Source organism: Microbulbifer jejuensis (assembly GCF_047289955.1).
Lineage (GTDB): Bacteria > Pseudomonadota > Gammaproteobacteria > Pseudomonadales > Cellvibrionaceae > Microbulbifer.
Genome location: NZ_JBLBUB010000021.1, coordinates 1 through 57,671, shown reverse-complemented (window position 1 = coordinate 57,671; position 57,671 = coordinate 1). Strand labels below are relative to the sequence as shown.

General features: G+C 53.9%; 45 protein-coding genes and 3 pseudogenes (1 of these 48 running past the window's edge). 20 read left to right on the top strand and 28 right to left on the bottom strand.

Annotation, left to right across the window (positions count from 1 at the left end; all coding sequences use genetic code 11):
• The 3 genes from egtD to ACL7TT_RS14200 all read right to left on the bottom strand — a co-directional run.
• Window positions 1-526: the 5' portion of an L-histidine N(alpha)-methyltransferase gene (egtD, locus tag ACL7TT_RS14210; RefSeq protein ID WP_299947901.1), read on the bottom strand. Its footprint begins 443 nt before the window's first position; 526 of the gene's 969 nt are visible here — the first part of the coding sequence; it begins with the start codon at window positions 524-526; its stop codon lies beyond the left edge, outside the window.
• Entirely contained in the window at window positions 523-1,812 is a 1,290-nt protein-coding gene (gene egtB, locus ACL7TT_RS14205) for an ergothioneine biosynthesis protein EgtB (protein ID WP_413396322.1), read from the bottom strand. The genes egtD and egtB overlap by 4 nt, the downstream gene beginning before the upstream one ends.
• Before the next feature lie 219 nt (window positions 1,813-2,031).
• Window positions 2,032-4,584 (bottom strand): TonB-dependent receptor, encoded by a 2,553-nt coding sequence (locus tag ACL7TT_RS14200; RefSeq protein WP_413396320.1) that lies wholly within the window; start codon window positions 4,582-4,584, stop codon window positions 2,032-2,034.
• 300 nt (window positions 4,585-4,884) lie between these two features.
• Here ACL7TT_RS14200 and ACL7TT_RS14195 point away from each other — a divergent pair, with 300 nt between their 5' ends.
• The 3 genes and pseudogenes from ACL7TT_RS14195 to ACL7TT_RS14185 all read left to right on the top strand — a co-directional run.
• On the top strand, window positions 4,885-7,245 hold the full coding sequence (locus ACL7TT_RS14195) for a penicillin acylase family protein (protein WP_413396319.1): 2,361 nt from the start codon (window positions 4,885-4,887) through the stop codon (window positions 7,243-7,245).
• Between the two features lie 826 nt (window positions 7,246-8,071).
• On the top strand, window positions 8,072-8,428 hold the full coding sequence (locus ACL7TT_RS14190; RefSeq protein ID WP_413396317.1) for a hypothetical protein: 357 nt from the start codon (window positions 8,072-8,074) through the stop codon (window positions 8,426-8,428).
• A 43-nt stretch (window positions 8,429-8,471) separates the two neighbouring features.
• Window positions 8,472-8,776, top strand: a pseudogene (locus ACL7TT_RS14185) (transposase); the annotation flags it as partial.
• 403 nt (window positions 8,777-9,179) lie between these two features.
• Here ACL7TT_RS14185 and ACL7TT_RS14180 read toward each other — a convergent pair.
• Window positions 9,180-10,349 carry an acyl-CoA desaturase gene (locus ACL7TT_RS14180; protein WP_413396315.1) on the bottom strand — a complete coding sequence of 390 codons (1,170 nt, stop codon included), beginning with the start codon at window positions 10,347-10,349 and terminating at the stop codon, window positions 9,180-9,182.
• A gap of 339 nt (window positions 10,350-10,688) precedes the next feature.
• Here ACL7TT_RS14180 and ACL7TT_RS20520 point away from each other — a divergent pair, with 339 nt between their 5' ends.
• Together ACL7TT_RS20520 and ACL7TT_RS20515 are read left to right on the top strand one after the other, a co-directional pair.
• A complete protein-coding gene (locus ACL7TT_RS20520) occupies window positions 10,689-11,009 on the top strand; it encodes a transposase (RefSeq protein ID WP_459564498.1) in 321 nt (106 codons plus the stop codon).
• 23 nt (window positions 11,010-11,032) lie between these two features.
• A pseudogene (locus ACL7TT_RS20515) lies at window positions 11,033-11,277 on the top strand (IS3 family transposase); the annotation flags it as partial.
• Window positions 11,278-11,325: 48 nt separating this feature from the next.
• Here the strand turns inward: ACL7TT_RS20515 and ACL7TT_RS14170 are convergent.
• The 3 genes from ACL7TT_RS14170 to ACL7TT_RS14160 form a co-directional block, all read right to left on the bottom strand.
• Window positions 11,326-11,994, bottom strand: coding sequence for a flavodoxin family protein (locus ACL7TT_RS14170; RefSeq protein ID WP_413396313.1), 669 nt, complete (start codon window positions 11,992-11,994; stop codon window positions 11,326-11,328).
• 759 nt (window positions 11,995-12,753) lie between these two features.
• A complete protein-coding gene (locus ACL7TT_RS14165; protein ID WP_413396369.1) occupies window positions 12,754-13,461 on the bottom strand; it encodes an alpha/beta hydrolase family protein in 708 nt (235 codons plus the stop codon).
• 807 nt (window positions 13,462-14,268) lie between these two features.
• Window positions 14,269-15,282 (bottom strand): tRNA dihydrouridine synthase, encoded by a 1,014-nt coding sequence (locus tag ACL7TT_RS14160; protein WP_413396311.1) that lies wholly within the window; start codon window positions 15,280-15,282, stop codon window positions 14,269-14,271.
• Between the two features lie 595 nt (window positions 15,283-15,877).
• On the opposite strand from ACL7TT_RS14160, the gene ACL7TT_RS14155 reads away from it, so the two are divergent.
• The 3 genes from ACL7TT_RS14155 (at window position 15,878) to ACL7TT_RS14145 (ending at window position 19,295) form a co-directional block, all read left to right on the top strand.
• Window positions 15,878-16,111, top strand: coding sequence for an OadG family protein (locus ACL7TT_RS14155; RefSeq protein WP_299947595.1), 234 nt, complete (start codon window positions 15,878-15,880; stop codon window positions 16,109-16,111).
• A 54-nt stretch (window positions 16,112-16,165) separates the two neighbouring features.
• Window positions 16,166-17,959 carry a sodium-extruding oxaloacetate decarboxylase subunit alpha gene (gene oadA, locus ACL7TT_RS14150; RefSeq protein WP_413396309.1) on the top strand — a complete coding sequence of 598 codons (1,794 nt, stop codon included), beginning with the start codon at window positions 16,166-16,168 and terminating at the stop codon, window positions 17,957-17,959.
• Window positions 17,960-18,023: 64 nt separating this feature from the next.
• Complete coding sequence (locus tag ACL7TT_RS14145) at window positions 18,024-19,295, top strand: sodium ion-translocating decarboxylase subunit beta (protein ID WP_413396367.1); 1,272 nt, start codon at window positions 18,024-18,026, stop codon at window positions 19,293-19,295.
• A 233-nt stretch (window positions 19,296-19,528) separates the two neighbouring features.
• Here ACL7TT_RS14145 and aroC read toward each other — a convergent pair whose 3' ends face one another.
• Together aroC and prmB are read right to left on the bottom strand one after the other, a co-directional pair.
• Entirely contained in the window at window positions 19,529-20,605 is a 1,077-nt protein-coding gene (aroC, locus tag ACL7TT_RS14140; RefSeq protein WP_413396307.1) for a chorismate synthase, read from the bottom strand.
• Window positions 20,606-20,779: 174 nt separating this feature from the next.
• Complete coding sequence (gene prmB, locus ACL7TT_RS14135; RefSeq protein WP_413396305.1) at window positions 20,780-21,703, bottom strand: 50S ribosomal protein L3 N(5)-glutamine methyltransferase; 924 nt, start codon at window positions 21,701-21,703, stop codon at window positions 20,780-20,782.
• A 121-nt stretch (window positions 21,704-21,824) separates the two neighbouring features.
• On the opposite strand from prmB, the gene folE reads away from it, so the two are divergent.
• Window positions 21,825-22,367, top strand: a complete 543-nt coding sequence (gene folE / locus ACL7TT_RS14130) for a GTP cyclohydrolase I FolE (protein ID WP_413396303.1) — start codon at window positions 21,825-21,827, stop codon at window positions 22,365-22,367.
• 53 nt (window positions 22,368-22,420) lie between these two features.
• Window positions 22,421-22,765 carry a 5-carboxymethyl-2-hydroxymuconate Delta-isomerase gene (locus ACL7TT_RS14125; protein ID WP_413396301.1) on the top strand — a complete coding sequence of 115 codons (345 nt, stop codon included), beginning with the start codon at window positions 22,421-22,423 and terminating at the stop codon, window positions 22,763-22,765.
• A 4-nt stretch (window positions 22,766-22,769) separates the two neighbouring features.
• Here the strand turns inward: ACL7TT_RS14125 and ACL7TT_RS14120 are convergent, their stop codons facing one another.
• The 7 genes from ACL7TT_RS14120 to ACL7TT_RS14090 form a co-directional block, all read right to left on the bottom strand.
• On the bottom strand, window positions 22,770-23,645 hold the full coding sequence (locus ACL7TT_RS14120; protein ID WP_413396300.1) for an alpha/beta fold hydrolase: 876 nt from the start codon (window positions 23,643-23,645) through the stop codon (window positions 22,770-22,772).
• 162 nt (window positions 23,646-23,807) lie between these two features.
• Window positions 23,808-24,266, bottom strand: coding sequence for a SixA phosphatase family protein (locus tag ACL7TT_RS14115; RefSeq protein ID WP_413396298.1), 459 nt, complete (start codon window positions 24,264-24,266; stop codon window positions 23,808-23,810).
• Between the two features lie 32 nt (window positions 24,267-24,298).
• On the bottom strand, window positions 24,299-24,823 hold the full coding sequence (locus ACL7TT_RS14110; protein ID WP_299947612.1) for a DUF4389 domain-containing protein: 525 nt from the start codon (window positions 24,821-24,823) through the stop codon (window positions 24,299-24,301).
• A 13-nt stretch (window positions 24,824-24,836) separates the two neighbouring features.
• A complete protein-coding gene (locus ACL7TT_RS14105) occupies window positions 24,837-25,868 on the bottom strand; it encodes an NAD(P)H-dependent glycerol-3-phosphate dehydrogenase (RefSeq protein WP_413396297.1) in 1,032 nt (343 codons plus the stop codon).
• Between the two features lie 460 nt (window positions 25,869-26,328).
• Window positions 26,329-26,577 (bottom strand): GNAT family N-acetyltransferase, encoded by a 249-nt coding sequence (locus tag ACL7TT_RS14100; RefSeq protein WP_413396296.1) that lies wholly within the window; start codon window positions 26,575-26,577, stop codon window positions 26,329-26,331.
• A 12-nt stretch (window positions 26,578-26,589) separates the two neighbouring features.
• Window positions 26,590-26,820 (bottom strand): GNAT family N-acetyltransferase, encoded by a 231-nt coding sequence (locus ACL7TT_RS14095; RefSeq protein ID WP_413396294.1) that lies wholly within the window; start codon window positions 26,818-26,820, stop codon window positions 26,590-26,592.
• A 511-nt stretch (window positions 26,821-27,331) separates the two neighbouring features.
• The gene (locus tag ACL7TT_RS14090; protein WP_413396292.1) at window positions 27,332-28,354 is read right to left on the bottom strand and encodes an aldo/keto reductase; all 1,023 of its coding nucleotides are present in this window, start codon (window positions 28,352-28,354) and stop codon (window positions 27,332-27,334) included.
• Between the two features lie 797 nt (window positions 28,355-29,151).
• Between ACL7TT_RS14090 and ACL7TT_RS14085 the strand changes: the two genes are divergently transcribed.
• From ACL7TT_RS14085 to tcdA, 5 genes are all read left to right on the top strand, one after another.
• Window positions 29,152-30,366 carry a M12 family metallo-peptidase gene (locus ACL7TT_RS14085; RefSeq protein WP_413396290.1) on the top strand — a complete coding sequence of 405 codons (1,215 nt, stop codon included), beginning with the start codon at window positions 29,152-29,154 and terminating at the stop codon, window positions 30,364-30,366.
• Between the two features lie 785 nt (window positions 30,367-31,151).
• On the top strand, window positions 31,152-31,856 hold the full coding sequence (locus ACL7TT_RS14080) for a hypothetical protein (RefSeq protein ID WP_413396288.1): 705 nt from the start codon (window positions 31,152-31,154) through the stop codon (window positions 31,854-31,856).
• A gap of 629 nt (window positions 31,857-32,485) precedes the next feature.
• On the top strand, window positions 32,486-32,950 hold the full coding sequence (locus ACL7TT_RS14075) for an FKBP-type peptidyl-prolyl cis-trans isomerase (protein ID WP_413396286.1): 465 nt from the start codon (window positions 32,486-32,488) through the stop codon (window positions 32,948-32,950).
• A gap of 60 nt (window positions 32,951-33,010) precedes the next feature.
• Window positions 33,011-33,466: a thiol-disulfide oxidoreductase DCC family protein gene (locus ACL7TT_RS14070; RefSeq protein ID WP_299948643.1), complete on the top strand. Its 456-nt coding sequence runs from the start codon at window positions 33,011-33,013 to the stop codon at window positions 33,464-33,466.
• On the top strand, window positions 33,453-34,253 hold the full coding sequence (gene tcdA / locus ACL7TT_RS14065; protein ID WP_413396284.1) for a tRNA cyclic N6-threonylcarbamoyladenosine(37) synthase TcdA: 801 nt from the start codon (window positions 33,453-33,455) through the stop codon (window positions 34,251-34,253). The genes ACL7TT_RS14070 and tcdA overlap by 14 nt, the downstream gene beginning before the upstream one ends.
• 187 nt (window positions 34,254-34,440) lie before the next feature.
• Here tcdA and ACL7TT_RS14060 read toward each other — a convergent pair whose 3' ends face one another.
• Window positions 34,441-34,965, bottom strand: coding sequence for a hypothetical protein (locus ACL7TT_RS14060; protein WP_413396282.1), 525 nt, complete (start codon window positions 34,963-34,965; stop codon window positions 34,441-34,443).
• Between the two features lie 520 nt (window positions 34,966-35,485).
• Between ACL7TT_RS14060 and ACL7TT_RS14055 the strand changes: the two genes are divergently transcribed.
• Window positions 35,486-36,889, top strand: coding sequence for a S1 family peptidase (locus ACL7TT_RS14055; protein WP_413396280.1), 1,404 nt, complete (start codon window positions 35,486-35,488; stop codon window positions 36,887-36,889).
• Window positions 36,890-37,321: 432 nt separating this feature from the next.
• Here the strand turns inward: ACL7TT_RS14055 and ACL7TT_RS14050 are convergent, their stop codons facing one another.
• Window positions 37,322-38,179: a LytR/AlgR family response regulator transcription factor gene (locus ACL7TT_RS14050; RefSeq protein WP_413396279.1), complete on the bottom strand. Its 858-nt coding sequence runs from the start codon at window positions 38,177-38,179 to the stop codon at window positions 37,322-37,324.
• A gap of 162 nt (window positions 38,180-38,341) precedes the next feature.
• On the opposite strand from ACL7TT_RS14050, the gene ACL7TT_RS14045 reads away from it, so the two are divergent.
• Window positions 38,342-39,532: an acyltransferase family protein gene (locus ACL7TT_RS14045; protein ID WP_413396278.1), complete on the top strand. Its 1,191-nt coding sequence runs from the start codon at window positions 38,342-38,344 to the stop codon at window positions 39,530-39,532.
• A 5-nt stretch (window positions 39,533-39,537) separates the two neighbouring features.
• On the opposite strand, the gene ACL7TT_RS14040 is transcribed toward ACL7TT_RS14045, so the two are convergent.
• The 3 genes from ACL7TT_RS14040 to ACL7TT_RS14030 form a co-directional block, all read right to left on the bottom strand.
• Window positions 39,538-41,202: an aminotransferase class V-fold PLP-dependent enzyme gene (locus tag ACL7TT_RS14040; RefSeq protein WP_413396276.1), complete on the bottom strand. Its 1,665-nt coding sequence runs from the start codon at window positions 41,200-41,202 to the stop codon at window positions 39,538-39,540.
• Entirely contained in the window at window positions 41,199-41,987 is a 789-nt protein-coding gene (locus ACL7TT_RS14035; RefSeq protein ID WP_413396274.1) for a TatD family hydrolase, read from the bottom strand. The genes ACL7TT_RS14040 and ACL7TT_RS14035 overlap by 4 nt, the downstream gene beginning before the upstream one ends.
• A 318-nt stretch (window positions 41,988-42,305) precedes the next feature.
• Complete coding sequence (locus ACL7TT_RS14030; RefSeq protein WP_413396273.1) at window positions 42,306-43,550, bottom strand: cation:proton antiporter; 1,245 nt, start codon at window positions 43,548-43,550, stop codon at window positions 42,306-42,308.
• A gap of 229 nt (window positions 43,551-43,779) precedes the next feature.
• On the opposite strand from ACL7TT_RS14030, the gene ACL7TT_RS14025 reads away from it, so the two are divergent.
• The 3 genes and pseudogenes from ACL7TT_RS14025 to ACL7TT_RS14015 all read left to right on the top strand — a co-directional run.
• Complete coding sequence (locus ACL7TT_RS14025; RefSeq protein WP_413396271.1) at window positions 43,780-44,868, top strand: PA0069 family radical SAM protein; 1,089 nt, start codon at window positions 43,780-43,782, stop codon at window positions 44,866-44,868.
• Between the two features lie 52 nt (window positions 44,869-44,920).
• Complete coding sequence (locus ACL7TT_RS14020; RefSeq protein WP_413396270.1) at window positions 44,921-45,241, top strand: GIY-YIG nuclease family protein; 321 nt, start codon at window positions 44,921-44,923, stop codon at window positions 45,239-45,241.
• Window positions 45,242-45,378: 137 nt separating this feature from the next.
• Window positions 45,379-45,642: pseudogene (locus tag ACL7TT_RS14015) on the top strand (helix-turn-helix domain-containing protein); the annotation flags it as partial.
• 440 nt (window positions 45,643-46,082) lie between these two features.
• On the opposite strand, the gene ACL7TT_RS14010 reads toward ACL7TT_RS14015, so the two are convergent.
• The 7 genes from ACL7TT_RS14010 to ACL7TT_RS13980 form a co-directional block, all read right to left on the bottom strand.
• Window positions 46,083-47,150 (bottom strand): FAD-dependent oxidoreductase, encoded by a 1,068-nt coding sequence (locus ACL7TT_RS14010; protein ID WP_413396269.1) that lies wholly within the window; start codon window positions 47,148-47,150, stop codon window positions 46,083-46,085.
• 187 nt (window positions 47,151-47,337) lie between these two features.
• Complete coding sequence (locus ACL7TT_RS14005) at window positions 47,338-47,790, bottom strand: hypothetical protein (RefSeq protein WP_413396267.1); 453 nt, start codon at window positions 47,788-47,790, stop codon at window positions 47,338-47,340.
• Entirely contained in the window at window positions 47,778-52,172 is a 4,395-nt protein-coding gene (locus ACL7TT_RS14000; RefSeq protein ID WP_413396266.1) for an RHS repeat-associated core domain-containing protein, read from the bottom strand. The genes ACL7TT_RS14005 and ACL7TT_RS14000 overlap by 13 nt, the downstream gene beginning before the upstream one ends.
• Window positions 52,173-52,242: 70 nt before the next feature.
• Window positions 52,243-52,665, bottom strand: coding sequence for a tetratricopeptide repeat protein (locus ACL7TT_RS13995; RefSeq protein ID WP_413396264.1), 423 nt, complete (start codon window positions 52,663-52,665; stop codon window positions 52,243-52,245).
• Window positions 52,666-52,714: 49 nt separating this feature from the next.
• Entirely contained in the window at window positions 52,715-53,830 is a 1,116-nt protein-coding gene (locus ACL7TT_RS13990) for a FlgD immunoglobulin-like domain containing protein (protein ID WP_413396262.1), read from the bottom strand.
• Window positions 53,831-53,836: 6 nt separating this feature from the next.
• Entirely contained in the window at window positions 53,837-54,781 is a 945-nt protein-coding gene (locus ACL7TT_RS13985; protein WP_413396261.1) for a TolB family protein, read from the bottom strand.
• 15 nt (window positions 54,782-54,796) lie between these two features.
• Window positions 54,797-57,671, bottom strand: a 2,875-nt coding sequence (locus ACL7TT_RS13980) for a right-handed parallel beta-helix repeat-containing protein (protein WP_413396259.1), incomplete at its 5' end; no start/stop codon positions are given.

Sequence of the window (57,671 nt, the reverse complement as noted above, 5' to 3'; positions counted from 1 at the left end):
GTGCCGATTTTTGTGGCCCAAAATTTCCGATGGTTGAACCGGGAAAAAATACAACCCTTTTGCGCGAGGGAATATTACTTAAGTTATCCCAAACCGCCGGTTGGGTGAAATCGCCCACCTCACTCCACACCCGGATGCCGGGCAAATGGCGCTTGATTCTAGCTTCCGCCGCTCGCAGAATTTCAGGAGATATATCCATGGGATAATAACCTCTGGGGGTATCGAGCGCGGCGATCAGAGCCTCTATCTTCTCACAGTTGCCCGCACCCGGCTCTATAAGCAGAGCCTCCGGGCCGATCTCCCGGGCAATTTTTCCGAGATTATCCGACAATAAATTGGTTTCGGTGCGGGTCAGGTAGTAATCCTTGGCCGCACAGATCTCTTCAAAAAGACGGGACCCCAATTCGTCATAGAGATACTTGCAAGGCAGTGTCTTTCTTTTCCCTCCCAACCCCTCCAGCACATCCCTGAGAAACTCGCTATCCTGTTGTTGCTTGCCTGGAACGGACGATAAGGCTGCTCTCACATTGAGTCTCCTGCTAAACGAACACCGGTAAATTGCCACGCCTGATGTGGATAAAAGAAGTTTCGATAACTGATTCTGATATGGCCTGATGGCGTTGCAAACGAGCCACCACGCAGGACTTTCTGATTGCACATGAACTTACCGTTGTACTCGCCAACGGCATCTTCGCTAGCCTTGAAGCCTTGATAGGGTAAATAGGCGTTGGAAGTCCATTCCCATAAATCACCGAGAAACTGGGTCCGTCCCCGCTGGGCAACCAGGGGCCTGAAAGCCTGTTTTTCCAACAGGTTGGCGGTAGCCAGTTGATCCAGTTGGCGCAGATGACAAGCGGCCGCCTCCCACTCGAACTCGGTGGGGAGACGCTTTCCCGACCAGGTGGCAAAGGCGTCCGCTTCGTAAAAAGACAGGTGATGTACGGGTTCGGCTTCATTTAATGGCTGCAATCCATACAGGCCAAACTGTTGCCAGCCTTTTGCCGTCTCCCGCCAGTACATCGGCTGTTTCTGCTCCCTCTGCTGAACCAGTGCCCAGCCATCCGACAACCACAGCCTGTGTTGTCGATAACCACCATCTTCGATAAATGCCAGGTATTCCCCATTGGTAACCAATCGCGAGCCGATGTAAAACCCCTGCAACAGTTGTTGGTGCGCCGGCCCTTCATTGTCGAAATAAAAATCCTCACCCTCGCTGCCAATGCCGTAACACCCCCCCGGAATCTGTAACCAGCGCAGCGGTTCAACGTCTGCTGCTTCCTCTTCTGGCATAACATCGCAATAGGCAGGCGCCATCGGGTTGATCGATAGGGCATGTTTTATATCGGTCAGTAAGAGTTCCTGATGCTGCTGCTCGTGATTCAGGCCCAAAACAATCAGGGCATTCAGGCTGGATGAACAGGGAAATTCACTCAGCAGTTTTTCAATGCCTTCGTCCACGGCCTTTCGGTAAGCGTACACACGACCGATATCCGGTCGGGATACCAGCCCCCGCCGGGACCTGGAAAACGGCGATCCGAGACTATTATAGTAAGAATTAAAAAGATGATTAAAATGCGGATCAAATAACCGATAGCCGGGCAAATGGGCATTCAGGATAAACGTCTCGAAAAACCAGCTGGTGTGGGCCAGATGCCACTTGGTGGGACTGGCATCGGGCATGGACTGTATCTGCATATCCTCGGCAGACAAAGGCTCGGCCAGCCGCTCTGTCTCCTGCCGTACTTTTCGATACACACAGAGCAACTGTTGCTGCTCTTCCCCCACAGAGACCTCATCTGCAAATATTGCCATATCGGTCATCAACCGCGACACAATTCATTTGTATTGGAATCATCATACGCAGTTTTAGGTGTATTCCCATGTGCTTGCAGACTTACAAGACCGAATCTACGCCAATTTATCATAAAAAATAGAACTGCATAAAATAAGGCCGGTACAACCGGCCTACAAATTCGTAATTCTGAAAGCAGGACTGACCCGGCAACCAGAGGTTGCCGGGCCAATAACCAACTAAAATCGCACAGTAACATCGGCACCATACATTCTCGGCATCAAACGCCAGCCGGGACTGGCCCCGATAGCCGCACCCGAACCACCAAATCCTCCGGCAATCTCCTCGTCAGTCAGGTTTTGAACCCAGAGTGCTACTGAATAGTTTTCCGATGCACTGTTCCAGGCCGCGCGCAAGTTGAATAACTGGTAATCCTCAACAAGTCGGGCTCTATCGGTAACCGAGCCGATACGTTCATCGGTCCAGTTGTAGTCACCACGAAGAAGGAGTTGGCCTCCGGAAGCCAGATCCACAGTGTATTCGGCCATCAGGTTGAGCTTATTCTCGGGGGTGGAAACCCTCGACTCACCCACCAGCGAATCCGCCTCCGTCTCACCGATAACCTCGATAATCTGGTAATCGGTAAATTCCGTGTCCAGATAGGAGTAGTTGCCGGCAATAAAGAGATTGTCCGTGGCTGCCCACTGCACCTCAATCTCGGCCCCCGTGCCCTCAGCGTCGGCGTTTCTCAGGTTGTAGCTGGGGATAGGGACACCCACCAGATCCAGCGTCTGCAGGTTGTTGTACTCATAGGTATACACAGAGGCGTTGAGGCGCACCCGATTGTCGAACAGGTTGCTCTTAAGGCCCGCTTCCAGATTGACCACATCCTCCTGATCAAAAGAGGGTGCTACACCGGGGCCAAAGTTGAGACTGTTAAAGCCACCGGCCTTAAAGCCATCGGCAAGGGAGATATAGGTCATGACCTCTTCGGTCCAGCGGTAATCCAGGACTATGCGCCCGGAGATATCGCTCCAGCTGTCGCTCAGTTTGGAGTCCAGGGCTGGCTGGCCGTTATTGTAGAAAGCGATACCAAACAGCTGAGAACCGAGATCTATTTGGGGCAGGGGTATTGCACCGATAACATTGCCCTCTGCATCCACAAGCGGAACGTCTCCCCCCGCAAACTTTAGTGGAATATAATTGCCATACTCGGTTTCAATGGTGAAGTCCTTGCTGTCGTAGGTGTAGCGGGCACCGACCGTCAGATCCATCCGGTCGGTGATACTCCAGGTCATATCCCCATAGATCGCACTGGAACGGTAATCGCCAGTATTATGCACGCTCTCGTTCCAGGGGGTATCGGATTCGATCCAAGGTTTGAAGCTCGCCAGCATCTGCGCAGCGACAGCCGGGGCGTACAGCATATTGCCTGTTATGCCACCCTGCGGATTCAGAATACTCAGGAGTTGATCCACCTGGCCACTTTGCAACATCAGGTCATACACAAAGGAAGCGCTGGCAATCCCCTCAAGTCCCGCCTCTTTCCATTCCTGGCGCCGCTGTACCGCCAGATCCTCCTGCTCGGTCTGGGTCAAATTCGGGAACTCTGCCTTTATGCTTTCGTATACTGCAAAGGACTCCAGTGATCCGGAGGTAAAGTTCGCGTGAGTCGTATGCTCCAGCGTTTCCTGGGAATAAGCGGCGCCCAGGGTCCATTTGATATCCCCGCTGGCCCCATTAAGCCTGAACTCCTGGGAAAACTGCCGCTGCTCGTCGAGATTGAGCGCGCTAAAAAAATAGTCCGGATTGGCGGTGCCGTCCAAGTCCTCCTGCAGATAAGCATCAAACTCCCGATAAGCGGTGATTGAAGTCAGGGTAAAAGCATCGAAATCGTGGGTAACGGTCACCGAGGTACCGAATGCATCGCGATCCTCAATGATGGGCGTATCCAGGGCGTAGTCACCGAAGAGATCGGTTTCGCCTTTTAGGCTCGGCACTATCGTCGTTTTCAGGGCACTGCTCTGGTCCATTACCCCGTAGTCGGCGCGCCACAAGACCTCTGTATCTTCTGTCGGCTCCCACAATAGCGAAGCCCGGTAGGTCTGGGTATCCTGGCCACCCGCAGAAAAGTCGTTGGCCAGATTGTCTGCATAGGCATCCCTGCGATTGGTAGACACCGTCAATCGCCCATAGAGGCCGTCAGCAAACTGGCCGTTCAGCAACAGATCCGCCGATTGTCGCCCGTAATTACCTACGGTATAGTTCAACTCGGTAGAATTTTCCGCCTGTGGTTTAGTGCTGATAATATGAATTGCACCACCCGTGGCGTTTCGCCCGAACAGCGTGCCCTGGGGGCCTTTTAAAATCTCGACCCGCTCGATATCGGTCAGGGGTATCTCTGCTCCGGCACCGCGGCCCGTATAAACCCCGTCCACATACACGGCAACCGCAGGGTCTGAGCCCGCAGTCCAGTCGTTTGTCTGTATTCCTCGAATACTGTAAATGGGTTGGAGCGCTACGTCGGTGTGCATTTCGACACCCGGCGTATATCTGCCCAGATCGGTCAGATTCTTGACCCCACTTTCTTTTATATTGTCACCGGTAAAGGCGGTAATCGCGATCGGTACATCCTGAAGGTTCTCCGCCCTCTTCTGCGCAGTTACTACCACCTCTTCGATTTCCGCCCCTTGTACATGACCACTGACAGCGGTAAGGAAGGCAATGGCTCCGGAGAGGATAGACAGGTTGAATTGACGGTTCTTTTGGGTTCTATCAGCATCGTGCATCATCGCGACCTCGCGTTTTTTGTTATACGGCGTGATGTTCTTGATATATTGTTTTTGTTATTCCACGCCATTTTACGTGCGCGGATTCGAATTTAAAACCCCGGTGTGACTTTTATCTTGTGACCAGTCAGTTTTATGGCAATTTTTCCATTAAGACAGGTTAGTCAAAAAATTCAGTATCAAACTTTGTCACGAAAAGTTACTAGAATGCGACCTCCGGTAACCTGTTTCCCAATCCTCCGGATAGTCGCCAGGCAAGAAATATCCATTACAATAACCATCCAGCAGGAAATACAAAATACTATGGCACGCTCGCTCTATTTAATAAACAGCCGAATATCGCGATTACTGCTCACCACCGTCGCCTTTCTTGTGCTGGTCGCTGTCTCGGGCTGGCTCTGGTGGCGCCTGAGCCTCCCCATGCTCGAAGGCACAATCGATACGGGAATACTTTCCGCGCCGGCGGTTATCCAGCGCGATGCCCAGGGCGTTGCCATAATCTCTTCCAATGACCGCGCCAGCTCAGCTTTCGCACTGGGTTTTCTGCATGCCCAGGAGCGCTTTTTCCAGATGGATCTGCTGCGCCGCAACGCCGCCGGCGAGCTCTCCGAACTGTTCGGTGCACCCGCATTGAAGGCGGATAAAAAAGTGCGCCGGCACCAGTTCCGCAAGCGCGCAGAGCGAAATATTGCCGCCATGCCCGCCCCGCAGCGGAAACTGCTCGACAGCTATGTGCGGGGGGTCAATTTTGGACTGCAACAACTGGGAGCGAAACCCTGGGAATATGTACTGCTCAACCTGAAACCCAGGCCCTGGACGGCTTCCGACAGCCTGCTGACGATCTTCAGTATGTATATGACGCTGCAAAGCACGGAAGGCCGGTTTGAACAGCGCGATACCGCCCTGGCCGAACTGCTGCCGGGGGATCTCTACGCTTTTTTCTTTCCCGCCGGCGGCAATTGGGATGCGCCCTTGATGGGCGGCGCGGAAGCCGCTGTCACCATTCCAGAGACACCCATCTCCACACTATTGACCAAAACGGACACCCTTGCCTACCAGGCAATGGAGAGTGACGACAAGGTGAACGGCAGTAACAACTGGGTAGTGGGCGGAGCCCTCACCGGGCACGGTGGCGCCATCCTCGCCAACGATATGCACCTGGGCCTTAGCGTACCCAACATCTGGTATCGCGCCGGCTGGAATATTCCCGGCACCGACCGGCATATCCGCGGCGCCACCCTGCCCGGCGGCCCGACCATGGTGGTCGGCAGCAACGGCGCCGTAGCCTGGGGCTTCACCAATACCGGCGGGGACTGGAGCGACCTTATTGCCCTGGAGCTGAATGAAGCGGGTACGAAATACAAAACACCGGAGGGTTGGCGCCACTTTACCGTAGAAAAGGAAACCATTGTGGTGAAAAACGCCGGGGACGAGATTGTGGAGGTTCGCAAAACACTCTGGGGCCCGGTCATTGCTAAAAACCACCGGGGGGTTCCACTCGCCTACCGCTGGGTGGCACACGATACTGCTGGTGGCAATATGAACCTGCTGCGTATTGAATCCGCCACCACCGCCCTGCAGGCACTGGCGTTGGGTCCGGAGCTGGGCATCCCCCACCAGAATTTTGTGGTTGGCGACAGGGATGGCAATATCGGCTGGACCGTGGCCGGGGCCATGCCCCGCCGGGTGGGTTTTGACGGGAGCCGCACGCAGAGCTGGGCACAGGGCAACGCCTATTGGAACGGCTATCTCTCTGCGGAAGAGCGGCCGCAGATTTACAATCCCGCCTCCCATCGCATATGGAGCGCCAATGCCCGCATGGTAAGCGGAGACTGGCTGAAAATAATGGGCGACCAGGGATACGCTCTGGGGGCCCGCCAGCAGCAGATTCGCGACAGGCTCCTCGACCAGCCTCAATTTGATGAGCGGGCCCTGCTGGCCATCCAACTGGACAACCGCGCCGTATTTCTGGAGCGCTGGCAGCAGCACCTGCTCGGGCTTCTGCAGGATCGCAAGGGCTATAGAGAGATTTACCGACAGGTGCAAAACTGGGACGGGCGCGCCAGCACAAGCTCTGCTGGCTACCGCATTGTGCGCAACTACCGCTTGAAGTTCATGCAGTTAAGCACTGCACCGATTCTCACCTATATGCGCCAGTTCCAGCCGCACTTTACTTTTGGCCCGCTGAAACGACAATTTGAGTATCCCGTCTGGACATTGGCACAACGGGAACCGCAGCACCTGCTCAATCCGGATTTCGAATCCTGGACGACACTCAAATTGGCAGCACTGGACCAGGTACTGGAGAAAATGGCAACAGACGGGCAACCCCTGGAACGCCAGACCTGGGGCGCACAAAATACAGCCGCTATCCATCACCCCCTTACCCGTGCCATTCCGGCCTTGGGCTGGCTGACCTCCATGCCCCCGGACCCCCTGCCCGGTGATACCCATATGCCCCGCGTCCAATCCCCGGACCACGGCGCCTCAGAGCGAATGGTCGTCTCTCCTGGGCGGGAGCTCGACGGAATCTTTCATATGGCCACCGGACAGAGTGCCCATCCTCTGTCCCCTTTTTTCGCCAATAGCCACCGCGACTGGGTGAAAGGAAATCCCACTCCGCTTATGGAGCAGGCAACCCGCTACCGGCTCACACTCAATTAACCCCTTTTCTCTGCTACCTGCCCAACCCCCTTGCACAGCGGGGGTTGTTATACCGTTTCATCAAGAATGGCAAACGAGAGAAATATGCTAAAGAACCCGAGACCCAATATCAAAGGCAGTAGCGGGAAGCACAGCATCACCAGTGAAACTGCAATCCACAGCACTTTTACCCAGCCCCGCTTGTGCCGATACCACACAGTGTAGCGACGAGCGTGACAGTCAGTGTCCTTGCAGACTGGAATTTCCCGTTGCTGTGGCAAAAAGAAGCGCACAAAGTTGGCGCAATAAAAACGGATTGTCGCCAGCAGCATCCCGCAGACCTCACCGAAAAACCTGTTTCAGTATAGATCCTATACTGGCTATGGGTGTCGGCCCTTTAGTCCGCTTGCGTCTGCAATCGCACCCAGCATAATAGTGCGCATCGTGCTCACTGCATTAATTTTAAGTGGCAGAGATACAATATAGTTTGAAGTCAAACCATGGAAAGGATGGTTGTCCTGAACAACGATATTCAACAATTAACTTTCAAACTTAGTCAGTGCTTCAGCTGTGGGAAATCGTTACTATCACAGTAACAACCGAATGAAATATTGAGTCCGAAGCCTGCTCAGCAATGCTGGCCGCCCAGCGCGATAGTGATGCAGTTAAACCAGAAAGTGATCTTTTCCAGTTTACGCCAGATTGATTTTCGCCAATAATTAAAAAACGGGGCGCATAGTGCTGCAACTAGTTTCTATTGGCCTCTCATTGTTGCTGTTCGCAGGCAGGAAAAAACGACACTGTCGACCCGAGGTACCCCGGTTCAAAAAATCACAACCAGTGACGCTTGTCGGCGAAAGAGATAAGCAGAGGTAGCTATGAAAAAACAATACTGAAAGATATAAAAATCCTTACAAGGATTAAACTCTCTGCGCTTTGGACAAGCGTTATGTTCTGCTACATATACGACGATTACCTTGAACTCAACGTTCCGGGAAAAATGCAGAATATGCTGAGGAGAGATGACACTGAGCGCAGTAAAGCAGGAATTGCTATTCGACCCCGCTATCTTGGTGGCCGTTCCCAGGCTTATGATTTTTCTTTCACTCGCGCTACTCTCCCCACCGAAAGTCGCTGGATCAATATTGGCGCCGAGCTGTTTTACACCACTATGATGCTACTGATTTTGCTTAACGGAGCCTGAACAGTTTACATGTTCTTCACAGCCGTTGAGGCTATACACCGCCAGCTCCTGCACGCAAGCTCCAAGCTTGATCGCCATGATTGAGGGTGCGAAAACAATTGTCACGGACAAAGGTTATGATAACGAGAGTCTGCGAAAACAAATTGCGCAACAGGGTACCAAGGCAGTGATTCCTTGAAGAAGCAATTCCGTGGAAGCCGGCGCGGATTTGGATAGGGGGCTCCTCAGAAATCGGCATCTGTTAGAGAATGCTGTTGCACAATTGAAACACTACCACGCGATTGCCTCACGTTTCGAAAACTCAAGGGGCGCTGTCAAAGCACAATAGCTATGGCTTGTGTCTTCCTAATCGCTGACCATGTGAAACGGGAACACCCCATAGTCAAGCTAAGTGTAATTTCCAACTTCTTTCGAGTCAGATCTGGCACAATCTGGCAATTCCACAGCACAAAATCAAAACGCTACTGCCTCGAACCTCCACCAAAAACCCAGTGTTTGACTTTCTTTCTCTTCGGGGGGGAGAATGCTTACTGCCAACCCCAAGCTCCAGGTAACTTCTGCAATTGACTCCCCATTAAATACGCGCTGAACGGCGATTTTTCGTATAATATGTTGCTCTTTTGCGCTAATTTTTCTGGCTTCGTATTTCAGGTGCGCCGTGATAACACGTTGTATTAATTAATTCCACTTGTTAGTGACTCGCGCACCTGCCCTTAAACGGAGTTTTTTACTACCGTTCTGTATAATGACATTAAGCGGCGGAAAATTGTTGAGTCAAAAGATCCAAACGTCTGGTTTGCATTTTCAAGGCATATTTTAATTCCTTAAAGCGGGTGTGCAGGGCGGTGGAGTGCCACTTTTCTTGCAGAGCATGGGTTGCTTCGTTGAGTTTGTCACGCTTCTGTTCATACCACTTTTGGCGTAACTGGTTCCACTCATTGAGGATGTTGGAAAATTGCTGGTATTCCTGCTCCAGGATTTTTGACCACTCTAGCTGTGACGATGCTTCCGTTTTTGAGGTGGAGGCTAGTTTTGCCTTGGCTTTTTTAAATTTCATATCCAGCACGGCTTTGTGGATTTTAAAACTGGGTGCTCGCTTTAAATCCTTTGTCAGACCCACCCAGCTGGCGCTTTTAATCAACCATTTGGTAGGGTCAAACTGCCACCAGCGCACACCATTGCGATAATCGTACTGAAACAAGTGGTGGTAATTGTGGTAGCCCTCGCCATAGGTTAACAAGGCGATAAAGCCGTTGTCTCTAGCAGTATTACTTTCGGTATAGGGACGCTTACCCCAAATATGGGCCAAAGAGTTAATTAAAAAGGTCGTGTGATGACTGATCACTAGGCGCAAGACACCGACTAACAAAAGGCTGCCGATGATGTCGCCGGCGGCAATGCCTACTAATAATGGTGGTATAAAATTCATCGCCAGCGTGATGGCCAAATAGTGACGGTGTTGCCACATAACAATCTTGTCGCGCTGTAAGTCTTTGGCGTTGTCAAAGTTGTCTTTGCCGCTGTCATAGTGTCTCAGCATCCAGCCGATGTGAGAAAACCAAAAGCCTTTTTTAGCTGAGTAGGGATCGCGTTCATTGTCATCGACGTAACGATGGTGGCGGCGGTGACCTGAGGCCCACACTAGAATACTGTTCTGGGTGGCGGCAGCACCAAACAGGGCCAGTAGGATTTTTAATAGTGGGTGGGCTTTATAGGTATGGTGTGACCAGAGGCGGTGGTAGCCGGCGGTAATCGATATGCCGTTGGAAATCCAGAATAACAATGCACAGATCACGATGGCCAGGCTATAGCCATGGGTAAAGGCATACCACGGGACGGCGATTAGAGCGATTAGCAGTGTAATGCTAAAAATCAGGGTCTGGAGCCATAAAATGGGTGGTTTCTCATTTGCCTTGTTCATACTGGCCATTGCCTTCGTTGTGTCGGTGGGTGAGACGAATGTCTCGATACTAGCTTAAATTCATAGCGCCTCCCAGCTGTAAAGGGCGTAGTGGTGTTAATAGTGCAGGTTATGAAGCGAAAGAAGGTAGATGCTGTCATTTTTATGGGCGGTTTTTTTGAATTTCAAGTGGGTAAAGGGGGTGATATTGACCACATATTAATCAGATAGATTTCTCCGCCAGTAGGGAGGGCGGGTGGCACCAGCTCCATACTGACTAGCAGAATTGACCTACTTGTTTTTCCAAAGTGATTCCCCCCCGGATTTCTCGGAGGCCAGCTTTCTTGAGAGAATTAGCCAGTGAGCAAACGACCAGGATACTCCCCGGAAGTACGGGAACACGCAGTTCGCATGGTATTGACTGGCAGGCACGAGCATCAATCACGCTGGGCAGTGATTAGAGTTATCGCCTCAAAAATCGGCTGCGCGCCTGAGACTCTACGGTCATGGACCAACAAGAAGGAAGTCGACAACGGCACTAAGCTCGGCACCACCAGTGGTGATGCAGCCCGCCTCAAAGAGTTAGAGCGCGAAGCCCGCGAGCTGAAGCGCGCTAACAAGATCTTGCGCAAGGCTGCCGCTTTTTTCGCCCAGGCGAAACCCGACCGCAAACTGAAGTAAGGGTGTTATTCATTACCGACATCGTGCTTGATGCTCTGGAGTGGGCACGAGGCAAGGCCCGCAGTGTTATCCATCACAGTGATCGAGGTAGTCAGTACCTGTCGATTCGATACACTGAACGGCTTAATGAAGCGGGCTTCCAGGCGTCGGCGACTCCTACGACAACGCACTGGCAGAAACCTCAAGGTGGATCATTCACAGAACAGGCCCATGGAAAGGGCTGGATGAGGTTGAACGCGCAACCTTGACCTGGGTCGACTGGTTTAACTGGATTAGTTCAGACTTGACTACTTCAGACATCCCTTCGATTCCACCATCAGCCTGCCGGGGCTGTGTCGGTACTGACTTTTTGTGCCTCTTCAGTAAGTTTTATCAAATTGGTTTCAATCGGGCCATGTTCCCTGAGCATTTTTGCCATCCACACAGTGCTGCTTGCGAGGAAGCGGGCTGTGCGATTTGTATAGAGATGACCCTGTCCCTGTTCGATGTAACTTGGCCCCGGCCCAGCATCACCAACCCAATAGCAGTCGGCATTTGGCGGAACAGTACACCCGTAATGGGTAAAGTTATACAGGGTTGTCGCGCAGCAATCATGCGCACCATCCTCATTCCCTGTAACGATCACACCCACCACCTTGCCATATAATGGGTATTGGCCGGTTTTTGGATCAAGATCCCGATATGAGCCATCCAGGCGTTCGCACATTAGCTGACAAGGTGATGCCCTGACCCCCATCCATATCGGCATCGACGGCACAAGGATATCGGCCTGCTTGATCTTATCGTAAATCTTCGGCCATTCATCCCCATCTCCCATATCGGATTCAACACCATATTTGATTTTGTAGTCGACTAAACGAACGATCTCACACTCGACACCCATTGGAGCCATCAGTGCTGCAACCTTGTCGATGAGGGCCTCGGTATTGGAAGTTTTCGGGGACTTTTTGAGCGTACAGTTCAAAAATAGCGCCTTGAGTTTCATCAGTTTCTCCCAGAGTTAAATCAAAGTCACCTAACGCCCAGCCTTTGATTTATTTGCATCATCCGACATATTTAGGCATTTAATCAGCTACAATATAATGTAGCAATTAATTATGCCCCTACCACATTTTTTCTCTCACCCCCCCCTTTTCCTTGAATTCGGGAAATCCACCAGATGGAGTAGCCATTGATCCGGACCATTCTCTCTCTTACCAGGATGTAGCCGTCATTCACGGACCAGTAGCCTCTAGGCCCTTGACTGTCTGCCGCTACAGCGCTCTGTCTCTGTTTCGGGCTCCTCTATCAGCCTCATACGCGCAGAACAAAGCACTATGCGCACAATATTCAGATCAGAGGTCAGACGAAGAATCGCCGGTGTAAACGTCCAGGCATAGGCCAGATTTGGCAATGCAGCCCTTGGTATTGATTAATATCACCAGATTCATGCGAATTGAATCAGTGGCTCATGGTGAATACCACCGAAACTGGACCATCTTGACCGCAACACGTTACGACCATAGCACCGAGCGACTACTTTGATCACCAAGTAGCCGAACCGTTTAGAAGATAACGAGATAGGTAAAATTAGCCCTCGGGATTTACCCGACACACCAGCGTTTTGGGCATCCTTCAGAGGGTAAACAGAGGAACTTAAGGAAGGTTGCTTGTTTACCCTTCTATATATATAGTAAGACGTTAACTTTCTTACCGCGTCTTCCCTGTAAAATTTTGAGTCTTCTACTTAGCTTAGCGCTTCGGTTCAGTGGAGCAATGCATACTGCTTGCTGACGGTAAATTTTTGCAGACCGAAGTGTCCGTAGGTAAAGGTAAAGCTCTCTATCTCGCCCTCAATACGACTCGAATGCACGCCACCCACTGTACAGACACCAGTGCCACAGACGACTTGATCTGTGTAACTCTTTATTGAGTAAACGCGACTGGCAATTTCTTTGCCATAGAGCCAGTCCAGAAAGGGACTAGAAACCGACAGGCCATCCTGGCCACAGGTACTGGTGGTAACGTTGAACGGATATCTTCCGCAGGACCAGAGCCCTCTGTAAGCTCCGGCGATGCCGATAAAGGCATCCACTTTATCAGCACGGCCTTCACTAATGATGGCTTTGGCTGCCAGAGTCACCCCCATGGAGTGGCCGATGACATCTATCTTGCCGGTGCAAGAACTGTTGATCGCCGTATTAATAGCATTGAGCACAGGCACCTCTTCAGAGCCGCTGTGATTATTGCATGCTGGACAGATCTTGGAGCCCCAACTAGGGCGAAAAATCTGGTTTGATGTGTAGCCTTCGTCAAGCAATCTTTGATAAGTACTATCCCAATCCGTTGGGTGCCCAATGTTACCATGGACAAGTACAACATTATCTACACATTGAGCGAAAACACCGGGCGTGCAGAAGGCGGTAAACAGCAAGCATAGCGCCCCGGTTAAGCAGTGAACATAGGAGTACATGTTGATCTTCCTCGTAATATTTGACGGGGTGGGCCGTGATTGCTTCTTCCACAAAAGGAAGTGCGTTGATAATAAAGACCCCAAGTCGTCCAATTGAGGATTTTTTATTATTTCTTTTGTAACAAAATTGCGCACAAGTTATCCAACCCACGATAAAAGTTAACAGCGCATTATTCTCGAAGGTATTCGACCTTGGTCTGAGTTGGCGGTAATTTCAACAGCCCCTATGTGAAGGTGATTGAAATTGCACCCGCAAGTTTAGACTGGAGTAATACCGACCGACAGGGGTCAGCGCTAGCATGTCCTGACCGGCAGAACCGCACAGCAATTACATTGCCTGCCATCCCTGACACTCTTCGCCCACGCCCGCTCCACTACCTCCTGTTCCAGCACCGCCTTACAGGCCACATCGACTTTCTCCCTGTAGCGCTGTTGATCGGGTTTGTTCAGATTGGCGCTCTTGCAGTTGGCGGTAGCGAGATTCCGGTTCAGCGCAGCGATCCGGTCCTTGCGTGCATGCGTGGGGAATCGTTGCCCAGTCCCACTTGATAGCCTAAGCGGGTGCCCTCCTCCGCGCCGCCGCTGCGCTGATGCTAGAGATCGTGTGGCATGGATGCCGATTGCGAGCATACAGGGATGTATTCACAGCCCGTTCTGGAAGAGGGGTATGCTTTCCTTCCGACCCGGTAGTAAACCGGCAGAAAACATGGATATCAATAGAATCACCCGGCCTTTTATGCATTTCAGGGCGTTCTTTACCCGATAATTAAAGAGCAAAAAACTTTCCAGCGACGTAACTTCCGTGGCTCACAGCACGTCTATTTCTTCAAGCGCTCTTTGCCGACTCTGTAATTCCCGAATAAATACCGTTTCAATGGCTTCTGCCATGCGCAGGCGTTTCAGTTTTTCAAAAAAAATCCGGGCTTCGGGAAAGGCCAGCTTGAGGTAGGCGAGCCACTGCTTGATACGGTTGCCCAGATATTTGGAGGGATATATTTCCCTGGTGGTCTGATAATAGTCCCACAAAAGGGCAACAACCTGTTGCCAACCCATAGGACGGTAGTTCTCACCGGCACAGAAAGCCTTGATCTGCAGACCCAGATCCGGGCGTGCGAGCAGGCTGCGTCCGAACATAAAGGCCTCGCAACCGGTCACTGCGCGGCAACGCTTGAACGCCTCCAGTGTCCAGATGTCGCCATTGGCAATAACGGGAATGTCCAGTCTCTGCCTGATTTCCCCGATACACGCCCAGTAGGCTGGCGGCTTGTAGCCATCCACCTTGGCGCGGGCGTGTACTGCCAGCTCACTGGCACCTCCGGCAGCGGCGGCGAGGGCGTTATCCAGATAAGTGGACCTGTCGTTGTAACCCAGGCGGATCTTGGCTGTGACAGGGATAGCCTGTGGAACAGCCCGGCGCACTGCACCGACAATGGCTTCCAGTCTGTGCGGGCTTTGCAACAGACAGGCGCCACCATCACTATTGTTGACGGATTTGGCCGGGCAGCCAAAATTCAGGTCGATGGCGCTCGCCCCCACTTCAACCGCCTTGTGGGCATTGGCCGCCATGGCTTCCGGGTTGCCTCCCAACAGTTGCAGGCGTACCGGAGTGCCGCCCGCCGTGGCAGCGCCATGCAAAAGCTCCGGGCACAGCCGGGTAAACACGCGACGGGGCAGCCTCGTATTGGTTACGCGCACAAATTCCGTTACACAAAGATCAATCCCACCGATTCCGCAGAGCAGTTTGCGCACATGGTGATCAATGACACCTTCCATTGGCGCCTGGTAGATTTTCGGTCGAGGCAGGGCTGTCTTACTGGTCATACAACTGGATCTGGAAAACACACGGAGATAACTGGCGCATATTCTATCAGCGGGTGCTTTACCACTGTAGGCATAGTCATTCCAGGGATGTTCAAAGAATGCTCAAAAGACAGACTCTGAAGCAAGTGCGGATGGATTAAAACAGGCTGCATTGTTGCCAATGAAACCAATAACCGATTGATTTTAAAAGCAACTTGTACTGATAATAGGAAATTGCCGACGCCATTTTATTCTGCAACAAGTAGCGGCTCCACATCCGCCAGGCTTTTGTGGCCCGGTAACTTTGGAAGGGGGAGAGACCCACGGATATGCGGTAAAGTGACGTAGTGGTCAGAAGAAGGGGTGGCCTCACTGGCCCCTGTCTGATTCCGGGGCCCACAATGTCGATACCCGAGCTTACACACCTGGCGATGGGGCTGCTGATGGGCGGAGACCAAAAAGTGCTGTTTGTACGCGAATGCCATTGCCCATTGACGAGCCCGTCAAAGACCAGGGTAAACCCGAGGGCTGGCTTTTCATCAAGAAGCCTTAATCGCGCCCAAACAACACAATCGGCAAAAACAAATTTCATAACCCACTGGCTTAGGGGATAACTGTGCAAGAGACACTTTTTCAACAGGGACTGGACATGACGCTGTTCGGGATGGGTGTTGTTTTTACGTTCCTGCTGTTGCTGGTTATTGGAACCGGTATTATGTCCCGTATAATCAGGCATTACTTTCCCGAGGCCAAACCGGCCACTGCACCACCCTATACCGGCGCGGGAGACAGGGCACGCTTACACGCCATTATCAAGGCGGCAATTGATCAGCACCGCAAAAACCGCTAGCCGCCCTTCTTTTTTTGTTCACCATCCAAATATTTCTGCCGAGAGAGAAAGCCCATGACTGAGGTTAAAAAGCCATTGGGGATTACCGACGTAGTCCTGCGCGATGCCCACCAGTCACTGTTCGCAACCCGCTTGCGCCTGGACGATATGCTCCCCATCGCGGGAAAACTCGACAAGGTGGGATTCTGGTCACTGGAGTCCTGGGGCGGTGCCACTTTTGATGCCTGTATCCGCTATCTCGGCGAGGATCCCTGGGAACGCATCCGCGAACTGAAAAAAGCCATGCCCAATACCCCGCAACAGATGCTGTTCCGCGGACAGAATATTTTGGGCTACCGCCACTACGCCGATGACGTGGTGGAAAAGTTTGTCGAGCGCGCGGCAAAAAACGGGGTGGATGTGTTCCGTGTATTCGATGCCATGAACGATATGCGCAATCTGAGAACGGCACTGGCATCGGTCAAAAAGCACGGAAAGCACGCCCAGGGCACTATTTCTTTCACCGTTAGCCCGGTCCACACCATGGACCTTTGGGTGGATCTGGGCCGCCGGATCGAGGATATGGGCGCGGACTCCATCGCAATCAAGGATATGGCCGGGCTGCTGCGGCCCTATGAGGGTTATGAGTTGGTGAAGCGCCTGAAGGCGGCTGTGAACATCCCCATCCATATGCAGTGCCATGCCACCACGGGTCTCTCCACTGCCACTGCACTCAAATGTATCGAGGCGGGCATCGACAATGTGGATACGGCCATCAGCTCCATGTCCATGACCTACGGCCACAGCCCCACCGAGACATTAGTGGCCATTCTGGAAGGCACCGAGCGGGACACCGGCCTGGATATCGGCCTGCTGGAAGAGATCGCCGCTTACTTCCGCGAGGTGCGCAAAAAGTACGCCAAGTTCGAGGGCTCCCTAAAAGGTGTGGACTCACGGATTCTTGTGGCCCAGGTGCCCGGAGGCATGCTCACCAATATGGAAAACCAACTGCGCGAACAGGGCGCCGGTGATCGCCTCGACGAGGTCCTCGAAGAAATCCCCCGCGTGCGCCAGGATCTGGGATATATCCCCCTGGTTACCCCCACATCACAAATTGTGGGTACCCAGGCCGTGCTGAATGTACTGACCGGCAGCCGTTACCAGTCGATTGCCAAAGAAACTGCCGCTGTTTTGAAGGGGGAATATGGCGCGACACCCGCCGAGGTGAATCAGGAACTGCAGATGCGGGTGCTGGACGGAGAGGTACCTGTGACCTGCCGCCCCGCTGACCTGATCGCACCAGAACTGGATAAACTGACCCTGGCGCTGCAGGAAAAAGCCGGTGAGGAGGATCTTGCGCTTACCGACGGCGAAGGTGAGATTGACGATGTGCTCACCTACGCACTCTTCCCGCAAATCGGTCTGAAGTTCCTGAAAAACCGCGGTAATGCCGCCGCTTTTGAACCTGTGCCCAACAGCCACGGGAACGATGCCATCAAAAATGATCAGGGCGAGGCGGTCTACACGGTGTCGGTGGAAGGGCAGAGATACACCGTGACCGTATCCGATGGCGGTGACCTCACCAGTGTGTCCGCTGCCACCCCGGCAACCGCGACAAACACCAGTGCAGTGCATAGCGCCAGTGGCAGTGGCAGTGGGGAGCCGGTCAATGCACCGCTTGCGGGCAATATTTTCAAGGTCATGGTGCAGCCCGGAGATCAGGTCAGTGCGGGCCAGGCCATTGTGGTGCTGGAAGCCATGAAAATGGAAACCATCGTCAGTGCGCCGCGCAGCGGCAGCGTCTCCAGTGTGACGGTGAAAGAGGGCGATGCCGTGGCGGTGGGTGATGTCCTGCTAGCCATCGCTTAGCGGGAGGTAGGAGTCACAAGTGAATAACTTCATTACTCTTTGGCAATCATCCGGCCTCTCTCAAATGACGCCGGGCCAATTCACCATGATTCTTGCGGGGCTGGTTCTGCTGTTCTTGGCCATTCGCAAGCAGTTTGAACCGCTGCTGCTGGTCCCCATTGGCTTTGGCGGGATACTGGCAAATATTCCCGGCGCGGACCTGGCACTTTCCGCGGCGGAAACCGCGCTGGCCCAGGGAGATACCACAGTATTAACACAAATGGCGCAGATTTTAGGCCTGGATAGCAACAGCGGTCTCGGTGCCCTGAAAGAGGCTCTGGCCAGAGCACCAGCTGCTTTGCAGGTACAGGCAACGGAGTTTGCCCGGGATGCCGGCTTCAGCAACGGCATGCTGTACAACTTCTACTCTGTGGCTATAGCCTCCGCAGTCGCGCCCCTGGTGATCTTTATGGGGGTCGGTGCCATGACAGACTTCGGTCCACTGCTGGCCAATCCGCGCACTTTGTTTCTGGGCGCCGCAGCGCAGTTTGGCATCTTCGCTACGGTGTTGGGTGCCGTTGGTTTATCTGTGGCCGGCATTATGGATTTCAGCATCGCCGATGCCGCGGCGATTGGTATCATCGGCGGCGCCGATGGCCCCACAGCGATTTATGTCTCCAGCCTGCTAGCACCCGACCTACTCGGGGCCATCGCGGTTGCGGCTTACTCCTATATGGCGCTGGTGCCTATGATCCAGCCGCCGATTATGCGCGCCCTCACGACCGAGCGGGAGCGAAAAATCGAAATGGTACAGCTACGCCATGTGAGCAAACGGGAGAAAATCACCTTCCCGCTGTTGTTGCTGATCCTGGTAGCCCTGTTCCTGCCGGCCGCCGCCCCGCTCCTTGGGATGTTCTGTTTCGGCAATCTGATGCGCGAATGCGGCGTGGTGGCACGACTTTCCGACACCGCCCAGAATGCGTTGATCAATATCACCACCATTTTCCTCGGGCTGTCTGTGGGCTCCAAGCTCGTCGCGGACAAGTTCCTGGACCCAAAAACCCTTGGTATCCTCACCCTGGGTATTGTGGCTTTCGCCATCGGCACCGCCGCCGGCGTGCTGATGGCCAAGCTCCTTAACCTGTTCAGCAAACACAAGGTCAACCCGCTGATCGGTTCCGCCGGTGTATCCGCTGTGCCTATGGCTGCGCGGGTATCCAACAAGGTGGGCCTGGAAGCCAACCCCCACAACTTCCTGTTGATGCACGCCATGGGTCCGAATGTGGCCGGTGTAATTGGCTCTGCCGTTGCCGCCGGGGTGATGATCAGTATGGTGCGGAGTATGGCCGGTGGCTGACTACCCGGCGATTGACGGTTTGGCCTCCACTTGAAACCACCCGCCCCGCGCCCTTTTTCCAATCAGAACCCTACCAACCCGACGACCAGTGCGGTTGCCGGGTGAGCCTGCTCACGGGATGGATTGGCGATTCTTAAATAGCACGCGGCTTGCAATGCGCAGATAAACAGCACTGCCCCCGATAATTTTTTTGTCTCTCGCGGGGTGGCGGATCACAAAATCCGCTTCCCGGACTAACCCGGCACCACATCCCCATTCTGGCCCCGCTGGCGCAGGGCGTGGTCCATCAGCACCAGGGCCATCATCGCTTCGGCAATCGGGGTTGCACGAATACCCACGCAGGGATCGTGGCGCCCTTTTGTCACCACTTCGATGGCGTTGCCGGAACGGTCAATGCTGCGGCCTGGAATCCGCAGGCTGGAGGTGGGTTTCAGGGCGATATGGGCAACAATATCCTGGCCACTGGAAATGCCCCCCAGAATGCCGCCGGCATTGTTTGACAGGAATCCATCCTCAGGGGTGATTTCATCCCGATGCTCGGTACCCTTTTGCTCCACACTGGCAAAACCCGCACCGATTTCCACCCCTTTCACCGCATTGATACTCATCAGGCCACGGGCCAGATCCGCATCCAGGCGGTCAAATACCGGCTCGCCCAGACCCGCGGGTACACCGCTGGCGTGAATAGAAATACGCGCACCTATGGAGTTGCCCTCTTTGATCAGGGCCTGCATGTAGTGCTCCATCTCCGCTACGCGGTCTGCATCCGGGCAGAAAAACGGGTTTTGCTCAACCTGATCCCAATCCAGCTTTTGCACCTGAATGGGCCCCAATTGGGACAGGTAACCGCGCACCAGAATGCCGTATTTCTGTTTCAGCCATTTCTTCGCAATCGCGCCGGCGGCAACGCGCATGGCGGTCTCCCGCGCAGAGGAGCGGCCACCGCCGCGATAGTCGCGCACACCATACTTCTGCCAGTAGGTATAGTCGGCATGGGCCGGGCGCACCTGTTCGGCAATACTGCTGTAATCCTTTGAGCGCTGGTCGGTGTTTTCAATCACAAGACCGATGGGTGTACCGGTGGTTTTTCCCTCGAACACGCCGGAGAGTATCTGCACCCGATCCGGTTCACGGCGCTGGGTGGTATAGCGGGAGGTGCCGGGCCTGCGGCGATCCAGCTCCCGCTGGATGTCCTCTGCATGGATCTCCAGCCCCGGTGGGCAGCCATCGACGATACAGCCCAGAGCGGGGCCGTGACTTTCGCCAAAAGTGGTAACACTGAACAGTTTGCCAAAGGTATTGCCCGACATAAGCGACTTTTCCAGCTCGTTATTGGTTGAATTGGGGTTGGCTCCAAAGAAAGCCGCACATTATAGAGCGTTCCCCACCCGTGCGAGCGGTGCCCGGCAAAAAGCACAGACACTTCCCACACTCATTTCCGAGGAGTAACCCGGCTGCCCATTTCACCGGATTGACAAAAACAATTACTCTTTCTCAAAGAGGGGCTGGTAGGCGAGCAGCTCCTCACGGCTGATCACAAACACTCCGTGCCCGCCGTCCTCGAATTCCGGCCACATAAACGGCACCTCCGGGAACGCCTGCTCAAGCGCTTCCCAACTGTCGCCCACCTCGCAGACCAGCAGTCCCTCCGGTTGCAGATGGGTGGCAGCCTGGTACAACAGGCGGCGCGTGAAATCCAGGCCATCCTCCCCCGAACCCAGGGCGATTTCCGGCTCTAGCCGGAATTCATCGGGCATTTCGGCCAGGTCCCCTGCGCTCACATAGGGTGGATTGCAGACAATCAGCTCGTAGCTGAAACCTTGCAGGTTGTCAAAGAGGTCCGATTGCAGGGCGCGCACCCGCTCATTCAGGTGGTGGCGGTTGATATTGATCTGTGCCACCTCAATCGCACCCGCCGAGATGTCGCTGAGGTCCACCCGCGCCTGTGTAAAGGCCTCGGCGCAGGCGATACCAATACAGCCACTGCCACAGCACAAATCCAGTATCGCCAGGGGCTCCACCTTGAGCCAGGGCTCAAAGCCGCGACGTATCAGTTCTGCGATGGGCGAACGGGGCACCAGCACCCGCTCGTCCACGTAGAAGGTCATATCGCAAAAGTGGGCCTCACGGGTGAGGTAAGCAGCGGGAATCCGCTCGGTGAAACGCCGCTCCAGTATGGCGAGTACCTCGCGGCGCTCTTCGCTGGTCAGGCGGGCCTGCAGTATTTCCGGTTTGCTGTAGGGCGGTAGATACAGGGCATGGGTAACCAGCAATACCGCTTCATCCCAGGCATTGTCGGTACCGTGGCCAAAACAGAGGCCGGCCTCGTGAAACCGGCTGGCACCCCAACGAATATAATCCAGTACTGTGGTCAACTCGCGCAGGTTGGATTCACGCCTTTCTATCATGGGACCTATCCTAAATTGCTGTGGCTCTTATCGGGGTTCGCGCAGATCATCTTTACTCTCGGGTTGCAAACGCTTAGGGTAGCGCATCCGCCCTTCGGGCCGAGATGTTGGAAAGAGCAGCATGAACAGACACTACGCGCAAATTATTGAAGCAATCGGTGAAGATCCGCAACGCCCCGGACTCAAAGATACCCCGGAGCGCGCCGCCAAGGCCATGGCATACCTGACCCGCGGTTACAAGCAGACCCTGGAAAACGTGGTCAACGGTGCACTCTTCCCGTCAGACTGCAGCGAAATGGTACTGGTCAAGGATATCGAACTCTACTCCCTGTGTGAGCACCACCTGCTGCCGTTTATCGGCCGTGCCCATGTGGCCTATATTCCCAATGGCAAGGTTGTGGGCCTGTCCAAGGTAGCGCGCATCGTCGATATGTTCGCCCGCCGCCTGCAGATTCAGGAGCAGCTCACCGTTGAGATCGCCGAGACCCTGCAAGGCGTCACCGGTGCCGCCGGTGTTGGTGTTATCATAGAGGCCCAGCATATGTGCATGATGATGCGCGGCGTGGAAAAGCAAAACTCTGTGATGAAGACTTCGGCCATGCTGGGCATCTTCCGCAGCAACCAGGCCACACGCAACGAATTTCTCTCCCTGATCCGCCAGTAACCGGATCGGCCCGGAAGCGTTGCCGGCCACCCGTGTTTACAGAGTGAACCGCTATGCCTCACCTGATCATAGAGTACGCAAAAAATCTGGAAGACAGGATTTCCGTTGCCGCCCTGGTCAGCTCGGCGCAGGAGGCAATGAACCGCTCCGGTCTGTTCGCCTCCCACACAATCAAGACCCGCGCCAGGGCCTACGACCAGTTTATTGCCGGCGACCAGGGGGATAGTTTTATCCACGCAGAGATTCGCCTGCTGCAGGGGCGCAGCGCCAGGGAGCGGGAGGCACTCAGTTCAGCGGTGTTCAATTGTCTGTGCCAGTTTGCCGATGGCGTCCCCGCCGTCTCGGTGGAAGTGCGTGAAATGGATGCCAGCTGCTACTCGAAACGGGTACCCTTCTAGGCAGCTAGGAATCGGCCTCGCCGCGCAGGAAAGGCCCAAACCACGCTGCAATCCCCTCCGCACCCGCCTCCATATGCAGGTGGTGACTGCCGGGCATCACCTGCACTGTGATATTTTTATGCCCCTTCAGCACCGGGTGTAACCGCTCGATCATACCCTCGATCCCCCCTTCCGCCAGTACCAGGCGCACCGGCATATTGAGACGGGATAAAAACGCCCGCACCTGGGCCCCGTTGAGCTTGGCAGTGGAGGACGCCATCAGGCGCGGGTCATTGCGCCAGATAAAGCCGCCGTCGGCAGGGCGGATGCCCCGCTCGGTGAGCACACCGGCGGCCCAAGCCGACAAAGGGAACATACCGTTCATCCGGGCTTCAACCGCCTGGGCAAAAGTCCGGTAAACCCGCGGTTTGCGCACCACACTGTAACGGGCGCGCTGGGCGATGGCCCTGGCGAGGATATCCGGCGCCTGGGCATCCTCTGCTGAAGGCGGCACCAAACCATCGATCAGAGCGAGACGCTTTACCCGGCCGGGAAAGGCACCGGCGGCAATCATTCCCGCAATAGCGCCGCGGGAGTGCGCGAGCAGCGAGAACTTGCGCCAACCCAAGGCTTCGGCAGCACCCAGAATATCCTCGGTCTCCTCCCAGATATTGTAATTGGCATCGGAAGAGCGGTGATAGCTGCGACCGTGCCCGGCCATATCCAGGGCAACCAGGTTTATCCCCTTCAGCATTGGAGCCAGGCGGTCGAAGCTTGCGCAGTTATCCAGCCAGCCATGCAGAGCCAATACCCGTTCCCCCTCGACACTTCCCCACTGGCGCGCAGCAATGGCTTTGCTGTCGAACTCAAGATGCACTTCGCTGTACCCGGTGTGCTTCATAGCCGCTGATCCCATTGGATCTATTCCCATCTGTCAAAGACACTAATGGTGCAGTTGGCCGCGGCCTCCTGCAATGACTCTTAACACCAGCGGGACAGGGATTTCGGTGCAATGTGAATGGACACGGCCTGGGCAATCTGCCGCTTGGGGATCAGAGTGTGGTTATCCGGCGTGTTGCAGCCAATCCAGATCAGCACAGCCGTTCGCCCAGACCTCGGCACTGACACAAGCGAGACTGGCCGTGCCGAAAGGGTATTGATCAACACTGCCGCACAGACCGTTGAGCAGCTTGCCCACCAGGGGCTGGTGGCTGACCATAAGGATGGGAAAGGCTTCCCGGGCCTGTTCCTGCAGCCTGTCGAGGACTTCCCGGGGGTTGGTATCGCCAATCAGCAAAGGCTCGGTAAGCACAGGCAACCCCAAGTGTGCAGAAACAATCCCGGCAGTCTGCTGGGTGCGCACAAAGGGGCTTGCCCAGAGTGCGCGCACGGCAGACAGCTCTTCGGCGCGCTTCTCACACACCTGTGCAACCTGAATGCGCCCAGATTCCGTCAAAGCGCGCGCAGCATCGTTGCCAAGCAGGGGTTCGGCCTTGCCGTGGCGCAGGATAAAGAGCTGCATACGCATTGCCTCAAGCCGGGGTAAACAAAGGGTCAGGCTTTATCAGCACGCTCACCGGACTCACCCGGTTTGTCGGAACTGGAAGCCGGGGGCTCGTCCGAACGGTCTTTCGCCAGCCCGGACTTGGATTGCCTTACAGACTCGCCGGCCCCAAGGATAATAGCATCCTCAGCTTCTTCTGTTTGCCCGGCCTTCTTCGCAGTTTCCCCTTTGCCTTTATTGGAAACCACCTCCGCGGAAACTTCTTCGGCACCCTCATAACCGGAGAGATCTTCCACATCGGACTCCGGCCACTCGGAAAACGGGAAGGGTTTTTCTTCGGTGTTGTAAATTAAAAACTGGATTGTCTGGTAGACATAGGAGGCAAGCTGATCACCAAGGCGGCGCAGGTTATCATTGGCGCTGCCGTTGATAATCGAAAAAAGAAACTGCAATACCACCACCGCCAGCAATAAAAATCCGGCAATTTCCAGACAGATGGCAAACAGCACCATGTAGAGCAGGCGCACCCATTGGCTGCCAGAGGTCAGATTGCGCTTGAGTTCATCGTTTTTCATAAAGAGGCTTCCGTTAGGGTTTGGCCGAATAGGCCACATCAAATGTTTGCGCGCCCGACATTAAATGGCGAATAACATCCGGAATCGGCCGCTGTTCAAATAATATGGCGTAAATCGCGGAAACCAAGGGCATGTAGACGCCCATTTCCTCCGCTTTCTTTTTTATCAGGCGAATGGTATTCACACCTTCGGCGACCTGACCGATTTCCGCGACAGCGCGATCCAGGGACTTGCCCTTACCCACCAGATAGCCAACCCGATAATTGCGGCTCAGGTTCGAAGAGCAGGTGAGTATCAGATCCCCAACACCGGCAAGACCGATAAATGTCATGGGATCTGCCCCCATGGCTTCGGCAAAACGCATCATCTCGGCAAGAGAGCGCGTGATCAGCAGGCTGATGGTGTTCTGCCCACGATCCAGCGCCGCTGCCATGCCGGTTATGATCGCATAGATATTTTTCAAGGCCCCGGCCAGTTCAACGCCAAAAACATCTTGACTGGAATAGACACGAAACGTCTCGGAATGCAGCGCAGCCTGGATATCGCCGCACAGTTCCTCGTCCTCGCTGGCAATCACGGTTGCAGTGTAGTGGCCTGCGACAATTTCCTTGGCGAAATTGGGGCCGCTCAGCACGCCAATACGCATCCCGGCAGTTTCCTCGCGAAGAATTTCGCTCATCAAGTGGAAATGATCATGCTCTATGCCCTTGGTGGTGGAAATCAACATGGTGCCCGGTTTCAACATCGGCGCCAGGCGCTGCACCACTGCACGAAAAGACTTGCTGGGGATAGCGATAAAGACGATATCGCAGCCCTGTACCGCCTCATATAGGTCGCTGCTGATACGAAGCCCTGGATGCAAGGCTACGCCAGGTAAATATTGATTATTTTCACGGGCCTCCCGGCAGGCTTCCGCCTGTGTAGCATCCCGCATCCACTGGCGGGTGTCGTGGCCATTTCCCGCTACGATATTGGCAATCGCAGTCCCGAAACTGCCGCCGCCCAATACGACCACAGAACGAGAGTTGGAAGTTTCCTTTTGCATAATGATACCGGTAAAGCTTTTCCTGGGGCCTGGGATTATAGCGGTGTGCCCAGATGGCGCTGGGATAAATTGGAACTATTTGATTTAGAGTGAAAAATAAGTGATTTGTGCGCTATATTATCAGCCTACAGGCAAAAATCCCAATCTCTACCCTCTTCTCGGATAGTAACTGCAAGCCCCACCCCGCTCAACAGTACAATACCCCTGCCCGCACCCTTCTGCACGAAAAACAACCAAATGCATTCAGCGCACCCGCACAAGCCCTGACTCCAAACCATGCAGAGGGCACGACCGGGGCTGCATGGGCGGGCCTTTACCCCAGCCGCCATCTCCATGAGAGTATTCAGCGCCAAAATTCTTTGTACAGGCATGCCCTCCATGACACTGCCGGGCACAAGCTAAAGGCGCGTTTTTTATAAAAATGATGATCAGGAAAAATGGCTGGCTACTTTCTCGGTTTTCAGCAATCTGCCAGCCATTTAAACAATACCAAGGCATCAACATATCCTTGTATAGGATGGTTAAATGCCTTAGGGAGACGGCCTACGATGTTGAAGCCAAGTTTACACCATAAGCGAACAGCGCCCTCGTTACTGGAGGCAACAAAGTTGAATTGCATCGCCTTGTAACCAAGGTCTAGTGCAATGTTTTGCGAATGCCGACACATTGTGGTGGCAAGCCCTCTGCCTCTAGCGAATGAAGAAACCATATAACCACAATTTCAGACATGCTTGCCTGGACTTGCCTGGTTGGTTTTTAGATAATAGGAACCAAGAATTTTTTTATTTTCTTCAAAGACAAAAGTTTTACGTGGGATTTCCAGCCAGATTTTTTCAGCCTTTGCCTTGGTAGCATCCATTTCATAAGCATAAGTATCACCGGCTTTAGCTATTTCATGGAAGATCGGCCATATCAAATCCCAATCTTCCTTCGTTGCTTCCCTAATATTCATCTATCTGTCTCAAAAAAACAGCCTGCCTGTACCTTGGACCGAGGTGCGCAGTATGAAGATCCAACCCAAAAAAATTGGGGGGGGGGGATTGTACCCGGCACTGGTACGTTTTGCATATGCCAGATTCTGAGCCATTACCAGCTACACCTGCTTCTTTACCGAATACAGTGGATTTAATGGTAATCAACACCCTCCCCTTTGCATCGCGAAGAGCGGCCAGGCTGGTAGCTGAGCTGGTAAAACTGTTAGTGGTCTGAACCTTTCTCACTCAGATGCAGAACCAGCACCCGATAAAAATCGGGATCATTCATTATGATATAAATACTCAGACACCGTTTTATTGGGTTCTTACTAGTAAAGCAGGAGGGAAGAATACCCCTCTCCCAGGATCGTATGAGGCATGGATGCCGATTACGAGCGTACAAGGATGTATTCACAGCGTGTCCTGGGAGAGGGGTATTCTTTCCTTTCGACCCGGTAGTAACCACCAGTTAAAATCAGGTAGTACGCCTTATGTACTCTCGGTATCGTCAAAATTTTCGAGGTGATGCTTGATTGCCTGAGTTATCTGATCAAGCTCATTACCAGCCAGTTTAACCATTCCAGCATCAGCATTTTCAGCGGCCTGTTTCACATTTCGCGCACCGCAGAGCGCATAGGTAATTCCCGGTTGCGCAAGGGTCCATGCAATAACTGTTTGGGCAATGGATAGATTGTGCACCTTTGCAATATCTTGGATCGACTGCAAAAACCCTTGAATTTTTAGACGATTTTCAATACTGAAGCGGGGGTTTTTGAGACGCAGGTCATCGCCTTCAAACACACGATCCGGACCGATTTTGCCTGAAAGCAGGCCAAGGGCCAGGGTTGAGTAACTGAGCATTGCCACATCGTACTGCTTACACAGTGGCAGCAGGGTATGCTCAATGCCCCGGTCGAGCATGGAATAACACTCCTGAATGGCGTCCAATTGCCCGGCAGCCACATATGCCCTGAAGTCCTCGGGTGAGGCATTAGAAATACCGATTGCTCGAATTTTACCCTGTTTCTTGAGTGTTAATAACGCATCCATAGTTTCGGCAATAGGCGTTGTACTGTCTTGCCAATGGGTGATGTACAGATCGATATAGTCCGTTCCGAGGCGTTTCAGGCTTTGCTCTGCCTCGTAAAAAATCGCCTCCCTACCCAGATAACGATGAACTTTTTTTCCATCTTCATCGAGGAAGTAGTTGCCTTTATCAGTGTGCCAGACCAATCCGCATTTGGTGGCCAGCACAACTTCGTCACGGCGGCCTTTCACCGCCTCCCCAACCAGCTTTTCTGAACGACCCAAACCGTAGGCAGGTGCGGTATCGATCAATGTTACGCCTGAATCTATAGAGGCGCGAACAGCATCAATAGAAGACTTGTCGTCACCTCCACCCCACTTCCAACCACCCATTGCCCATGTCCCCAGGCCAATGACAGAGGCACTGATACCGGAACTTCCCATAGGGCGAAGCTGCATTTTGTTTCGAATTGTTTGATTGGCCACTGTCTACCCTCATTTTCTGCTATCAATTATTTTTGACAGGTATGTGTATCTGCCATGGTTACACCACTTTGAAAAAACCCTTACGATCTGACAATAGCTGCTGGATGTGAGCATTCAAGAACCGGATTCGCTTGTGAAATTTCACCTGTCTGCCGCACCCCGATACCCAATTCAGCCCGGTGTGAGCGGCGAATGAAACCCGCAAATTCAGTATTGCCACTACCCGCTCCCGCAACCGATATACAAAAGCTCATTTCAACGCCGTTAACTTGGGCCCTATTGAATAATAAATGACATTTAGGGTTTTGTTCGGCTTGCCAGGTAGCACCCTGGTACAAAATAAAAACAAGCCCTTGAATACATACTGTTTTTCAGGGCGTTGGCACCGGTTTACCTCTAAAATAATCATTAACCTGACAGCCCCTTGAGTTTTTCAGCCAATTATTGACATAAAAAATAAAAAGTGGTACTAGAGTTTCGACTTGGTAGTCGATGGCAAAGGAACGGCGCTGTCACATCCTCCACACAAAGTGGCCAGCTCCATGCGCCCAACCCTGGTAAGGGCATTGTATTCAACCCCGGCCCGCACACCATGGTGGCTCCAGTTGTCCCGCGCAGTTACAGCAACAGAAACAACACAATCATCAGGATAAGACCCGATATTATCTTGCGTACCTGAGGATGGAGTCACCGGTCGTGTAGACCCTTGCGCCATTGGTTCATTAGTCCGCTACACCGAAAAAGAGGCTACAGAATGCTGTAAAAAAACCAATGCTAAAGATACGGAGAAAAATAAAATGCTGAAGAGATATATAAGAAAAATAGGATGTGCCGCACTGATGGCACTCTGCGCTTTCAGCAGTATCATTCATGCACAAACCCCACTCGAGCAGAATGTACAGGCTGAGCTCGAAGCGGCAGTGGCGGATGCTCTGAATTTAAATTTGAATCTAAATCAGTACAGTGTCCAACGTATCACAACCGATGTTAATCCGGATGCCCGCTCGGGGGCCGTGACAGATATCCATATGGATCTTACCCTGGACGGTAGGCCGGTACAGATGTCGCTGTCCCCCCACTCAGTACGCAGCCCCAACCTGGTGGTATACACCGTTGATGGAGACGGCGTGAAACGCGAGGTCAAGGCACCGCCCATAAGTACGTATCGAGGCAGTCTGAAGGACATGAAGGACGCCAGGATTGCCGCATCGGTGACCGAGGGGGGCCAGGTCAGGGCCTGGATTCAGATGCCCGACGAAATCTGGGCTGTTCAACCGCTATCCGACGCCACACCCGGCATCGCGCCCGATTTGCATGTGGTGTACCGTACCAGCGATATTCTGCCCGGCGATTGGACCTGTGGCGCCGATGAGGAGCCGTTCGAGCATATGCTGCACGGGGTATCCAATACTTTGCAACAGAGCCTGGTCACCCTTGAGGCGGATGTCGCGTTCGATGCCGACACCGAGTACTACAACCTGAACGGAAGCTCGGTATCCGCCACCATCGCCGATATCGAGAGCACAATGAATGCGGTGGAGTTAATCTACCTGAACGAAACTGACATTGGCTATGCGATCGGCAGAATCATCGTGCGCACCGGGGCCGACCCCTACTCCTCGACAAATCCAAGCGGGTTGCTCTCCCAGTTCCGAAGCGAGTGGAGAACCAACCAGGCCGGGGTACCACGTGATGTTGCCCACTTGATGACCGGCAAGAATCTCGCCGGCAGTGTGATCGGTATTGCCTATCTGAATGGGGTTTGCAGTTTCAATGTAGGCTACGGGGTGTCTCAATCAAGATTCAGCGGCAACTTCGCTTCCCGTGTCGCACTCACAGCCCACGAACTCGGCCATAACTGGAGTGCGAACCATTGCAACGGCCAGGGTGACTGCGCGATCATGTGTTCAGGCATCGGCGGCTGTACCGGGATACTCAACAGATTTGGCGTATCGTCCGAGAATGCCATTACGTCCTGGGCCAACAGCGTCGGGTGCTTAAGTACGATCTGAGGCCTGGCTGGGGGCAGAATCCTCGGAGGTGGTATCGACAAGAGAGGTGAATGCCAAACACTGGCCGTTTTACCAAAAACATCACTGCAGGGGGCTATATGCCCCCTTTTTTGTGACTGCAGAGCTGTTGATATCTGTGGGCAACCTCGTAGCTCCAGCTAGAAGAACCCGTTTTCTGCGAACATCTGAAATTAAACAGTCAGATAATTAAAGTCACCACTCAAAACAAGTATGGCTGCTGGCATGAATATATCAGCGCCTCACAAATACAAAGGGTATACTGGATGGCCAGGAATAGTAATATTGTTTAAATTCAATAGGTTGTAGATTGCCACTGTTTCCGGGGTAGTGGAGAGTGGTTGCAGCCCAAAACAGCACTGGTGTGCAAAATTTAACCAGTCAGCTGACTCAAAGCAGTTTTCCTTGAAGTTGGCGCCAGTTTGCTTCAAAATTGTACTCAGCGGTGAGTGAAGCGAATGGTCGGCAATCCAATAATACTATGCCTCTGCTAATCCCAGTTAACCATTTACGAAGAATATGTAACCACACAAATTAGTTTAATGTATTCATCCAAATCTTTCTAAGCAACCTATATATCAAAACTTTTGAAAATATAAAAAAATGATTTTCTGTTGCCAAGACTGTTTTTGTCAATTAGGTAAATATATAACAGCATAACAAATTGCTGTTTTTCATCACCTTATGGAAAAAGCAAATCGCTACATATCCCCCAATCAAAATGTAAAAATTTTTGTCATTAATCACAAGAGCCAAAAGAGGTTAAAATGAAGCTTAAAGTTACTGTATTGTTCTTTGCAATTACAATACTTGGTGGGTGCACTAGAGCATTGGTTGCAACATATGACCCAGGCGTTGACCTACAATACAACGGGATTGCAGGGAAAAAATTAGCAGTCTATCAATTTGAAGATACCAGGGCTTGGATAGACTCAAATGACGAAAAATCAAATAGCTTCGTTGGCAAGCAGGACCCTTGGAAGTTTGGTTTAAAGTATGAAAATATTGAATATCAACCGGTTTCTGTGATATTACAAGATATATTCATAAAGGAATTTAATTCGGTAGGTGTAGATGCCTACAAAGGGAATGACTCATCACCCCCTTCGTACTCCCTAACCGGGAAAATATTGAATTTTGAATTTGAAAATGAAGCTGGCGTTTGGACTGTAACCAGCCGGAGGCATGTCTCACTAGCGCTGACCCTATCTGACAAGGATGGCAATGTCCTACTAGCAAATGAATTGTTTAATGAGGTAAGCAGAGAAAACGAAGGTATGGGCGTCATGCACTCAACCAATGTAGATAAGCTCATGAAAGATGTACTGAAAACAGTAGTCATCAGTGTTATAAACCGCACAAATAACGAGCTTTCCTATCTCGGTTTTAAAACCATGAGTGTCAGTTTAAACGGCACCACAATTGATACAGATATACAGCCAATTGCTTATGCAACACTTTCCATAGATTGAAAGAGTGACGACTTGGCAAAGGAGGGTTTCTAGCCCTCCCTATAACACCTTACTACAGTTCCGCGAACAATCGGGCAGCTTTGACTCCGAACTTTTCGAGGTATCATTTACTACCCATAGACGATTCAGTTTGCCGAACCTCCTGACGCAGAAACCAGCCAACAACCTTTGTATGAGCAGAGTCACAACTACCTTAAAAATTTCTTCTTAAAAAAACCAACTCTCTAAAGATAAATACACGAGAAATAATTGTTTGATATAGGTCGGTCACACAAGGTAATTCCGAGTAAATTTTACAGAGGCCCCGACTTAGTAAATCCCTTCCCTGGATTAAGTCATTGAGGACTACTGAAGGTCCATATACAGAAAAATATGATATTACCGATGGAGGTAAGACGTATAGCTACCTCCGTACCCTAAACGAAAATGGAGAGTCATTGATCTCCTCCGCTGCCCCGGAGTTGACGATTCCCCCTCATGTCAGGACTTTCCACGACTACGCTTAAGAAGTTACGGTATTCGACTTCAGTAAACTGTACCGCTGTACCTTTTTATCGTATCCTGGTGGGCTAGGCTTAGTTAACGATTTTTCCTCTGACTGAATGCAGAGTTACCACCAGAGACGGGTCATGAAAGTTGCCGATCACACTGTCGTGGAGATTCTCTACACCCTGAAAGATGCCGATGGATCAGTGATTGATTCCGCGGCCGAGGGCGATTCGCTCAAATACCTGCAAGGGGCGGGTCATATCGTTCCCGGCCTTGAAAAGGCAATGCTGGAAAAAGCTCCCGGCGATACCTTCTCCGCCGTCATTGCCCCGGAAGAGGGTTATGGCCAGCAAAACCCGGATTTGATCCAGGTTATGCCGCGCAGTGCTTTTGGCGATATTGAGAAACTGGACGTGGGCATGGCATTTCACGCCGAGAACACCCATGGCCAGCCCATGGAGGTGGAAATCATCGACATTGATGGTGATCAGGTCACCATCAATGGCAACCACCCCCTGGCCGGCGTTGAGTTGCACTTCGATATCAAAGTGGTCTCTGTGCGCAAGGCCACCGCAGAAGAAATTAACCACGGCCATGTACACTAACCTGATAAAGCGGTACTGAATTCGATTTAAACCACTCCCTCTGTCCTATCCGGCGCTGGTATGCACCCCTCTCCCCCCGACCATATTGTGCTCTTTGACAGCGTCTGCCACCTGTGTAACGGCTGGAGCCGGCTGCTGCTGAAACACGACAAGCACTGCCATTTCACCCTGTGCCGGTTACAGTCGCCCGCAGGGCAATTCTATCTCAGGCAACTGGGCCTGCCACTGCACACCTTTGAAACCATGATCCTGCTGGAGCGCAAAGGGGATACCTTTAGCCAGTACCATAAGAGCGACGCCGCCCTGCGCATCGCTGCCCGGTTAGAGAGACCCTGGCATTTTCTTGCCTTTTTGCGTTACATTCCACGCCCCCTGCGGGACCTGTTCTATGACCTGGTGGCGCGCAACCGCTATCGCTGGTTCGGCCGGCGCAGCAGCTGCCTGCTGCCAGGGCCTGCGGACAAACACCGCTTTCTAGAAGACGTATCGGAAGAAAACCCCAATGGGCCTGTCTGAACAATACCTGCAACGCTTTGGCGGCATCGCCCGCCTGTATGGCAACCGCGCCCTGGAGAGATTGCACAGGACCCATATGATGGTGATCGGTATTGGCGGTGTGGGAAGCTGGACGGCGGAAGCACTGGCCCGCAGCGGCGTGGGTGCCCTGACACTGATTGATCTCGACGATATCTGTATCACCAATACCAACCGCCAGTGCCACGCCCTGGCAGACACTATCGGCCGCAGCAAAATTACAGTGATGGCGAAGCGGCTAGAGCAGATCAATCCCGAGCTGCGGGTCGCTGTGGAAGAGGACTTTATCGCACCAGACAACCTGGCTGAGCTAATCAACCCGGATAAAACATCCTTAGATATCGTGATTGATGCCATTGACAATGCGCGGGTAAAAGCGGCGCTGGTGGCCTACTGCAAGGCGCGCAAACTGCGCCTGGTCACCGTTGGTTCTGCCGGCGGCAAACGCTCCCCCCTGGCCATTGAGTGCACCGATCTGGGCCGCACGATCAATGACCCCATGCTGGCGAAAGTGCGCCAGCACCTCTACCGCTTCCACAACTTCCAGAAAAGCCGCAAACGCCAGTTTGGCGTTGATGCCATCTACTCCAGCGAAGCCATGGTCTACCCAAAACCGGATGGCCAGGTTTGCCAGCAAAAAAGCGCCATGCAGGGCGGAGTTAAACTGGACTGCAGCGGCGGCTTTGGTGCCGCCACCATGGTCACTGGTGCCTTTGGCTTTGCCGCCGCCACCAGGGCCATTGAGCGGATATTGCAGCCGAAGCATTGAATCGGATGCGCGGGCCGGGCGGATCACCCTGGTGCAACCTCACTTTACTTCCGGCGATTCCCCAAATTCAATTTTCCGCACATGACCTGTACGGGCCAATAAAATCCCGATCTGCCCTTGCGCCACCTTGCAAGCACCGTTAAGCACTTTATGCTAATTATCGACGCTTTAATTAGTGTAAACAAGGCTAATTGAAAGTGGTAAACATTACCGATGCATCCTCCAGGTTACTCACCAAAATTGCAGGATATGGATAATTGCTGGGATCTGAGCAATCCAACGCAAGATAGCCATTTGAACTTGTATTCAAGTAGTAAGAGCCATTCTCCGAAAAATTAACCTGCACAAAGGTTCTTGGGTCATTGAGCAATGTACCCAGATCTGTAATAGTAGCTGGATCTACTCCCCTGAATGTTTTCAGGTCAGAATACACATCAAGGCCGGTTATATAAAATTTTTCACCGTTAACTTCTTTAAAAAACATCCAAAATCCTGTACGGGTTAAACTGCTGAAGATGTGATAGGCGCTCAGCGGTTCGCTGTAATGATCAAACTCCACTGCTCTTTCATCAATAGTTAACTCAAGGGGGACAAGGCTGCTATGTGATAAATATATTTTGGGAATGAACACTACATCCACTGAACTGGCAAAGCAAGCCGGCATGAAAAAAATAAATAGGAGCTTGGATAAAATATTAACCATAGTTTTCATAGAGAGATACCTATAAGTACAAGCTTGATTCTATAAATAAATTCGCCCAAGAAAATCAATATTTTTTGGCGATTCATGATTTGCAATATTTGGTTAACCCAAAAACAAAATCAGATACTAAAATTAATTTAAAAAATGCTACTCCTCCTTGAATTAGCGCAATATTGAAATTGATCCGAAAGAAAATATCCCTTTCTTTTATTGATCTTTTGATCTGCATCAATTTTAAAATAATTTGGCATTGAATAAACTGCCAGGGCATACAAACTCGTGCGTGTACTGCCTGGCTATTTCCAAGAAAATGCTGTCTGTGTACTAAGGGATTCACAATACTGAGCCTTTCACAAATCCTACCCTACAACTCTTACCTTTCAGCATTATATATTTATTGGGATAGAAAAAGTAATCCGTGCTCATGACCTCATGACTATGTTAAGCTCAGCGCTTATTATTTCTTAATCATGTTCTCTGCAGTACAGGTGAATGTAAAAATACATTCATCTTGAAAAAGGAATTATTTATGAAGAGAATAATCAAACCTTCTTTATCAATGCTGGCATTAATTTTATTAGCGGGAATGGCAAGGGCTGAAGTTGATATTCCCAACAGTCAAGGTCATGATTTTTATCGATCAATTGGCATGTTAAGAGGAGCGCTTAGGTGTTCTGCTTCCTTTGTCCAGGTCTCGGAGAATACACAGGCTCCTGCTTATTTCCTGACTAATGGGCACTGCGCAATGGACCCCTTCCCTTCGGCTTCAGGTAATAAGGTGCTTTTGAATAAGCCAGTTGATTATACTGTCAAATTTAACTACTTCACTGACACAAAAGAAAATGCCAGCATTGCGGTTCACATTGACAAAGTGATTTATGCCACTATGAAAGAGACAGATTTTGCGATTTTATCTGCAGGGGCATCTGTTCAGGAATTAATAGAGCTGGGCCTAACTCCTTACAAACTGTTTCAGGAACCCCAAAAAGGGGAACCCATAACCGTTGCAGGCATTCCCGTAGCGGTGGATGCGCTGCAATTATCAACCTGCCTGGCAGATAGGACACTGGATGTCGTTGAGTATCACTGGCATTGGTATCAGATGGTTAAAAACAACTGCAAAGGGATCGCACCAGGAAGCTCTGGTTCCCCTGTATTTAATCTGCACCTGGCAATGGTGGGCATTATTAACACCACATCTATCGGTCATGTGGGAGAAACCTGTTACAACGGTAATCCTTGTGAGGTGGATGAAGCAGGTGCGCATATTGATGCGGGGAAAAGCTATTTTATACCCTCTGAGCACTTTATGGGGTGCTTCAATGCTGATTTCGGTTTATTCGATCTGAGTCAACTCTCGTGCCGCTTGCCTACTCCCTCATCTGTTGAGATTGAAAATTATCCTTATTTCTTTAGTGGTCTTAAAGCAAGCAATCAGCATTGGAAATTTACGCTTAAAGATCAGGAGAGCAGAGTTCGTTATAAAGAGGTGCGTTTGTCTGATCGAAAGGAGTCTTGCCAGGACATCAATGGTTACAGTGAGCCGGTATCAGGTATGACAGATTTTTCAGGTTGGCCTATCGCTGTCGAGCGAGAAGGCGTTCACCAATTTTGCCTGATTAGGGCCGGTGACAGTGACAAGCCATCACCGGAAGTGATTCAGGTTTTTGTGGATAACACGCCACCTTTAGAGGCTCCCGAGGTATTTATTTCACCCAATAAAACCGCATTTCAGCCGATCTTCCAACCCCCGGAGTACAGCGACTTCTATTATGCAACAGGAAATCCTGCTGTGCTGAACTGCGAAAAGGTTACCTATCAACGTTACTACAGGATTCCAATTCGTATTACTGAGCATCCAACCAAGGTGTGTTTGTACGGGCATGATTACGCCAATAATGAAAGTCAATATTATGAATACATTGTTGAGTAGATCGGATCTCTCAATACACTGAATGCCCGGGTTTGTTGGAAATTGTAGCGGTTACTATTCCCGGACACCAGTTTCGGTAATAAAGTCACCACCTGAAATAAAGGACTGCAATAAGTAGACAACATCACTCCTTCTCCCTGGGGTTCAAGCTGGATGCTGCCTGCCCAATCACAGATCCAGGTTATTCCATTTCAGCCCGCACAACCATAACTTTCCAGCCGCGTCCCGGTTGCTGGCTCTTGCGCGGCGAGCGTTCCCTTTTCAGGGGCTATTGGAAAATGTCAGATAAATCACGAACTGCCTATTCGCCGGGTGTCGTTGCTGGGCTTACTGTTCGACCTGAAGCCTCTCGCGGGAACAAGCCGCCCGGCAGTCGGTAGCCTCAGGGGCCTGAAACTGTCAAACTTGGACCCTGCCACCTGGTGCGAAGTGTTAAGCCGGAGCCACTTGGGCTCTAAGCTGGTCGCGGTAGCGCCGGCTCACGGGTATTTGCTGCCCGTTTTCCAGGTGAATCCGCGCATCTCCACTTTCAAGGGGTTCAATTTCCCCGATAAAATTCAGCCGAACAATATAGGAACGGTGCACACGTACAAAACCATCGGGGTCCAGGCGATCCAGCAGCTTCGCCATGGTATCCCGCAGGGGATAGACCCTGCCACTCAGGTGCAGATTCACATAGTTCCCGGCGGCCTCAACCCATTCAATATCCTGTACATTGACCAAAAACTCCTTGCCCAGTTTTTTTACCAGAAACCGCTCAGGGCGCTTGACCGGCGCCGCCGGTTCCCCTACCTCCGGGCGCCCCGGCAAGTGCGTCTTTCTCTGTAATTGCACCAACAGAAAACGGTACAGATAGATAATGCCGAGCAGGAGGCAATAGGTACGGAAGTCTTTCAGGTATTCATAAAACAGCTCCGCCGGCCAGTGACCAAAATTATAGGAGCCTCCCTCCAGGTGGTAAATCGCAGTGCGCATAGCCACCATGCCGACAACATGCAGCAACGACCAGGGTAAGGTGAGTAGCAGATGTATGGCGAGGTTACGCCCGACCACGCCCTTCTGCAGGGGAAAGTGGCGATCCCAGGCCAGAAGCAGCGGCAACAATAGGGCCAACATCAAAATGCTGCTGCCTTCCCACACCAGGAATTCCCAGGATTGGAAACCCCGGTCTCGATCGCGGTTTTCCAGGGAGGCCACAGCAAACTGCGCCAGCCACTGCACAGAAAAAAACAGTGCCCAGAGCCCCACTTCAATCTGCCGCCTGTGTGCCATGTACCCCTGTGCCGCCATCACTTTCCTACCCCAATTCGATTGCGCCAATACCCCTTCCGCCATTCATCCCCGAACACCACCACTGGTACCTGAGGCGGTGCCGATTGCCCCTTCGCGGTGGCGGGCAGGGTGTTGCGAAGGTGAGCATAGCGGCAAAGCAAAATGAAGGAAACCATGTCTATGACTACACAACGCCGCCACGATATCGACATCCTGCGCGTGCTGGCCTTTGGCCTGTTGATTCTGTACCACCTGGGAATGGCTTATGTGGCCGAATGGGGCTGGCATGTAAAAAGCAGTCACCAGAGCGAGACTCTGCAGCTTGTAATGCTGGCGCTAAACCAATGGCGCATGCCCCTGCTTTTTCTGATCTCGGGTGCGGCAACTTATTTCCTGTTGTACAAATTGGGTGGGAGGGGCTTTCTGTTCCACAGGCTGCATCAGCTGTTGATTCCCCTGCTGTTTGGCATGCTGATTGTGGTTCCACCCCAGGCCTATTACGAGGCGCTGGCCAACGGCGTGATTGAGCCGGGTTACCTCAACTTCCTCTGGCGCTATTTCACATTTCAGCCCTGGCCCGCGGACAGTTTTACCGGCAGCCATGTCGGCATTACCTGGAACCACCTGTGGTATCTGCCCTACCTGCTCTGCTACACGGTGGCCGTCATACCCGTTGCCCTATGGCTGCGGGCGCGGCAACAGCAACTGACAGCTTGGATCGCTGAAATCCGTGTCTGGCAACTCCTGCTCCTGCCCTTGTTGCCGCTTACTTTGTACGGTCTTTTTCTCTTCCCGCGTTTTGGCGGCATTAATTACGCAGTGATCGGCGACTGGTATACCCACGCCCAGTTTTTCACCTTCTTCCTCTGCGGTTATCTGCTCGTCAGTAACCGGGCACCCTGGCAGTTGCTGTCGCACTGGTGTATTCCATTGGTGGTTGCAGCAGCGCTCAGTTACAGCTTGTTCCTGTTCTTCGACAAAATCTTGCCGGAAGACGCCTTCTACGGGCAATCGTTTATCCACTTGGTCATCGTTTACGCCAATCGCTGGTTCTGGTTACTGGCGGTACTGGCCTGTGCCTATCGCTACCTAAACAAGCCCTTTCGCTGGCTGCCCTATGCCAACGAGGCTGTTTATCCCTGCTACATTCTGCACCAGACCATCACGGTTACTGCCGTATTTACGTTAGGTAGCCTGCCCCTGGGGCCAGTATTCGAGCCCCTGCTGGTTTTATTGATTACCGTTGCAGGGTGCCTGCTAATACACGAACTGCTTATTCGCCGGGTGCCACTGCTGCGCTTACTGTTCGGCTTGAAGCCCCTCACAGGAAAACGCAGCCCGGCAGCGAGCAGCCTGGCCCAGGGCACCTGAAGGCATCATGTCTGCGCCCGGCTGACCTCCACCTGCTGCAGGGCCTGGCGCATCAAGGCGTAAAACCCATTGCTGCGGGACTGGCTGAGGTGTTTACCCAGCCCCAATTCTTCAAACAGCCGGGGCAGATCAAGTGCGCAGATCTCCCCGGCAGTGCGCCCATCAATCTGTGACAGCAGCAGTGCCCCCAAACCCTTAACCACGCGGCTGTCACTGTCCAATTCAAAGAAATGGCGCCCACCCTCCTGCCAGTGCACCAACCAGGCCTGGGATTCGCAACCGCGAACGAGTTTTCCCGGACTGCGAATTTCCGGTTTGTGGCTAATAACCTTGCCCCAAAGTAACAACACCCGGTAGCGATCCTGCCAATTGCGCTGGGAAGTCAAATCCGCCAGTGACAACCGGGTAAAGTCGTCTCGGGGACCACTGCCACTTTCCCGCTGTAACTGCCCCGCAGGCGGCTGCTGGAAATCACAATACGCCTCCAGGGCCTGTAAAAAAGTCCGGATATCGCTCTCGGTATTGTAAGCGGCCACCGAGGCACGCACCGTGACCGGATTGCTGCCGGCCCGGCCCAGCAGTTGCGCACAGTGGTGTCCCACGCGTACGGCAATGTCCCGTTCATCCAGCCAGTGCATAAGATCAGCGGCACTGCCCTGTACCGGCACAAAGGCCGCAATACCCAGGTGGTTGCGGGCCTGACTCACCAGCTGAAAGTTTGGCAATGCCTCCAGTTCGCGATGCAACCAGTGCACCAGCTTCTGTTCGTGCGCGGCCATAGCCCTGCGATCCTGCCGGGCAAGAAACGCCAGCACGGCTCCAAGGCCGGCGATCGCTGCCAGCGGGGAGGTGCCGGCCTCGAATTTATGCGGTAACCCGGCGTAGCGGCTGGTTTGTAACCCGACTTCTGAAATCATCTCTCCACCGCCGAGCCAGGGGGGCATGGCTTCCAGCAATGCTTCGCGCCCATACAGCAGTCCGATACCGGTGGGCCCGTAGAACTTGTGCGCAGAGCACACAAAGAAATCACAGCCAATTTTTTGTACATCAACCACTTCATGCGCCGCCAGTTGGGCGCCATCTACAATCCACACACTGCGTGTGTGTTGCACTTGCCGGCGCACCTGGGCCAAATCCGGGCGCAGCCCGATTGCGTTGGCGCCTCCAGTGAGGGAAACCACCCGGGTGCGCTCATTCAGCACGGTGCTGAGCTGGTCAAACCGGGGAACACCCGCCGTATCGGGCACAAAACGCAGTGTCAATTGATATCGCTCGGCCGCCATCTGCCAGGGCACGATGTTGGCATGGTGCTCGGCGGTGGAAATTACGATCTCATCGCCGGGAGCGAGACTACTGCACAGGCAGTGGGCAAGCAGATTCAGGGCTTCGGTGGCACCGCGGCAGAAGACCATTTCATTGGGGCTGGCGGCATTGACAAATTCTGCTGCCTGCCTGCGCACCCGCTCCACCATTTCGGTGGCTTTGCGGGCGAGCCGGTGGCTGGACCTGTGGGTGTTGGCGCTGCTGTGCATATAATAATCGCGCACGGCATTGATCACCGACAGAGGCTTCTGTGTGGTCGCCGCGTTATCCAGGTAAACCAGCTCCGCATTTTCCTCTTGGGCAAAAAGTGGAAACTGCCGTTTGAATGCCTCTGCCGAAAAGCTCATAGGGAAAATACTGTCTCGGTGTTGTGACGGGTTGTATTGGCGATCTCATCAGCAGAAACGCCGCGCAACTTTGCCAGCTCTGCAGCGATTAAAGGCAGGTATTCGGGGCTGTTGCGCTGCCCCTGCCGGTCCGATAAGGGCATATCCGGTGCATCAGATTCCAGCAGCAGGCTCTCCAGCGGCACTCGGGAAAACGTGCGGCGCGTTTTCGTCGCGCGTGGATAGGTGATGGCGCCACCCACCCCCAGGTAAAAACCCAACTGCCAGTAATCCCCGGCCATCTGCTCGCTGCCACTAAAGGCGTGCACAACTCCACCGCGGGGAGGGCGATAGTGTTTCAGCAGCCGCAACACGGCATTGTGTGTACGGTGTACATGTAATACCAGGGGAAGTTGCAACGCACAGGCCACCTCTATCTGTAACCGGAACACGGCCTCTTGCAGGGCCAGGGGGGTCTCTATGGTGGTATCCAGGCCACACTCGCCGACCGCCACACAGGCGTATTTGCGCAGATGCGAGGTGAGGGCGTGACCGAGCTGATCCAGTCCCTCTGCCGATACGGTCAAATCCTGTATCTTGCCTACCCACCAGGGGTGAATACCCGCAGCCGCATACCAGCCCGGCTGGTCTTGGACCAGATCTGCCAGGGGTTGCCACTGAGCTTCGCAAACGCCAGGGATAATCATCCGGCTGACACCGGCAGCCATACACCTTTGCCAAACCCAATTCCTGTCCGGTGCAAAGGCATCAAAGTCAAAATGACAATGGCTGTCGATCAATTTCACTGAGTTCTCCGGGCTTGCCCGCATCCTGGCACGGGACAGTCGTTACCTATCTGCCCGGTATCAAACAGCGAAGCCATTGCGGGGCATTCCCTGTATTGTAACGGTCTGCACCGGCCTGAAAAGAGCGACCTTTGCCGAATCCCCAGCATGTGGCCCGTTGGAAAATCCCTGAAGGACAACAAGTTCCAGCCGTTCAAAGCCGGCCTGTCAGCACCGGGCCTCACTGGATGACCTCTGGCTGCTAGCGGGCGGTTCGGCAATGCCCAAGGAGTGCCTGGGTGAACTGGGCTGGAGTGATACTCCCGGCAGGGGATACCCTTACAGTTGCAACTTTTTGATCAGGCGTGCACTGGTAGTACCCTGCACCAGTAGAGAGAAAAGGACCACACCAAACACCATGGACTGGATTGTCCACCAGTAAGGCAACTCAACCGGTAAAGACAGAACCAGTGCCACGGCAATAACACTGCGCAAGCCACCCCAACTCATCAGCAGTCGCCAGGACTTTGGAATCGGCGGACCGACAAATCTGGTGAGCGGCGCGATCAATACCACCGAAAGCGCCCGCGAACCCAGGGCTGCCGCCGTTGCGATCAGCATGGCCAGCCACTGGTGCGTGAACATCTCAAAGGTAATCACCAATCCCATAATGACAAAGATGATGGCTGTAAACAGCAATCCCAGCCACTCCCAGGTCGGCTCGGCATCAGCCAGATAGGTTTTGCTCTGTCTGCGCAAACAGGAACGGGCCACAATGGCACAAACCATCACTGAAATAATACCGGATACCTTCAACACACTTTCGGCCAGATAGAAGCTGCTGAACGCGGCAATGACCAGGGTCATCAATGCTGCACTGGGGGAGCGCAGGAACAGGATGATCAGGGTGGTGACCAGGCCAAATACCAGCCCACAGGCCACACCGCCAAAAAAAATCATACAAAAATACAGTGCTACCGAACCGGCACTCAATGACGGGGCCTCGAGCCCCATCGCCGAACCCTCCATCAGAGAGTAAGTTGCCAACCCCAGCATCAGGGAGTAGAAAACCACCGCTGCAGCGTCATTAAAGAGGCTCTCCCCTTCAATGAGCGTCACCACATCCTGCCCACTCTGTCCCCGCCGCAATAAATTCACTATCGATACAGGGTCGGTAGCGGCGAGAATCGCGCCCGTCAACAGGGCTGCGACCCAGGGGAATCCCTGTGGGTGGCCGATACCATAATAAGTGATTGCCGCGATAAGAAAGGCGCAGACAACCAGGCCCAAGGTAGAAAACAATAAAATCGGACCTATCCAGCGCTTCAGTATTTTTGGTTCCAGTTGCCAGGCCGATTCAAAAATCAGAACAGGAAGAATAACGAAGAAAACCAGCTCACGCAGACTGGTTGCCCGCAGTCCGGTGTCGTACTCGATCACTGGCAACAACAGGGCAGCCAGGACACCGGCGATTAGGCAGCCAAGTGTGTTATCTATGCGCAGGATACGTGCAATGCCCAGCCCAATGACCGCCGCCAGAGCCAGGTAAAGCCCCTGTCCTACGATGGTGACTACATCGCTCACTGGTTTGTCCCCTTGCGGATTATCAAGCTGGCAATAGAAATGTTGACTCTAATAGCTTTATACAATAGCCATTCCCCGGTTTTCGTCAATAGGCAGAATGTGCAGGCCAAACCCCACACAATGGGGGCTCTCAACAACCTTTTTCCCTAATGTAGCTCCCCAAAGAATAGCTTGCGCACAATGCGGGCATCACCATAAACTGTACATACATACAGTTAAGGTTGCGCCTATGTCCGATAACAACAACGCCAACCCGCCGCGCCACCACAAGGGGCGCGGTGCGGCCAGTAATATCACCGGGCGCTTTACCCATCATTCAAGCACCCGCGAGAGTGACGGCTGGGCAGTGGTAGCCGAGCCGCTGGAGCGCCTGCTCACCGAAGCTGTCGAAGAAAAGGCCAGATCGATCATTGCCACCAATCAATCGCCCGATATCCCCTTTACCCAGTCAATCAATCCTTACAGAGGGTGTGAGCACGGATGTATCTATTGCTATGCCCGCCCCGCCCATGCCTACATGGATCTCTCACCCGGCCTTGACTTCGAGAGCAGGATATTCTTTAAACCGAACGCCGCGGCCCTGCTGGCGCAGGCGCTGCGCAGGCGGAATTACCAGTGCAGCCCCATAGCACTGGGCACAAACACCGACCCCTACCAGCCGCTTGAAAAAGAAAAATGCATCACCCAGGCATTAATCCAGGTAATGCAGCAGTTCCAACATCCAACAACCATTATTACCAAGGGGCAGCTGATCCTGCGCGATTTACCGATTCTTGCAGAGATGGCCCAGGACAAGCTGGTCCAGGTCGCAATTAGTGTCACCACACTGGACAACGCCTTGAAGAGAAAGCTGGAACCCCGTACGGCGGGCCCGTCTGCCCGGTTGCGTATCATCGAGCAACTGAGCAGCGCCGGGATACCCACCGCAGTACTCGCGGCGCCGATGATCCCGGCACTCAATGACTGTGAGCTGGAGGCTATCCTCACCGCTGCCCGCAATGTCGGCGCCGAGCACGCCGCCTATATTCTTTTGCGATTACCCTATGAGGTGGCGCCATTGTTCCGCGAATGGATCGCGGTACACTACCCGCAAAAGGCCAGACACGTTATGAGCCTGATACGGCAAAGCCGCGGGGGGCAAGACTATCAAAGCGACTTTTCCCAGCGCCGTACCGGTACCGGGGTGTTTGCACAGTTATTGCGCCGACGCTTTCATGTTGCCACCAAAAAGCTGGGCTTGAATGACCGCAGCCTGTCGCTAGACTGCAGTCGATTCCGGCCCCCGCCCCAACCCGGTGAGCAGCGCGCGTTATTCTAGCGGCAGCAGATGGTATGTACTATAAACAGACTTTGAGCAGGTGGGCTATTGGATGGGTTGTTGGTTTGTCTATCTGATCCGCACGGGCAGCGGCACACTCTATACAGGAATCACCACAGACACCCAGCGCCGCTTTGCCGAACACTGTAGCGGTGGTGCCAGAGCTGCCAAGGCCCTGCGCGGCAAGGGACCACTCACTTTGGAATACCAGACCGAAACCCCGGACAAACCAACAGCACTAAAGCTGGAAAGGGCAATCAAGCGGTGGCCCAAGCAGAAAAAGGAGGGGCTTATTGCCGGCAAAGAGCCGCTGCCCCATGTAGGTATCCGGCCAACGGGGAAGTTGCGGGACAAAAAAACTCAGATCCCTTAGGGGCTGTTCCCGTTTGGATGTAGCCTATTGATTTGTATTAGTTCAGACCAAATCTGACACATCTCCTTGAAAAGGGGGGGGTTTACCGGTTTTGATGAAGGTGACGAAACCTGAAACCAAAACCAAGGATAAACCCCATGATTCATACTAACGATCGCATCATTAAACACAAGGCCGGTCTGCTCAATCTGGAGGAAGAACTCGGCAAAATCTCCAAAGCCTGCAAGATGCTCGGCGTATCGCGAGACACCTTCTCTCGTTACAAAGAGGCCGTATCCAGCGGCGGCGTGGACGCCCTGCTGGAGAAGAACCGGCGGGTGCCAAATCACAAGAATCGCGTTGACTCAGCTATCGAAGAAGCAGTGCTGGCTTATGCCCTTGAAGAGCCTGCTCATGGGCAGGTAGCCGCCAGCGCCAGGGCCTCTGACCGGTACTCCTCGGAGTATTGCTTGCGAGTGGTTTTGATTGATTTCTTTGGTTTTGCCATGGGTTACCTCTGTCGCGTAGTTTATCGCTTAAGAGAGTGTCCGTCGTTGGTGGGCAAGATCACTTCTTTATTGTGAGACCTCCATCCCGTTAGGTTAATTGGAAATCTCATCGAGGTCATGGTGCTAATTTAGGGAGAAAGGTCAAGCTGCGCACTACGCTGCTTCTGTCATCGCACCTGCTTCGGCAGACTGGGTACTGGCAGCAACAAGGTTGCCACTATCTTGAATACTCTGCACCAGGCGATCAAGGCCATCGTAGCTGTTATTTTCTAGTGATGGTTGATCGGGACCAGGCTCTGTAATGGCTCTGAAGTGGTCAACGGCTTTCGGTCAACTGGCCACTATAAAGCACTTCAGAACTCAACTACAAACTGCCCCAGCTTTCTGCGCACCACAGGTAGGGAGCTGGCAACAGCAAGGAAAGCTCTAAATTCAAGCCTTGCTTTTATGGACCTTCCGGTGACGATTTTGCGGACACGCTCGGTAATCTCTATGATTTTTTTATCTTCGCGGTGACGCAGCTCTGAATAGCCTGAAAGTCGTCTCTCCACAATGCGCTTAGCCAGCTCGGCAGCGTCCGCAATACCAAGGTTCATACCACGCCCTCCTATAGGTGAATAGCAGTGCGCTGCATCGCCGGCAAGATGCACCCTGCCTTTTGAGTATCGCTCGGCTTGGCGAATAGAGATTTTAAAGGTTCCCTCCCTATGAATCTTGCAAACCTTCAATCCCATTGGAAAAGCATCTATAGCATTATCACAACTGGCCACTAAACGGTGACGATCTTTTCCAATCGGAACCGCAACCGCAACCGCCACTGTGCCAGACGATGACCTCACCAAGGTGAATTTTTCACGAGATGGCCAACCCTCTGTGTCCACATCCGCAATAGACCACTTTTCTTCCAGGTCAAATCCTGGATAGTTGATTCCAGCTGCTTCCCGCACTTTGCTATGAATACCGTCTGCACCAATGATCAAATCAAATCTCTCTTCCACTCCGCTGGAGAGCAGTGCCACGACACCTTTGGACTCCTCTCTCAGGTCCTGAAGCTCATTTTGGTATCCCACTTCAACGCCCATGCTCCCGAGTGTGTTAGCCATAATCGCCTCTGTACGATCCTGAGGGAGCCCAAGGATAGTTGGGAAATAGATGCGATTCGAATGCAGCGGTAGCTCCAGAGCCAGTCGCTCTCTCTGGTAAATACAAGCGCCGCGTATCGGCACCCCTTCCTCAATCAACGTTTCCGAAACTCCCGAATGGGATAGCAACTCCAGACTACGAGAAGTGATGCCTACAGCCCGACTCAACGTTGATGCATTATCCCGCCGGTCAATCACCTTGGCCAGTAAACCTCTCCTGGCCAATTCAATTGCAGCTGTAAGGCCAGTGGGCCCAGCGCCAACAATCAATATTTTCACAAGCTTCACCCAGTTCCCTTACTTGTCAGTCAGTACGATAGCAGATGACAAAGTTTGTGAAGAAATTGAGGACCGACATCCCGGCTATTTGGGTTCCCAAGACATGCAGCACATGCCGTGTAGGCTGTACATGATCACAAGAGCCAGTGAAAATTGCATTGTGAACTTGCAGTGTCAATAGAACCAGCTATGGATAACCAGCAAGCAGGGAAATGAGCTCCTCCAGACTTGCATAAGATTCAAGCTTGTCATCAATAGACTTAAAATTCTCATTTTTAGGATCAAACCACTTGGGATTTTTTTTCATGAGCACAGAGAGCTGCTGCTTTACAGATTCAAAAGAGACTTTTTCGGGCTCAGATAATTCAAACTGAATATTGGTAGAAAGCTCCTCTTTTGGTCTCAAGAAAAAATCCAGGGCAACATCAATAATATTTTTGACTTGCACGTAAAAGCTACCATGTGCCTCATAACCCAAAACAGAAAACTTATAACCTTTCGAATCAACAATTGTTAAGTCGTCAAAAAGTTTTTGCTCTACGCTTTTTCGCGTCCTTATACACAAATCTTTTTCATTGTTGAGTTGCCCCTGAATAAATTTCTTATTAAATATCAAAACTGGGTAGGTTAAGGGTTGCATTCACAACCTCCTCCCCCGCCTACTGAATTCCCAGCAACACCTCCTGCAATGCCTCCACCTACTTGCCCTTGCTTATACCAGCTTGGAGTTCCATACCACCACCGTTGGGCGGCATTGAACTTTGGCTGCCCTTGCCAGGAGCCATGAATTCTGCGGTGAATATTCTTTGGTAGCGGGTTTAAATTTAGAGGATGGTTTCTCCAACTAGGGCCAGTCCTGCCACCACGGCCAAATGCCCAGTGATGCGCTTCCCAGTCCCCTCGGGGTGCTGATCCATTTCGATTATGATACCTCCTGTATCTCCGTTGAACATTATTCCATCTTTTGCTTGATCTTGCCCACTTGGCTCCTGAAACGGAGTGTTTAAAGGCATTCGTTGTAGCAGCGCGTCCCAAGCTTCCTAACCCCCCGGTTAATGCACCAAGTGCTGCTGAACCCGCAACCTGGCCCCAATTGACACAGTTCAGGTTTCCACCGTTTTGGGCAAGTTGAAGTCCCAAATCAACAACGCCACCAATAACGCCACCCAGAACCCCAAATTCGCCGGTAGGGTCTGTGTAAATTAATGGGTTGTTGTCAACGTAGGTGTAAGTATTCAAACCGTCATATAAACCCAGCGGATCACCTTGGATGAACCTGCCGATCATTGGTTCATAGTTACGGTAGTAATTGTAATAGTATGGTGCTTCAGCAACTTTAATCTGTCCAGGAAAGCGCAGGTTCACTACAGTCTGATTGTTATCACCATCCGGATCAGTATCCGGCATAGACTGCCCAAAGGCATCGCTGTCCCAGCGCCAGACCACGGTTTCATTCTGGCTGGTGCCCACCCTTGGCGTGTACAAGTGGTCTGTATGCAAGTAGGTCAGAGTCGCACTCTGAACCTGCCCTCCAGTGTAAATAGCCTCTACCTGTGCAATGGGCATATTGTCCAGGTAAATATAGTCCACCCGATTCTGCACGGCACCAGCTGCGCTGAGGTGGGTTTCACCCAGGTACTGGCCGTTCAGATCGTAGTGCAGCAGATTGTCTTCCGTCTTGTCGGTGCGTACCCGCTGGCCGATGGCATTGTAGTAGTAGGTACCCTTGAGTGTGCCGTTTTCGCTGTAGGTGTTGAGCCGGTTGGCGTGGTTGTAGGTGTACTGCCTGGCGCCGTCATTGGCGCTGGTAGTATTGCCGGCGCTATCGGTGCTCCAGGCTTCACCACCCTTTTCGCTGAGGCGGTTCGAGTTGCTCTCGTAGCCATAAGCGATCACCTCGCTGGTATTGTTTTTTGTGGTGGTCTGCTGGGTGCGGTTGCCCAGCAGGTCGTAGGTAAAACTGTTTTGCCCAGCCACAGAGCTGTCATCGGTGAGGCGATAGAGCGTGTCATAGTCGTAGCTGCGGTTTTTCGCCGCATCCAGACTGTCGGTGATGCCAGTGATATTGTCGACCGGATTGTAACTGTAGCTTTGCGACAGAAGATCGCCTCCGCTGCCGGTGACACTCACCGATTGCAAACGGCCGTCCTGGTCGTAGCCGTAGTGTTGGGTAATACCGTTGCCGTAGTCCATGGCGGCAACGCCACCGAAGGGCTGATAGCGGACATTGCTGACCAGGGTCTGGGCCGGCGCTTCGGCATTTTCCCGGGTGGTGACTGTGGCGATACGCCCCAGGGTATCGCGCTCATAGCCGACAATACGCCCGGAGGGATAGGTGATTTCAATCACCCGCCCTTCGCTGTCGTAGCGGTAGCCGGTGCTGAAAGCCTGCCCGGCGATGCTATCGTCCTGCTGAGTGATGCGACCCAGTACGTCATAGGTCAAACTGGTACTGCCGGCGTCATTGCTATAGCTGGTCAGGCGGCCGATGCCTTTGTTGCCGTCGGCAGTGCTGTCGTAGCTAAAGTTGGTATTTTCGCCGGGACTGCCTGGATAATGAATGCCGATAAGGCGGTTGAGGGCATCGTAACTCCGCTGACTGATAATACCGCGGGCATCGGTGCTGGATATGCGGTTGCCGGCGGTATCATAGGCATAGCGGCTGGTGCCGCTGTCGGGGCTGACCAACTCCAGCAGGTTACCGGCCAGGTCGTATTGGTAACCGGTGCGGTTACCGCGGGGGTCGGTGACTTCCGTCACACGCTCCTCGGCGTCATAGGCAAACTGGGTACTGGCTGCCAGGTTGCCGCTGTCCTCAATACTCTGCACCAGGCGCCCGAGGCCGTCGTAATGGTAGTCGGTATCGCTATCAAGGGCGTCTTTGATCCCGGTCATCCGCCCCAGGCCGTCATAATTAAACAGGGTGCGCTGCTGCTCGGCACCAAGGGTCTGTTTGAGGCGGTTGAGGGCATCGAAGGTGCGGCTCAGGGTGCGGCTCAGGGCACCCTGGCTGTCGAGCACGTCCTCTTTGCGGATATTGCCCTGGGAGTCGAGGGTATAGCGTATCCTGTTGCCCTCACCGTCCTCGATCCGGGTCAGGCGGTTACGGGTGTCGTAAGTGAACCGGAGGCTATTGCCATCTGACTGGGTCACCTTGGTAACATTGCCGCGGTCATCGTATTCGTAGGTGGTGACGATATCGCCGTCGCTATCCTCTCCCCCAGCATGGATCACCTGCTCCTGCAGCCAGCCGCGGGGGTGGTAGCGGTAACTGGTCATCAGGCCGTTGGCATCGCGGGTGCTGGTGACACGGCCGGCGGCATCGTAGGCAAGGTATTCCAGGGTCTGGCCGAGGGCGTTGGCCTGGGTTTTCAGGTCGCCTTTGCGGTAGCAGTTGCCACCACTGGTACAGCCGCTTTGATCGGTGGTGTCGTAATAGGTGAAGGTCACCAGATCCTGCACGTCGCTGCGGGGGCCGTCGATCTGTTTCACCAGGGCGCTATCGGGGCAGCCGGTTTCGCCGCTGCAGTAGGTATAGGTGGTGACGGCGTCGGTGTTGTCGTCCTGGCGCTGCCGCATACTGGCAATATGCACCGGGCGATTCTGTGCGTCGCGCACAAAGGTGTATTCGGTGCGGAACACCCGCCCTGGGGCCAGGCTTGAGACCCGTTCCATACTGGCCACGCGGCCGTGGTCGTAGGCCCAACGCTCGGTGATCACTTCGCCGCTGGCGAGGGTGGTGCTGGCGCTGGTTTTCTGTGCCTGGTTGTTGTAGGTGTAATCGGTGGCGGTGAGCAGGGTTAAGTCATCGCCCTGCTTTTCCCAGTGCTCGGTGCGAACCCGGTCCTTGCTGTCGTTGTAGATCTGGCGCAACTCGTTGCCGAGGGGGTCGATGCGTTTAGTGAGATAGCCCACCTCGTCAAATTCAAAGGTGCTGCTGCGGGTGTCGAGCACTTCGCCACTGGCACTTTTCACCGTCTCGGTGATTTGGGTAATGCCGGTCTCCAGATACGTCAGCTCAATACTATTCTGCCCCTCCACCTGCTTTTTCACCCGGCCCTCATCGTCGTAGGTGTTGGTCACCCAGACGGCGCCGGCACCGCGCTGCAGGCCGGTGATGCGGTGGGCATCCGCGCTGTCTTCGTATTGAAAACTGTGCTGGTAGTTGTCCAGGCCCGCCACCTGTACCAGGTTGCCGCGGGTGGCGGTTTGCCATTGGTCGTGGTGGTAATTGATGCGGCGGCCGTCGCTAGCGATCACGTAGCTGAGGCGGCCGCTGTTGTCGTCGTAGAAGAAGTCGACTGAGGCACCGGTGGCGGCGCCGTCCGCACCCCGCTCTTCAATGCGGGTCAGGCGCGGCTGGTAGGCCACCACCATCGGCTTGCTGGGGTCGACACTGTTGGGGGAAGTGCCGATCAGCGGCAGGCGCCCGCGCTCGTCGTAACTTAGACGGTGGCTCTGGCCCTGTTGGTTGATGATCGCCACCAGGCGCCCATCGGTATCGAACTCGTCGCGCTTGCCGCTGGCATAAGTAAAGGTGTAACTGCCGTCGCCGTGCTCCTCCAGGGTGCCCTGGGGGGCATCCCGCGGCGTGACATAGGCGCCGCCGGTAAACACAAAGGTATCGCGGCGGCCGCAGCCGGAGCGCAGCAGCACCGAACCATCGGGGTATTCAAACAGGCGGCGGTCGTGGTCGAAGGCCCAGCCGTAACCGAGGGCATTGTCGAACTGGGAATTGCTATCAAAGCGACGCAGCAGGCGGATGGGATAGTTGACCCCCACCTGCAGGTCGGTGTCGGCCAGGTAAAAGCCCCCGTCGAACGTGCGGATGGGATCGCCCACGGAACTGGCGCTGCTGTCACAGCAGGGGTCGGGGCTGCGCTCGCAGGGCGGCGGCTCCGGCGGCTCCGGCGGGGGGTCACCGGCCGAATCGCCACCAAAATCATGCGCCGTCGCGGCCTGCATCAATACAATCGCACAGAACCCGGCGAGCACTGTGCGCACCTTTCCCCAACTGGTCATGCTGTATTCCTTTTTTATTCCGCTATTACCGGGCGTGTCTGAATCGACCACGCTTGAAGGATGATTAAATTCAGTTCTTGTCCAGTGCCCGGTACCGGGCGTAGGCCTGATCGGCCTCGTCCTGCCGGCCCAACTGTTCAAAGGCCTGACCGCGGCGCAGGTGGATATCCGCTCGCTGCGGGGCCAGTGCCAGGGCCAGATCGTAGGCTTCCAGGGCCTCTGCCCACTGGCCCCAGGCCCGCCACAGACTCCCCATCAGCAACCAGCCCTCAATATTTTTGCGATCGTGTTGCAGCAAAAGATCGAGCTGCTGGTAGGCCCGTTCCAGTTTGCCCAGGCGGTAATAGTGGTCCCCCAGTGCCAGGAGCTGCTCGGTGCTGCGCGCGTGGAGACGAACGCGCTCAAAGGTCTTGATACGCTCGTGGTAGCTCTGCTCTGCCGCCTGTGTGGGCAGGCAGAAGAACAAGGCCAAAAACAGGACAAAGCGATTCATTGAAAAAATTCCTTTTTGTTGTCAGCTTGTTACCATTTCAGTGCCTGCATCAGGGCTCGAGCGCCGCCGGTGGCCGCTCTACCCAGAGCTTCAGGGTGGCGGTGCCGAAGTTGCCTTCGTAGCCGCGCACATTCACCGTGACAAAGTGTTCCCCTGCACTGACGCGGCGGCTGTCCCACTGCCAGGTCATGGGCAGAAAACCCACCTCGTTTTCAAAGGCGAAAATGCCATCCACATAAAAAACCGGTTCAAAGCGCTGGGCCAGCAGGCGCGCGCGGTCTTTCTGTGCCACATGCAAACGCAGCGGCACGGTGCCGGACACTCGCCAGCGCCCTTCGCTGTCGCGCTCGGCGTCGATCCCCAGGCTCAGGTGCGTGGCAATATCGCCGCGGCGCTCCAGGGGCTGGTCGGCGTGGTGGTACATGCGCTTGGTCCGCGGACCCGTTGTGTTTTTCTCACGGCGCTTTTCTGCGGGGAGATCCGCAAAGGCCACCCGCTGCGGCCGCTCGCCTACAAACAGGGTGTTCTGCGGCAGTGCATAGGCGGTGACCGCCAGATTCAGGCGCGGGTGGGCATCAATCTTCAATACCTGGGATTCGTCCCAGCCGTCCCAGAATTCCGCCTGGGCACCCGCCGGGCGCGGGGCCCAGTCGAGCAGGGTGCGCAGCAGCGGGCCACCCGCTTTCAGACCCAGGCGGATACTGACCCGCGCGGGCTGGCTCAGGTGGTAGCGGATCCGGCCCGCATCCGTATCCCAGCGCACATCCGCCACTTCGACCCGTGCACCGCCGGTGAGATCGGTCAGGTCATGGGTAACACTGCGCGCACCATTGGTGGCACTCAGGGTGTAACTGTAGGCTTCCGCCGGCACCGGGCGCCCGTACAGATCCAGGCCGTCCCAGCTCAGTTGCTGCACGCCGGCGGCGACTTCGCCGCCCTCCACCACCCGCACCAGGCGATCGCGGCCATCGTAGAGGGCCAGGGCAACCCGGGCCGGTTCATCCAGGACAAAACGGATCCGGGCGCGCTCGCCCCTGGCCGGTTCGAATACCTGCTTGTCCACGCTCACCTGAGTGATTGCCAGCGCCTGTACCCCGCTGCTCAACAGCCCCGTGGCCAGTGTGGCTATGGCTGCCAGGGCCCGGCCCCAGTTCGATTTGTACATACTTTTTTACCTCCCTAGCCCGAGCGCCGCCGCTCCGTCCGCCTTTTCTCCATCCACTTGTTCTGCAGAGGATGCGGCCCCTGTATTGCCGTCGGTGGGCGCCCACACCGGCTGGCGGGCGCCCCCGGCACTGCGGGTCAGCGCCCTTGCGGTTTTGCCGGCCAGGTCGTACAGCCAGAGATTCAGTGTGCCGCCGCGGGTGGAGTGGAAAACCAGTTGATCCCCTCGGGGAGACCAGTTGGGGCGGGCATCCAGTGCCGGGCTCTGTGTCAGTCGCTCGCTGCGCCCGTCGGGGCGGCGCAGCCACAGTTCATAATCGCCGGAGCGATTGCCGGAATAGGCGATGGCGCCATCCGGGCGCACCGCCAGATCGAAGTGGTAGAGATCACCCACGGTAAGCTGCTCGGTGGCGCGGGCGGCGACATCCACTTTCCAAATATCGTGTACCTGGCCACCACTGCCGGAGAGGAAGTACACCGCCGCACCATCCGGCGACCAGCTGGGCTCGTGCTGCAACCGCGGCATCGCAGTGAGCTTGTCCAGTTTCTTACTGGCCAAGGTGTACCGATAAATATCGTTGTCATCGATACTGCTGGAGGTGCTAAGGGAAAAAGCCAGGCTGTCCCCGTTGGGACTGATCACCGCATCCAGAATATTCGGCAGGGGCGCTGCAATCTGGGTCAGTGCCCGGCTGTGGCTGTCCAACCGGTACAATCTGCCATCGTGCAGGTTCACCAGCAGATGGCGCCCATCCGGATACCAGGAGATGCGCGAGACATCGGCACCAAACCGGGTTAATTGCTCAAACTCCTCACCTGCGGTATCGGTGCGCCACACTTCCCAGTAGCCGTCGGCCACACCTAGGTAGGCGATATCGTCTGCAGTGCCAAGCTGGGTGAGACAGCCGAGGTAAAGCAGAGAAACAAATCGAGTAACTGTTTTAAATGACATACAGTTTCTACCCACTCAGCGATACAGATTCACAACACCGCGGTACAGGGTGCGCTCACCGCTCTGCGGCGAAGTGGCCTGGATCGCAAAGGTGTACACCCCTTCCTCCCCCACCAACACCGCGTTGGGGTCGGACTCCTGGTAGCCGCGCCACGCCACTTCATGCAACAGGGCATTGCCCTCAGTATCCTGCGCGCGCATCAGCTCCTGATCCACCAGCACAATGGCCGAGGGGTGCTGGGGATCGACAATACCGGGGGGCAGCAGGCTGAAGGTGACGATGGCATCCGTGCTGACCTGGTAGGCCATGCGCGTCTGCTGCTCGTAACTGTGGCTGACGATATAGGGATCGGATTTGACTTCGATACTGGGGGCCTCTGCGGCACCGGTGATGCGCGGTGCAGTGCCTGCGAGATAGAGGGCAGTACTGCGCAGCGGCTTGGGTGCCGGATAGTAAATAGCAACCGGGGACTCAACAATACGGCCTTCCCGATCGCGCCCATCCCAATAGAGCCAGTGCTGGCCCTTGGAATAAAACACGTCTTCGAAGACGTAGAAAGGGGGTTCGCCATTTGGAGTGACCCGCATACTCACCAGGCTCGGGCCCGCGACATTTACTGAGATTTTGTAAAACTCATTGGCGTAGGCGTTGTAATCGCGCGGTACAGAACCGGACACACTGCCCTGTCCCCCCGGTTGTGGCACCTCATAGACAAACTGATCGAGCCCATCATTGGCGCGCAGCACGACATGATAAAGCCCCTCTGCTTGCAGGGCATTCTGGTTATCGCGTCCATCCCACTGAATCGGATAGTCACCGGCTGTGGCATAGTTTTCCGCCACCTGATAGACCAGGCTCTCGTCGGCATCTCTGCGGATTTCGATGCTGACACTGGCAGCGCGGTTGACACGGAAACTGCCCAGGGCCCGCTCCCCTTCCAGGGGATAGAACTTTGCTATTGGCAGAGCCACATCGGTGAGATATACCGCCGGCAGGCCAGGGGCGACTTCCAGGTAACCACTGAAATCCACTTGCGGGGAAGACGCTGAGGCCGTATAGATTTGCGATGTAATGGTGGCTTCATCCACCGTGCCCCACCAGTTACCGGTGATATCCAGGCTGGTGTTGGCGGGATCGCCAAAGTCCGTGGCATAGAAATCGTACTGGTTATTGCCGTAGAGGCTGTTGCCGGTTACCACCGGCTGGGGATTATTGGCAACACTGCCATCCCCTTTGACATAAATCCCGTAGTTGTTAAGGGTAATTTCGTTGCCACCGGTAATCAGGGGACTGCTGCCAGCACGCACATAAATACCGTAAGTATTAAAACGGAACAAGGAGTTGCGCACCGTGCCCTGGCCGCCGTTAAAGTCGAGACCGTACTCGGCCCCCTCAATACGGGCATAGTCCAGATCAACACTGCCGCCGGCAATCACTTCAATGCCGTACCACTGCCCCGGGGCGGGAATGATCGAGGGCGGGGCAAAGGCCACACGGGATGTGGCGGTACCCTGGGCGATCAGGGTACCGGCCACCTGTAGTTTCTGGTTGGGGGCCGCTCTCAGGCTGGCACCCGCTTCCAGAGTCAGAGTGACTCCGGGCTCTATCAACAGGCCACGCAACATCAGATGATGGCCGGCGGGCAGGGCAGTATCCTCCGCAATCGGTCCGGATAAAGTGAGGCCGTCATAGGCTGGCTGGCCATTCAGGCCATCGAGATAACTGCCATAGTTCACCAGCGGCAGACTTGGAGTATCAACCCTGTCGTAAATGGAAGCGGTAATAATGGTCAGGTCAGTACTACCCCACCAGTTGCCGGTGGCATCCAGGGTGGTCAGTGCCGCATCCGCAAAATACCGGGTGTAATAGCTGTAAGAACTGTTGTCGTAGAGACTGTTGCCGGTGACTGCCGGTAGCGGGTTCTGCGCCGCATCGCTCCTGTGGCCCTCGGCGTAGATGCCATAGGTGTTCCCGGCAATCACATTGCCGCCGCTGATCTGCGGGGCACTGTTGCGATACACATAGATACCGTTTTGGCTGCCGCGAATGGTATTGCCGGCTATCTGCGGGGCAATCACCGCTTCTGCCGAAGCGGCCCGGGTATCAATACCGGTGTAGTTATTCAGCAACTGTGAATGGCGCAGCGAACCATCGCCGCCATTAAAATAGATACCCTTGCTGGCACAGTGCACTTCGGCGTATGCGATGCTCGCCGTGGCCCCGGTAACAATTTCGATGCCCGACCAGTCCTGCCGCTTGGTATTGATACCATCACAGGCTTCTGCTGCCGGCTTGAAAATAATGGGCGAGGCCTCACTACCCGCTGCCGTCAGTGCACCTCTGACCAGTAACGGAAACTTGCCGGCAAACTGCAGCTCTGTGCCGGAACCAATGCCCAGGGTGGCACCCGCCGCAACTTCCACCCGGCCCAGCACCAAATAGCTGCCTTCTGACAAGTCCGCATCTTCCGTGAAAGGACCCAACAGTATCTCTCCAACATAGGCCGGATCACCCTCGACCCCATCCAGAAAGCTGCGGTAGTCCACAACCGGATAGGTGCCCTGGTTATCCGTCCAGTCGTAGATCTTCTGTGCAATCTGCCCCGCATCTGTGGTGCCCCACCAGTTGCCGGTGGCATCCAGGGTGGTCAGTGCCGCATCCGCAAAATACCGGGTGTAATAGCTGTAAGAACTGTTGTCGTAGAGACTGTTGCCGGTGACTACCGGTAGCGGGTTCTGCGCCGCATCGCTCCTGTGGCCCTCGGCGTAGATGCCATAGGTGTTCCCGGCAATCACATTGCCGCCGCTGATTTGCGGGGCACTGTTGCGATACACATAGATACCGCTTTGGCTGCCGCGAATGGTATTGCCGGCTATCTGCGGGGCAATC

What these genes read in the sequence shown, in the direction of transcription:
- egtB (WP_413396322.1), bottom strand. Translation starts at nt 1,812, where the DNA reads ATGGCAATATTTGCAGATGAGGTCTCTGTGGGGGAAGAGCAGCAACAG.
- ACL7TT_RS14200 (WP_413396320.1), bottom strand. Translation starts at nt 4,584, where the DNA reads ATGATGCACGATGCTGATAGAACCCAAAAGAACCGTCAATTCAACCTG.
- ACL7TT_RS14195 (WP_413396319.1), top strand. Translation starts at nt 4,885, where the DNA reads ATGGCACGCTCGCTCTATTTAATAAACAGCCGAATATCGCGATTACTG.
- ACL7TT_RS14180 (WP_413396315.1), bottom strand. Translation starts at nt 10,349, where the DNA reads ATGAACAAGGCAAATGAGAAACCACCCATTTTATGGCTCCAGACCCTG.
- ACL7TT_RS14170 (WP_413396313.1), bottom strand. Translation starts at nt 11,994, where the DNA reads ATGAAACTCAAGGCGCTATTTTTGAACTGTACGCTCAAAAAGTCCCCG.
- ACL7TT_RS14165 (WP_413396369.1), bottom strand. Translation starts at nt 13,461, where the DNA reads ATGTACTCCTATGTTCACTGCTTAACCGGGGCGCTATGCTTGCTGTTT.
- ACL7TT_RS14160 (WP_413396311.1), bottom strand. Translation starts at nt 15,282, where the DNA reads ATGACCAGTAAGACAGCCCTGCCTCGACCGAAAATCTACCAGGCGCCA.
- oadA (WP_413396309.1), top strand. Translation starts at nt 16,166, where the DNA reads ATGACTGAGGTTAAAAAGCCATTGGGGATTACCGACGTAGTCCTGCGC.
- ACL7TT_RS14145 (WP_413396367.1), top strand. Translation starts at nt 18,024, where the DNA reads ATGACGCCGGGCCAATTCACCATGATTCTTGCGGGGCTGGTTCTGCTG.
- aroC (WP_413396307.1), bottom strand. Translation starts at nt 20,605, where the DNA reads ATGTCGGGCAATACCTTTGGCAAACTGTTCAGTGTTACCACTTTTGGC.
- prmB (WP_413396305.1), bottom strand. Translation starts at nt 21,703, where the DNA reads ATGATAGAAAGGCGTGAATCCAACCTGCGCGAGTTGACCACAGTACTG.
- folE (WP_413396303.1), top strand. Translation starts at nt 21,825, where the DNA reads ATGAACAGACACTACGCGCAAATTATTGAAGCAATCGGTGAAGATCCG.
- ACL7TT_RS14125 (WP_413396301.1), top strand. Translation starts at nt 22,421, where the DNA reads ATGCCTCACCTGATCATAGAGTACGCAAAAAATCTGGAAGACAGGATT.
- ACL7TT_RS14120 (WP_413396300.1), bottom strand. Translation starts at nt 23,645, where the DNA reads ATGAAGCACACCGGGTACAGCGAAGTGCATCTTGAGTTCGACAGCAAA.
- ACL7TT_RS14115 (WP_413396298.1), bottom strand. Translation starts at nt 24,266, where the DNA reads ATGCAGCTCTTTATCCTGCGCCACGGCAAGGCCGAACCCCTGCTTGGC.
- ACL7TT_RS14110 (WP_299947612.1), bottom strand. Translation starts at nt 24,823, where the DNA reads ATGAAAAACGATGAACTCAAGCGCAATCTGACCTCTGGCAGCCAATGG.
- ACL7TT_RS14105 (WP_413396297.1), bottom strand. Translation starts at nt 25,868, where the DNA reads ATGCAAAAGGAAACTTCCAACTCTCGTTCTGTGGTCGTATTGGGCGGC.
- ACL7TT_RS14100 (WP_413396296.1), bottom strand. Translation starts at nt 26,577, where the DNA reads ATGGTTTCTTCATTCGCTAGAGGCAGAGGGCTTGCCACCACAATGTGT.
- ACL7TT_RS14095 (WP_413396294.1), bottom strand. Translation starts at nt 26,820, where the DNA reads ATGAATATTAGGGAAGCAACGAAGGAAGATTGGGATTTGATATGGCCG.
- ACL7TT_RS14085 (WP_413396290.1), top strand. Translation starts at nt 29,152, where the DNA reads ATGCTGAAGAGATATATAAGAAAAATAGGATGTGCCGCACTGATGGCA.
- ACL7TT_RS14080 (WP_413396288.1), top strand. Translation starts at nt 31,152, where the DNA reads ATGAAGCTTAAAGTTACTGTATTGTTCTTTGCAATTACAATACTTGGT.
- ACL7TT_RS14075 (WP_413396286.1), top strand. Translation starts at nt 32,486, where the DNA reads ATGAAAGTTGCCGATCACACTGTCGTGGAGATTCTCTACACCCTGAAA.
- ACL7TT_RS14070 (WP_299948643.1), top strand. Translation starts at nt 33,011, where the DNA reads ATGCACCCCTCTCCCCCCGACCATATTGTGCTCTTTGACAGCGTCTGC.
- tcdA (WP_413396284.1), top strand. Translation starts at nt 33,453, where the DNA reads ATGGGCCTGTCTGAACAATACCTGCAACGCTTTGGCGGCATCGCCCGC.
- ACL7TT_RS14060 (WP_413396282.1), bottom strand. Translation starts at nt 34,965, where the DNA reads ATGAAAACTATGGTTAATATTTTATCCAAGCTCCTATTTATTTTTTTC.
- ACL7TT_RS14055 (WP_413396280.1), top strand. Translation starts at nt 35,486, where the DNA reads ATGAAGAGAATAATCAAACCTTCTTTATCAATGCTGGCATTAATTTTA.
- ACL7TT_RS14050 (WP_413396279.1), bottom strand. Translation starts at nt 38,179, where the DNA reads ATGGCGGCACAGGGGTACATGGCACACAGGCGGCAGATTGAAGTGGGG.
- ACL7TT_RS14045 (WP_413396278.1), top strand. Translation starts at nt 38,342, where the DNA reads ATGACTACACAACGCCGCCACGATATCGACATCCTGCGCGTGCTGGCC.
- ACL7TT_RS14040 (WP_413396276.1), bottom strand. Translation starts at nt 41,202, where the DNA reads ATGAGCTTTTCGGCAGAGGCATTCAAACGGCAGTTTCCACTTTTTGCC.
- ACL7TT_RS14025 (WP_413396271.1), top strand. Translation starts at nt 43,780, where the DNA reads ATGTCCGATAACAACAACGCCAACCCGCCGCGCCACCACAAGGGGCGC.
- ACL7TT_RS14020 (WP_413396270.1), top strand. Translation starts at nt 44,921, where the DNA reads ATGGGTTGTTGGTTTGTCTATCTGATCCGCACGGGCAGCGGCACACTC.
- ACL7TT_RS14005 (WP_413396267.1), bottom strand. Translation starts at nt 47,790, where the DNA reads ATGCAACCCTTAACCTACCCAGTTTTGATATTTAATAAGAAATTTATT.
- ACL7TT_RS14000 (WP_413396266.1), bottom strand. Translation starts at nt 52,172, where the DNA reads ATGACCAGTTGGGGAAAGGTGCGCACAGTGCTCGCCGGGTTCTGTGCG.
- ACL7TT_RS13995 (WP_413396264.1), bottom strand. Translation starts at nt 52,665, where the DNA reads ATGAATCGCTTTGTCCTGTTTTTGGCCTTGTTCTTCTGCCTGCCCACA.
- ACL7TT_RS13990 (WP_413396262.1), bottom strand. Translation starts at nt 53,830, where the DNA reads ATGTACAAATCGAACTGGGGCCGGGCCCTGGCAGCCATAGCCACACTG.
- ACL7TT_RS13985 (WP_413396261.1), bottom strand. Translation starts at nt 54,781, where the DNA reads ATGTCATTTAAAACAGTTACTCGATTTGTTTCTCTGCTTTACCTCGGC.